This is a genomic window from Pseudomonas petrae (assembly GCF_021728295.1).
GTDB lineage: Bacteria > Pseudomonadota > Gammaproteobacteria > Pseudomonadales > Pseudomonadaceae > Aquipseudomonas > Aquipseudomonas petrae.
The window spans coordinates 1-57,671 of record NZ_JAKJXE010000005.1 but is presented as its reverse complement, the minus strand read 5'-3'; the positions used below and the strand labels follow the sequence as shown (position 1 = coordinate 57,671).

At 60.6% G+C, this 57,671-nt stretch carries 50 protein-coding genes and 2 pseudogenes; 20 read left to right on the top strand and 32 right to left on the bottom strand.

Features of this window, described 5'->3' with window-relative positions; all coding sequences use genetic code 11:
* Positions 1-142: 142 nt before the first annotated feature.
* Together ddlA and L4G42_RS09915 are read left to right on the top strand one after the other, a co-directional pair.
* Positions 143-1,234: a D-alanine--D-alanine ligase gene (gene ddlA / locus L4G42_RS09920; RefSeq protein ID WP_237250360.1), complete on the top strand. Its 1,092-nt coding sequence runs from the start codon at positions 143-145 to the stop codon at positions 1,232-1,234.
* A gap of 2 nt (positions 1,235-1,236) precedes the next feature.
* A complete protein-coding gene (locus L4G42_RS09915; protein WP_237250359.1) occupies positions 1,237-1,641 on the top strand; it encodes an NUDIX hydrolase in 405 nt (134 codons plus the stop codon).
* Positions 1,642-1,766: 125 nt separating this feature from the next.
* On the opposite strand, the gene metR is transcribed toward L4G42_RS09915, so the two are convergent.
* Positions 1,767-2,684, bottom strand: a complete 918-nt coding sequence (gene metR / locus L4G42_RS09910; RefSeq protein WP_065992512.1) for a transcriptional regulator MetR — start codon at positions 2,682-2,684, stop codon at positions 1,767-1,769.
* A gap of 207 nt (positions 2,685-2,891) precedes the next feature.
* Between metR and L4G42_RS09905 the strand changes: the two are divergent.
* The 7 genes and pseudogenes from L4G42_RS09905 to L4G42_RS09875 all read left to right on the top strand — a co-directional run.
* Positions 2,892-3,500: pseudogene (locus L4G42_RS09905) on the top strand (uroporphyrinogen decarboxylase/cobalamine-independent methonine synthase family protein); the annotation flags it as partial.
* 159 nt (positions 3,501-3,659) lie between these two features.
* A complete protein-coding gene (locus tag L4G42_RS09900; RefSeq protein WP_237250358.1) occupies positions 3,660-4,652 on the top strand; it encodes an alpha/beta fold hydrolase in 993 nt (330 codons plus the stop codon).
* A 110-nt stretch (positions 4,653-4,762) separates the two neighbouring features.
* Positions 4,763-5,431: a DsbA family oxidoreductase gene (locus tag L4G42_RS09895; RefSeq protein WP_237250357.1), complete on the top strand. Its 669-nt coding sequence runs from the start codon at positions 4,763-4,765 to the stop codon at positions 5,429-5,431.
* Positions 5,432-5,600: 169 nt separating this feature from the next.
* Positions 5,601-6,314: a GntR family transcriptional regulator gene (locus L4G42_RS09890; protein WP_237250356.1), complete on the top strand. Its 714-nt coding sequence runs from the start codon at positions 5,601-5,603 to the stop codon at positions 6,312-6,314.
* Entirely contained in the window at positions 6,311-7,327 is a 1,017-nt protein-coding gene (locus L4G42_RS09885) for an ADP-ribosylglycohydrolase family protein (protein ID WP_237259785.1), read from the top strand. Before L4G42_RS09890 ends, L4G42_RS09885 begins: the two co-directional genes overlap by 4 nt.
* Positions 7,328-7,486: 159 nt before the next feature.
* Positions 7,487-8,956 (top strand): purine-cytosine permease family protein, encoded by a 1,470-nt coding sequence (locus L4G42_RS09880; protein ID WP_237250354.1) that lies wholly within the window; start codon positions 7,487-7,489, stop codon positions 8,954-8,956.
* A complete protein-coding gene (locus L4G42_RS09875; RefSeq protein WP_237259784.1) occupies positions 8,946-9,887 on the top strand; it encodes a PfkB family carbohydrate kinase in 942 nt (313 codons plus the stop codon). Before L4G42_RS09880 ends, L4G42_RS09875 begins: the two co-directional genes overlap by 11 nt.
* A 192-nt stretch (positions 9,888-10,079) precedes the next feature.
* On the opposite strand, the gene aauR is transcribed toward L4G42_RS09875, so the two are convergent.
* The 9 genes from aauR to glpK all read right to left on the bottom strand — a co-directional run bounded on the left by aauR (position 10,080) and on the right by glpK (position 21,305).
* The gene (gene aauR, locus L4G42_RS09870) at positions 10,080-11,405 is read right to left on the bottom strand and encodes a two-component response regulator AauR (protein WP_272904049.1); all 1,326 of its coding nucleotides are present in this window, start codon (positions 11,403-11,405) and stop codon (positions 10,080-10,082) included.
* A 178-nt stretch (positions 11,406-11,583) separates the two neighbouring features.
* A complete protein-coding gene (gene aauS, locus L4G42_RS09865) occupies positions 11,584-13,482 on the bottom strand; it encodes a two-component sensor histidine kinase AauS (RefSeq protein WP_237250350.1) in 1,899 nt (632 codons plus the stop codon).
* Positions 13,483-13,572: 90 nt separating this feature from the next.
* The gene (locus L4G42_RS09860) at positions 13,573-14,307 is read right to left on the bottom strand and encodes an amino acid ABC transporter ATP-binding protein (protein ID WP_037012313.1); all 735 of its coding nucleotides are present in this window, start codon (positions 14,305-14,307) and stop codon (positions 13,573-13,575) included.
* Positions 14,304-14,972: an amino acid ABC transporter permease gene (locus tag L4G42_RS09855; protein WP_237250559.1), complete on the bottom strand. Its 669-nt coding sequence runs from the start codon at positions 14,970-14,972 to the stop codon at positions 14,304-14,306. Before L4G42_RS09855 ends, L4G42_RS09860 begins: the two co-directional genes overlap by 4 nt.
* The gene (locus L4G42_RS09850; protein WP_237250349.1) at positions 14,969-15,715 is read right to left on the bottom strand and encodes an amino acid ABC transporter permease; all 747 of its coding nucleotides are present in this window, start codon (positions 15,713-15,715) and stop codon (positions 14,969-14,971) included. Before L4G42_RS09850 ends, L4G42_RS09855 begins: the two co-directional genes overlap by 4 nt.
* A gap of 118 nt (positions 15,716-15,833) precedes the next feature.
* The gene (locus L4G42_RS09845; protein ID WP_122622341.1) at positions 15,834-16,748 is read right to left on the bottom strand and encodes a glutamate/aspartate ABC transporter substrate-binding protein; all 915 of its coding nucleotides are present in this window, start codon (positions 16,746-16,748) and stop codon (positions 15,834-15,836) included.
* Between the two features lie 398 nt (positions 16,749-17,146).
* Positions 17,147-18,718 (bottom strand): glycerol-3-phosphate dehydrogenase, encoded by a 1,572-nt coding sequence (glpD, locus tag L4G42_RS09840; protein WP_237250348.1) that lies wholly within the window; start codon positions 18,716-18,718, stop codon positions 17,147-17,149.
* A gap of 230 nt (positions 18,719-18,948) precedes the next feature.
* Positions 18,949-19,704 (bottom strand): DeoR/GlpR family transcriptional regulator, encoded by a 756-nt coding sequence (locus L4G42_RS09835; RefSeq protein ID WP_074888955.1) that lies wholly within the window; start codon positions 19,702-19,704, stop codon positions 18,949-18,951.
* An 83-nt stretch (positions 19,705-19,787) separates the two neighbouring features.
* Positions 19,788-21,305, bottom strand: coding sequence for a glycerol kinase GlpK (gene glpK / locus L4G42_RS09830; RefSeq protein WP_237250347.1), 1,518 nt, complete (start codon positions 21,303-21,305; stop codon positions 19,788-19,790).
* Between the two features lie 283 nt (positions 21,306-21,588).
* Between glpK and ybaK the strand changes: the two genes are divergently transcribed.
* Both ybaK and L4G42_RS09820 read left to right on the top strand, forming a co-directional pair.
* Positions 21,589-22,059, top strand: a complete 471-nt coding sequence (gene ybaK, locus L4G42_RS09825; protein ID WP_237250345.1) for a Cys-tRNA(Pro) deacylase — start codon at positions 21,589-21,591, stop codon at positions 22,057-22,059.
* A 108-nt stretch (positions 22,060-22,167) separates the two neighbouring features.
* Positions 22,168-22,956, top strand: a complete 789-nt coding sequence (locus tag L4G42_RS09820) for a PhzF family phenazine biosynthesis protein (protein ID WP_237259782.1) — start codon at positions 22,168-22,170, stop codon at positions 22,954-22,956.
* Positions 22,957-22,983: 27 nt separating this feature from the next.
* Here L4G42_RS09820 and L4G42_RS09815 read toward each other — a convergent pair whose 3' ends face one another.
* Positions 22,984-24,063, bottom strand: coding sequence for an ABC transporter ATP-binding protein (locus tag L4G42_RS09815; RefSeq protein WP_237250343.1), 1,080 nt, complete (start codon positions 24,061-24,063; stop codon positions 22,984-22,986).
* Complete coding sequence (argF, locus tag L4G42_RS09810; RefSeq protein WP_237250341.1) at positions 24,060-24,980, bottom strand: ornithine carbamoyltransferase; 921 nt, start codon at positions 24,978-24,980, stop codon at positions 24,060-24,062. Before argF ends, L4G42_RS09815 begins: the two co-directional genes overlap by 4 nt.
* Before the next feature lie 450 nt (positions 24,981-25,430).
* Here argF and L4G42_RS09805 point away from each other — a divergent pair, with 450 nt between their 5' ends.
* From L4G42_RS09805 to grxD, 3 genes are all read left to right on the top strand, one after another.
* A complete protein-coding gene (locus L4G42_RS09805; RefSeq protein ID WP_237250340.1) occupies positions 25,431-25,733 on the top strand; it encodes a hypothetical protein in 303 nt (100 codons plus the stop codon).
* A 147-nt stretch (positions 25,734-25,880) separates the two neighbouring features.
* Positions 25,881-27,989, top strand: coding sequence for a molybdopterin oxidoreductase family protein (locus L4G42_RS09800; RefSeq protein WP_237250339.1), 2,109 nt, complete (start codon positions 25,881-25,883; stop codon positions 27,987-27,989).
* Positions 27,990-28,105: 116 nt separating this feature from the next.
* Positions 28,106-28,435, top strand: coding sequence for a Grx4 family monothiol glutaredoxin (gene grxD / locus L4G42_RS09795; protein ID WP_074888979.1), 330 nt, complete (start codon positions 28,106-28,108; stop codon positions 28,433-28,435).
* Positions 28,436-28,510: 75 nt separating this feature from the next.
* Here grxD and bfr read toward each other — a convergent pair whose 3' ends face one another.
* The 4 genes from bfr to pyrC form a co-directional block, all read right to left on the bottom strand.
* Positions 28,511-28,987, bottom strand: a complete 477-nt coding sequence (gene bfr, locus L4G42_RS09790; RefSeq protein ID WP_065992554.1) for a bacterioferritin — start codon at positions 28,985-28,987, stop codon at positions 28,511-28,513.
* A 200-nt stretch (positions 28,988-29,187) separates the two neighbouring features.
* A complete protein-coding gene (locus tag L4G42_RS09785) occupies positions 29,188-29,406 on the bottom strand; it encodes a bacterioferritin-associated ferredoxin (protein WP_237250338.1) in 219 nt (72 codons plus the stop codon).
* A gap of 588 nt (positions 29,407-29,994) precedes the next feature.
* The gene (rnt, locus tag L4G42_RS09780; RefSeq protein ID WP_237260786.1) at positions 29,995-30,672 is read right to left on the bottom strand and encodes a ribonuclease T; all 678 of its coding nucleotides are present in this window, start codon (positions 30,670-30,672) and stop codon (positions 29,995-29,997) included.
* On the bottom strand, positions 30,669-31,715 hold the full coding sequence (gene pyrC, locus L4G42_RS09775; RefSeq protein ID WP_237250337.1) for a dihydroorotase: 1,047 nt from the start codon (positions 31,713-31,715) through the stop codon (positions 30,669-30,671). The genes rnt and pyrC overlap by 4 nt, the downstream gene beginning before the upstream one ends.
* Positions 31,716-31,859: 144 nt before the next feature.
* Here pyrC and L4G42_RS09770 point away from each other — a divergent pair, with 144 nt between their 5' ends.
* Entirely contained in the window at positions 31,860-32,846 is a 987-nt protein-coding gene (locus L4G42_RS09770; RefSeq protein WP_237250336.1) for a flagellar protein MotY, read from the top strand.
* Positions 32,847-32,976: 130 nt separating this feature from the next.
* The gene (locus tag L4G42_RS09765) at positions 32,977-34,194 is read left to right on the top strand and encodes an argininosuccinate synthase (protein WP_237250335.1); all 1,218 of its coding nucleotides are present in this window, start codon (positions 32,977-32,979) and stop codon (positions 34,192-34,194) included.
* Between the two features lie 170 nt (positions 34,195-34,364).
* Here the strand turns inward: L4G42_RS09765 and L4G42_RS09760 are convergent, their stop codons facing one another.
* Positions 34,365-34,919: a hypothetical protein gene (locus tag L4G42_RS09760; RefSeq protein ID WP_237250334.1), complete on the bottom strand. Its 555-nt coding sequence runs from the start codon at positions 34,917-34,919 to the stop codon at positions 34,365-34,367.
* A gap of 1,149 nt (positions 34,920-36,068) precedes the next feature.
* Between L4G42_RS09760 and L4G42_RS09755 the strand changes: the two genes are divergently transcribed.
* Complete coding sequence (locus L4G42_RS09755) at positions 36,069-36,695, top strand: response regulator transcription factor (protein WP_037012286.1); 627 nt, start codon at positions 36,069-36,071, stop codon at positions 36,693-36,695.
* A gap of 104 nt (positions 36,696-36,799) precedes the next feature.
* Here L4G42_RS09755 and L4G42_RS09750 read toward each other — a convergent pair whose 3' ends face one another.
* The 4 genes and pseudogenes from L4G42_RS09750 to metG form a co-directional block, all read right to left on the bottom strand.
* A complete protein-coding gene (locus L4G42_RS09750) occupies positions 36,800-36,982 on the bottom strand; it encodes a PA3496 family putative envelope integrity protein (protein WP_237250333.1) in 183 nt (60 codons plus the stop codon).
* A gap of 105 nt (positions 36,983-37,087) precedes the next feature.
* Positions 37,088-37,726: an endonuclease III gene (gene nth / locus L4G42_RS09745; protein ID WP_237250332.1), complete on the bottom strand. Its 639-nt coding sequence runs from the start codon at positions 37,724-37,726 to the stop codon at positions 37,088-37,090.
* A gap of 20 nt (positions 37,727-37,746) precedes the next feature.
* Positions 37,747-38,682: pseudogene (gene rsxB, locus L4G42_RS09740) on the bottom strand (electron transport complex subunit RsxB); the annotation flags it as partial.
* Positions 38,645-40,693, bottom strand: a complete 2,049-nt coding sequence (metG, locus tag L4G42_RS09735) for a methionine--tRNA ligase (protein WP_237250331.1) — start codon at positions 40,691-40,693, stop codon at positions 38,645-38,647. The pseudogene rsxB and the gene metG, both read right to left, overlap by 38 nt.
* Positions 40,694-40,876: 183 nt before the next feature.
* Here metG and apbC point away from each other — a divergent pair, with 183 nt between their 5' ends.
* Positions 40,877-41,971, top strand: a complete 1,095-nt coding sequence (apbC, locus tag L4G42_RS09730; protein WP_237250330.1) for an iron-sulfur cluster carrier protein ApbC — start codon at positions 40,877-40,879, stop codon at positions 41,969-41,971.
* A gap of 166 nt (positions 41,972-42,137) precedes the next feature.
* Here the strand turns inward: apbC and L4G42_RS09725 are convergent, their stop codons facing one another.
* Positions 42,138-42,347 carry a cold-shock protein gene (locus tag L4G42_RS09725; protein WP_002554837.1) on the bottom strand — a complete coding sequence of 70 codons (210 nt, stop codon included), beginning with the start codon at positions 42,345-42,347 and terminating at the stop codon, positions 42,138-42,140.
* 310 nt (positions 42,348-42,657) lie between these two features.
* On the opposite strand from L4G42_RS09725, the gene dcd reads away from it, so the two are divergent.
* Positions 42,658-43,224, top strand: coding sequence for a dCTP deaminase (gene dcd / locus L4G42_RS09720; RefSeq protein ID WP_074889011.1), 567 nt, complete (start codon positions 42,658-42,660; stop codon positions 43,222-43,224).
* 109 nt (positions 43,225-43,333) lie between these two features.
* Positions 43,334-43,555, top strand: a complete 222-nt coding sequence (locus tag L4G42_RS09715) for a hypothetical protein (protein ID WP_237250329.1) — start codon at positions 43,334-43,336, stop codon at positions 43,553-43,555.
* A gap of 121 nt (positions 43,556-43,676) precedes the next feature.
* On the opposite strand, the gene pdeM is transcribed toward L4G42_RS09715, so the two are convergent.
* The 10 genes from pdeM to L4G42_RS09665 all read right to left on the bottom strand — a co-directional run bounded on the left by pdeM (position 43,677) and on the right by L4G42_RS09665 (position 57,470).
* A complete protein-coding gene (gene pdeM / locus L4G42_RS09710; protein ID WP_237250328.1) occupies positions 43,677-44,333 on the bottom strand; it encodes a ligase-associated DNA damage response endonuclease PdeM in 657 nt (218 codons plus the stop codon).
* A complete protein-coding gene (locus tag L4G42_RS09705) occupies positions 44,330-46,822 on the bottom strand; it encodes a ligase-associated DNA damage response DEXH box helicase (RefSeq protein ID WP_237250327.1) in 2,493 nt (830 codons plus the stop codon). Before L4G42_RS09705 ends, pdeM begins: the two co-directional genes overlap by 4 nt.
* Positions 46,823-47,065: 243 nt before the next feature.
* The gene (locus L4G42_RS09700; protein ID WP_065992575.1) at positions 47,066-47,830 is read right to left on the bottom strand and encodes an ABC transporter ATP-binding protein; all 765 of its coding nucleotides are present in this window, start codon (positions 47,828-47,830) and stop codon (positions 47,066-47,068) included.
* 12 nt (positions 47,831-47,842) lie between these two features.
* A complete protein-coding gene (locus tag L4G42_RS09695; protein WP_237250326.1) occupies positions 47,843-48,961 on the bottom strand; it encodes a succinylglutamate desuccinylase/aspartoacylase family protein in 1,119 nt (372 codons plus the stop codon).
* 9 nt (positions 48,962-48,970) lie between these two features.
* Entirely contained in the window at positions 48,971-49,681 is a 711-nt protein-coding gene (locus L4G42_RS09690; RefSeq protein WP_065992577.1) for an ABC transporter permease, read from the bottom strand.
* Complete coding sequence (locus tag L4G42_RS09685; RefSeq protein ID WP_133772567.1) at positions 49,678-50,406, bottom strand: ABC transporter permease; 729 nt, start codon at positions 50,404-50,406, stop codon at positions 49,678-49,680. The genes L4G42_RS09690 and L4G42_RS09685 overlap by 4 nt, the downstream gene beginning before the upstream one ends.
* Positions 50,407-50,485: 79 nt before the next feature.
* Entirely contained in the window at positions 50,486-51,268 is a 783-nt protein-coding gene (locus L4G42_RS09680; RefSeq protein WP_237250325.1) for a transporter substrate-binding domain-containing protein, read from the bottom strand.
* A gap of 379 nt (positions 51,269-51,647) precedes the next feature.
* A complete protein-coding gene (locus tag L4G42_RS09675; RefSeq protein WP_237250324.1) occupies positions 51,648-53,363 on the bottom strand; it encodes an ATP-dependent DNA ligase in 1,716 nt (571 codons plus the stop codon).
* A complete protein-coding gene (locus tag L4G42_RS09670) occupies positions 53,360-54,406 on the bottom strand; it encodes a ligase-associated DNA damage response exonuclease (protein ID WP_237259780.1) in 1,047 nt (348 codons plus the stop codon). Before L4G42_RS09670 ends, L4G42_RS09675 begins: the two co-directional genes overlap by 4 nt.
* A gap of 580 nt (positions 54,407-54,986) precedes the next feature.
* Positions 54,987-57,470 (bottom strand): penicillin acylase family protein, encoded by a 2,484-nt coding sequence (locus tag L4G42_RS09665; protein ID WP_237250322.1) that lies wholly within the window; start codon positions 57,468-57,470, stop codon positions 54,987-54,989.
* Between the last annotated feature and the right edge of the window lie 201 nt (positions 57,471-57,671).

Below are 57,671 nucleotides of genomic sequence, written 5' to 3'. Positions count from 1 at the left end.
CGGGCATCGCCAGTCGATCACCCGGGCGCGGGATTTTTTTTGCCCGTTTTTCCTGTATTCCGTCTCGCACGCCACCTTGGCACTGGACTATCGGGCCAAATTGCTTTTAGCTCTGCGACCTGAAATTCAGGAGCATCCCCCTTTGAAAAAGTCAGTCGCCATCGTTTTCGGTGGGCAATCCTCCGAGCATGAAGTGTCGTTGCAATCGGCGCGCAACGTGATCAACGCGATTGATCGCAATAACTTTTCCATCACCCTTATTGGCGTCGACAAGCAGGGCCATTGGCTGCGCTTCCACGAGCAGGATTACCTGCAGAACCCCACCGATCCGGCGCACATCAAACTCAGTGAATCCGGCCGTCTGCTTTCGCTGATGCCGGGCGCGAGCGGGCCGCAGTTCGTGGAAGTGCAGACCGGGCAGGAGGTGCCGCGCATCGACGTGGTGTTCCCGCTGATCCACGGCAGTTTCGGGGAAGACGGCTGTCTGCAGGGCATGTTGCGCCTGCTGGACATTCCGTTCGTGGGCCCGGATGTGCTGAGCTCGGCGGCCTGCATGGACAAGGACGTGACCAAACGGCTGCTGCGCGATGCGGGTATTTCGGTCGCGCCGTTCGTGGTCCTTCACCGTGGCGAGACGGTGGATTTTGTCAGCGTCTCCGCCCAACTGGGCCTGCCGCTTTTCGTCAAACCTGCGTGCCAGGGATCGTCGGTCGGCGTGAGCAAAGTCACTGACGAAGCCGGTTACGCCGCCGCCCTGAAACTGGCTTTCGACTACGACAACAAGGTGCTGATCGAGCAGGGCATCGTCGGTCGTGAGGTGGAATGCGCCGTGCTGGGCAACCACGAGCCGAAGGTCAGTGTGTGCGGTGAGGTCGTGGCCAATGACGCGTTTTATGCGTATGACACCAAGTACCTGAATGACGGTCAGGCGCGCATCGCCATCCCCGCGCAGTTGCCCGAAGACATGAGCGAGGCCGTGCGTGAAGTGGCGCTGCAGGCCTATCGCGTGCTGGGCTGCGCCGGTTTGGCGCGGGTGGATTTCTTTGTTACCGAGGCACGGGAAATCATCATCAACGAGGTCAACACGCTTCCCGGTTTCACCTCCATCAGCATGTACCCGAAACTTTGGCAGGCCAGCGGATTGAGCTACGCCGAGCTGATCGACCGGTTGATCGCCCTGGCGCTGGAACGTGCTGAAGAAACCCGCGCGCTGAAGACCGAGGTGGTGCTGTGACGGTGAAAACGCTCCGTATTGCCGCCGCGCTGCTGACCCGAGCCGATGGCAAGACATTGCTGGTGCGCAAGCTCGGGACCGAAGCGTTCATGCAGCCGGGCGGCAAGATCGACGCAGGTGAGTCGGCGCTCGATGCGCTGGCCCGCGAGCTGAACGAGGAACTGGGGCTGGTCATCGCGCCTGAACACGCGCGATTTTTGGGTGAGTTTTCGGCGGTGGCGGCGAATGAGCCGGGCTTCGAAGTGAACTGCCAGCTGTATGGCGTTCAGGTTGAGGACCCGGTCAATCCCGCGGCCGAGATCGAGGAAGCGATCTGGGTCGACGGCGGGAATATCGACCAGTTGCACCTCGCGCCGCTGACCCGGGATTCGATATTGCCGTTGTACCGGAGCATGGCGACGCCCTGAGTTCGACACCATCAACTGTAAGAGCGCGCTTGCCCGCGAATGGACGTATCAGGCCATGAAGGTGGGTTGTACATGACCCTTTTCGCGGGCAAGCGCGCTCCTGCAATTTACCTATTGCACGGCCATTAACGAACCGCGCTCACCCCGTCCAAAGTCGAAAACGACGTGTCCTTTGCCGTCAGCAGGAAGTCACGCATGTAGGGCGCGTCCAGCATGTCTGCGCGAATCGCCGCGTACAGCGTGGCGAACAATCCTTTTTCCCCGAGCCGCTTGCCCTTCACGTACCCGCGTGAGCTGTATTCATGCAGCGCCCAGTGCGGCATCCCACATACGCCGCGGCCGCTGGCGACCAGTTGCATCATCATCACCGTCAGCTCGGACGTGCGCACCTGCGCCGGTTCGATGTCGGCCGGCTCGAGAAAGCGCGTGAAAATGTCCAGGCGGTCGCGCTCGACGGGGTAGGTGATGAGGGTTTCATTGATCAGATCTTCCGGCACCACATAAGGCCTGGCCGCCAGCGGATGCTGATTGGCGACCGCGAGCATCGCCTCGTAGGTAAACAACGGCACATAGGTAATGCCTGCCAGTTCCAGCGGGTCCGAGGTCACCACCAGATCCAGATCGCCGCGGGCCAGGGCGGGCAGGGGCGCGAAAGCGAAGCCCGACGCCAGATCAAGTTCCACCTCCGGCCACGCATCGCGGAACTGATCGATCGTCGGCATCAGCCACTGAAAGCAGCTGTGGCATTCGATGGCCATGTGCAGGCGCCCGGCGACACCGCCGGCGAGCCGCGAGATATCCCGCTCGGCATGGCGCAGCTGCGGCAGCACCGAGTCGGCCAGTTGCAGCAGTCGCAAGCCCGCGCTGGTGAACCGCACCGGTTTGGTCTTGCGCACGAACAGCGGCATGCCCATACGTTCTTCCAGCTCCTTGAACTGGTGCGACAGCGCCGACTGCGTCAGATGCAGACGGTCAGCGGCGTCGACGAGGCTGTCTGCTTCGCGTAATGCATGCAGGGTTTTCAGGTGGCGAATTTCCAGCACCGATGGCGCTCCATGAGTAAATTTTGTGATCAACACGAATTTAATGAGTTTGTCTCATGTAAGGGGAAGTGTCGACAATGGCGCCATCTTTTGAAGGGAGCAGTCAGCATGGGCCTGGTCAACAACTCGGATTTTCCTCACATCGGCGTGGCCAGCGGCTTCCGGCACATACTCGAAGCCCTTGGGAACGGCGTTGATGTGGATTCAGTGCCAACGTTCACCCCGGATCAGCGCTTCAACCTGAGCTGGGCGGCGCTGTTCGATGAGGTCGACCAGGCCCGCGCCGTCGGCAACACCCTCCGGCCGGAGATCATCGGCCCGTTGACGTACCTCTGGCTGGGGCAAGCTGAGGGTGAGGGCTTCGACAAGCTTGAGCTGCTCGACCGTCTGCTGCCGGTTTATGGTGAAATCCTCGGGCGACTGGCGGGCAAGGGCGTCGAGTGGGTGCAGATCGACGAGCCGATTCTGACCCAAGACCTGCCGCAGGACTGGAAGAACGCCTTCGAGCGCGCTTACCACGCCCTGCAATATTCGCCGCTTAAAAAGCTGCTCGCGGTCTCCTGCGGAGGGCTTGGGCTGGGCAGCAACCTTGGCCTTGCGGTGTGTTTGCCCGTGCAAGGCCTGCATGTGGATGTGCTGAGCGCGCCGGAGCAAATGCCCTTGGTGCTGGACCGCCTGCCGATTTATAAGGTGCTGTCACTGGGTGTCGCTGGCGAACTTGATCCCGCTGGTGCTGACGGTGAAGCCGCGCTAGAGGTGGTGAAGGAAGCTCGACTGCGCTTCGCCGATAACCTGTGGGTCGCAGGTTCAATCAGCACGCCGACACCAGCTGCAGCAGCGTGAATACACGTCGAAATGACCGTTTTGCTACCGCTCAGCCCTCTTCATCAAACTGTCACGCAACTGTGGCAGCGCGCTTGAGCAAACTTCATCAGACTCGCGGCCTACTGGGGTTCTGTGTGTCGGTGTTTTTCCATGCGGGTTTTACTTTTTCTGGCTGCGCTCTTGTGCAGCCTGCCGTCTTTTGCGGCCTCTCGATGCGATGTTGATGTTCCCACGCAGGTGGTCGAACTCGATGATGTGCACCTGGCGTATCAGAGCATCGGGCGTGATTCCGATCCGGCACTGTTGTTGGTCATGGGCCTCGGTGGACAGCTGATTCACTGGCCGGATGAAGTGGTCGTTGCCCTGTGCCAGCAGGGCTTTCGCGTGATTCGCTATGACAACCGGGATGTCGGATTGTCGACCTGGGTCCAGGCGCCGCCGAGCCCCAACCTGACCTATGAAGTGCTGCGCTACAAAATCGGCCTGCCGGTGTCGGCGCCGTATTCGCTGACCGATATGGCTCAGGATGCGCTGGGCCTGATGGACGCGCTGCACGTTCAGCAATTCCATGTGCTGGGGGCAAGCATGGGCGGCATGATTGCGCAGCATCTGGCAGACATGGCGCCCAAGCGCGTGGAGAGCCTCACGCTGATCATGACCAGCTCCGGCGCGCCCGGGCTGCCGATGCCAAGCCCGGCGTTGTTGCAACTGCTGGCGCGTCGCGGCGCGCCGGACCGGCAGACCGCCCTTGAGCAGCAGGCCGATTTGCTGGCGGCGCTGGGCAGTCCGGAGGTTAAGGATGATCGGCAGATGCTGCTGCATCAGGCGGCGGTTTCCTACGACCGGGCGTTTAATCCTGAAGGCGTTAAGCGTCAGATTCTGGCGATCCTGTCCGAACCCAGCCGCGTGGAGCTGTTGAATCGTCTGCGCGTGCCGACGCTGGTTGTTCACGGCACCGCCGATCCGCTGTTGCCGGTGATGCACGGGATTCATGTGGCAGCACACATCCAGGGCAGTCAACTGAAGCTCATTCCTGGCCTGGCCCACCGTTTTCAGGAAGCCTTCAAAGCCCCGCTGCTGGCGGCTGTATTGCCGTATTTGCGCGAGCATCGCGAGGACGCTTCCCACGTCGCGCAGCTCTAATGCGGCTGCGAGGTTGACCCGCCCACTGAGGACGGGCGCGCGGGTGTAGGGTTTGAGGGACGTCGTGATCGGCGTATCGTGCAGCTTTTCCTCTCTTGCACGAGGCTGCCATGAGCACTCCGCTGAAAATCGACTTCATCTCCGACGTGTCCTGCCCCTGGTGCATTGTCGGCCTGCGCGCCCTGGACCAGGCGCTCGAGCATCTGGGCGATGAGGTTCAAGCCGACATCCACTTCCAGCCATTCGAACTCAACCCGCAGATGCCGCCGGAAGGTCAGGACATTTTCGAGCACATCGCCGAAAAGTACGGCTCGACGCCCGAACAATTCCAGGCCAATGCCGAGAACATCCGTGAGCGCGGCGCTGAACTCGGGTTCGTCTTCAAGCAGGGCGAGCGCCGCATCTTCAACACCTTCGACGCCCATCGACTGCTGCACTGGGCAGCGCTGGAAGGCAAGCAACACGCACTGAAAGAAGCGCTGTTCACAGCGTATTTCAGCCAGCACGCCAACGTATCCAGCCACCAGGTGCTGGCGGATGTTGCGCAGAAAGTGGGCCTGGACCGGGTGCGCGCCGAGGCCGTGCTGGGCAGCGACCAGTACGCCAGCGAAGTTCGCGCACTGGAACAATTGTGGGTGTCGCGGGGCGTGAGTTCGGTGCCGACGATCGTCTTCAATGACCAGTACGCCGTTTCCGGTGGGCAACCTGTCGACGTGTTCGTCAGCGCCATTCGTCAGATCGTGGGCGATGAATCGAGTGTGGTTAACCCGGTCGACTAAAGCGTGTAATCGACCCTGACGGGTAGCGTGCGATTGAGTATCCGGGGCTCTTCACCTTTGGGAGCCCCCTATCGAGCCCGGTGTTGCCCGTCATCTGCTGTTACGCATCGTCCATTGCATTTCAAAAAACACTTGCTCCTCCCAGCCACTTTCGGATATCAATTTGTACATGATTAGACAGGTTCGATTCGATAAGAAAAAACGTGTGGTGGATGAGCTGGCCCGACGCATCGAGACCGGCCAGATGGGCTCGGGCGAATTGCTGCCCGGCGAGAATCTGCTCGCACAGGAATTCAATGTCAGCCGTGGCACGCTGCGCGAGGCGCTGTCCGAGCTCAAGCGACGTAACTACATCGCCACGCAAACCGGCGTGGGCTCGATTGTGACTTACGACGGCATCTCGCTGGATCAGCGTGCAGGGTGGGCGCAGGCCCTGGCCGACACGGGCGCCAAGGTCAGCACCGAGATTCTGCGTCTGGTGGCGGTGCAACGGGGTGATCTGGCGAGCCGGTTTGGCACGGCCGAATTCATCGCGCTGGATCGTCGTCGAACCGCCGGGGATGGCAGCGTCGTGTCTCTGGAACGCGTGCTGATTCCGGCCTGCGACGGCCTGGAAAATCTGCCCCGCGACGGGCTGATTGAAGATTCGCTGACAGTCACGCTGGCCGCCCACGGCTATGTCGGTGATCGCGGCGATCAGTGGATCGGCGCCGAGCCCCTGAGCAACGACGACGCGGCACTGATGTTGCGGGAGCCGGGCTCAGTGTTTCTCAAGGCGACGCGTACCACGTTTGATCGCCGCGAACGTTTCATGGAGCACGTGGAGAGTCTTCTGGACCCCGTGCATTTTCGTCTGCATCTGGCTTTTGGATCGTCTACATGACCGCATTGATCGATACGCGCGACCGAGGCCTCGGCGCTTTCTGCGGACTGGCGCTGGGCGACGCGCTGGGTATGCCCACGCAGTCCCTCAGTCGCGAGCAGATCAGGCAGCGATTCGGCCGCATCACTACGTTGCAGGCCGCCGGTGCCGATCAGCCGATTGCGCCGAGCATGCCCGCCGGGTCGATCACCGATGACACCGAACAGGCGGTTCTGGTGGCCGAATTGCTGGTGGCCGGAGGCGGGCGCATTGAACCCTCGGATCTGGCGCAGAGCCTGATCGACTGGGAAGCGGTGATGCAGGCCAAGGGTTCGCAAGACCTGCTGGGTCCCTCGACCAAACGCGCTATCGAGATGATTCTGGCCGGGCACAGTCCTGAAGAAGCCGGGCGTTTTGGCACCACCAACGGCGCCGCCATGCGCATTACGCCGGTCGGCATTGCCTTCGATGTGCGCGAAGAAGCGCGCTTCATCGAGGCGGTCAAGCAGGCCTGCCAGGTCACCCATAACACCAATCTCGGCATCTCCAGCGCGGCGGCGGTGGCGGCGGTTGTCTCGGCGGGCATCAGCGGTGCCAGTCTGGGTGAAGCCCTCGACGTCGGCGCGCGCATCGCCCAGGAGGCCGAGCGCTGCGGCTACTGGATCGCCGGGGGCCGCATTGCCGCCCGAATCCGTTGGGCTAAACAGCTGTGCGCCGAATGCGGTAATGAACAACTGCCCGAATTGATTTATGACGTGATCGGCACGTCCGTCGCGTCCCAGGAATCGGTCGTCGCCGCGTTCGCCTTGGCGCATCAAGTGGCTCGCGGGCAGTTGTCGGCAATGGATGCGCTGTGCATGGCCGCCAGCCTGGGCGGCGACACCGATACCATCGCCGCCATTCTCGGGGCGATGCTCGGTGCCTGTGAAGGCATGGGCGCCTGGCCAGGGTCGCTGATCAACCAGATCCAGACCGTCAACGGACTCGACCTTTATCCCGTGGTCGAGCAGTTGCTGTCCCTGCGCGGGGTCTGACCCGACCGACGCCAGCCCGTATAAAGAACAAGACCTACCTCGCGGCTCTATGCAGCGGCGAGTCAGGGTTTTTGCAGCCTGCAAAAGCCCACGCTGACACGGACGTCGTTTGCTTTGCGCACTGCCCACAACCAGAACAAATGGCACAGGAGCATTCACATGACGTCATCCAACGCCGCTCAAGGCGCAGGTCAGCTTGAAACACGCGGTATCGAACCGGTTCCGGAAAACGAATGCAATGGCCACCCGTTGCAGCTGTTCTGGGTGTGGTTCGCGGCCAACATCAGCATCCTCGGTCTGCCGCTGGGGGCGACGCTCGTGGCCTTTCGCGGGCTGTCTATCTGGCAGGCGATCATCGTGGCGATTCTCGGCGCCGCCGGTTCGTTTGCGGTGGTCGGGGTCATCTCCATCGCGGGCCGGCGGGGCAGGGCGCCCAGTCTTACGCTGTCGCGGGCGATTTTCGGAATGCGCGGGAATATCGGTCCGACCATCGTTTCGCTGATGTCGCGTCTGGGCTGGGAAACCGTGAACACCACGACCGCCGCTTTCGTGCTGCTGTCGCTGTGCTCGATCCTCTTCGCCACGCCGGTAGAAGCCAAGAGTGCGCCGGGCCTGACCCTCGTATTCATCGCCATTTTCGTGCTGATGACGCTGACCGTTTCCGGCCTCGGCCACGCCACCTTGCTGGTCATCCAGAAATGGGCGACGTATATCTTCGGTGCGTTGAATGTCATCGTCGGCGGGTTCCTGATCGCGCACATCGACTGGGCCGCTGTATTCAACGCCGCGCCTGCACCGGTGAGCGCGATGATCATCGGCATCGGCACCATGGCGGCGGGCACGGGCATCGGCTGGGCCAACGCGGGCGCCGACATGTCGCGCTATCAGCATCGCAGCGTCAAGGCCACGCGGCTGGTGGCGTCGGCCGCTTTCGGCGCGGGCATCCCGCTGGTGTTGCTGATCACCCTGGGCGGGCTGCTGTCGGTGGGCAATGACCACCTGGCGTCGGCCACCGATCCGATCATCGCGATCCGCGAACTGCTGCCGACCTGGATGGCGGTGCCGTACCTGATCACGGCGTTTGGCGGGCTGCTGCTCTCCAACAATCTGTCGGTGTACTCGGCAGGCCTGACCACGCTGACGCTGGGCCTGAAGATCAAGCGCGTGCACGCAGTGATTGTCGACATCGTGGCGATCTTCGCCGGTTCGATTTACTTCATGCTGATCGCCGACAGTTTTTACGGCCCGTTCATTACCTTCATTTCGATGCTCGCCGTGCCCATCACCGCGTGGGTCGGGATCTTCATCGTCGACCTGATGCATCGCCACTACTATTCCCCCACTGATTTGATGGACGTTTCGCCGCGCAGCGCCTATTGGTACCGCGGCGGCATCGAGTGGCGTGCGCTGGGTGCGTGGGCCTTGGCCATCGTGCTTGGGTACAGTTTCACCACTGTCGCGACCACGCCGGAGAACGTGATATTCAAAGGTTTGCTGTCGGACTCATGGTTCGGCCATAACGGACTGGGCTGGATCGTCACCTTCGTGGTGGCGGGCGGTCTGTATGCTTTGCTTGGCGGCGCCCGAGACCGTCGCGTTGTCGCCGAAGAGGTCGTTCATGCCCGCTAGATTGCTCTACACCGGCCAGGTCGTGGTCGATCTGGTCATGGCCCTCGACGCCTTGCCGCGCTCCGGCGGCGACGTGCTCGCCCGCTCGGCGGCGTTCGAAACCGGCGGGGGATTTAACGTGATGGCTGCCGCACGACGCAGTGGCATGCCAACGGTGTATCTCGGTCGCCACGGCACGGGTCGTTTTGGCGATCTGGCACGTCAGGCCATGGCGGCCGAAGGCATCGATATCGCGGCTGCGGCTTCGACGGGTCAGGACACTGGCCTGTCGGTGGCGCTCATCGAGCCTTCGGCCGAGCGCTCGTTCATTTCCTATGTGGGTGCCGAGGGCGGTTTGTCGGCTGAAGATCTGCGTGGTGTCGATGTGCAGCCTGAGGATTACGTGTTCGTCAGCGGCTACAGCTTGCTGCACGAAGGCAAGGTCGCGACGCTCTTGGACTGGCTCGCGCAGCTGCCGGCAGGGGCGGGCGTGGTGTTCGATCCGGGGCCGCTGGTGGATTCGCTGGAGGCGCCCGGGATGCAGGTGGTTTTGTCGTTGATCACGCTGTGGACAAGCAATGCCGAAGAGGCGCTGCGCTTCACCGGGTGCGAGACGATCGATGCGGCCCTCGCCATGCTGGCGCGCTGGCTGCGCAACGATGCCCTGATGGTGGTGCGCGACGGACCAAATGGTTGCTGGATGCGTCAGGGCTCCGAGACCCGACACGTGCGCGGCTTCCCGGTCACGGCCATCGACACCAACGGCGCCGGCGATGCCCATGCAGGCGTATTGCTTGCTGGGCTGGCGTCAGGGCTGTCAGCTCCGGAGGCGGCATTGCGCGCCAATGCAGCGGCGGCCATCGCTGTTACCCGTTGGGGCCCGGCGACTGCGCCGACGGCGGCGGAGGTGGATGAGCTGGTTGGCAGCAGCGAATTTCCCGCGACACCTTGATAATCCCCCGCCATTGCACGACCTGTAGGAGCGTGGCTTGTCCCGCGATCTGGCGCTAAGCGGCAGCCAATCCGTTGACTGCGGTTGCTCAGGAAGGACCGAGTCGTCCGGTTTTACGACCGCTGCGCAGCCGATCGCGGGACAAGCCACGCTCCTACGGTCTGCGGCCAGAATCGACAAGGGAGATATTGCTCACCCCAACCCGTACTTCTTCACCTTGTCGAACAACGTGGTTTTAGCCATGCCCAGTTCCTGGCTGGCCTGGCTGAGATTCCCGCCGCTGCGCTGCAACGCCTCGCCCAGCAGGTTCTTCTCGAACGCCTCCACGGCTTCGGCGAAATCCAGGCTTGGAGTGGCGACTTGCGCACCGGCTGTCTTGAACGCCGGCAGTCCCAGCGCGTAACGCTCGGCGACGTTGCGCAGCTCGCGCACATTGCCGGGCCAGTCGTGGGCCAGCAGCGCCGAGCGGGTCTGTGCATCCAGCTGCGGCGCTTCACGGTCGAAGCGCAGCGACGACTGCTGCAGAAAATGTTCGAACAACTGCAGGATGTCTTCGCGACGCTCGCGCAAGGGCGGCAGTTCGAGGGTCACCACGTTCAGCCGGTAATACAGGTCGCTGCGAAACTGGCCCGCTTTGCTCAGCGCATTAAGCTCCGACTTGGTCGCCGCAATCACCCGGCAATCCACCGCCACGCTTTGATTTGAACCCAGTCGCTCCAGCGTGCGCTCCTGCAATACCCGCAGCAGTTTGATCTGCAGGTTGATCGGCATGCTTTCCACTTCATCGAGAAACAGCGTGCCGTTGTGAGCGTGTTCGATCTTGCCGATGCGGCGTTTGCCGGCGCCGGTGAAGGCGTTGGCCTCATGACCGAAGATTTCGCTCTCGAACAGGCTTTCCGGCAGGCCGCCGCAGTTCAATGCAACGAACTGATGGTCATGGCGGCGGCTGAAGTCATGCAGGCAGCGGGCGACGAGTTCCTTGCCGGTGCCCGTTTCGCCTTCGATCAGCACGTTGGCCGAGGTGTCCGCGACGTTTGCAATCAGCGCGCGCAGGTTCTGCATCGCCTGGGAACGGCCAATGATCTTGCCTTCCAGCGAGTCGCGTTCGGCCAGTTGCCGACGCAGCGACCAGACTTCCCGCGCCAGCCCGCGTTGTTCCAGGGCGCGGCGGGCGGCGTCGACCAACCGCTCGGGGGAGAAGGGCTTCTCCATGAAATCGTACGCACCATCGCGCATCGCACCGACCGCCATCGACACGTCGCCGTGACCGGTAATCAGCACCACGGGCAGTGTTCGATCGCGTTCTTTCAGGCGCTTGAGCAGCTCAAGCCCGTCGATGCCCGGCAGGCGAATATCACTGATGACGATGCCGGCGAAGTTCTCACTGACCAACGCCAGCGCTTCTTCGGCACTGCCCACGCCCTGGCTGTGAATGTCTTCCAGCGCCAGCGCCTGTTGGCAGCCGAGCAGGACATGCGGGTCGTCTTCGACGATGAGGACCGTCAGATCAGTGTTCATGGTTTATTCCAGTACGACAGCGTTGCGTTCATCGCGAGTGGTTCCCGTGGCCGAAGTGCGCAGTCCTGTAGGCGCGCACTTGCCCGCGAAAGCGGTGTGTCAGGTTTGAACAAGGTAACTGCCCCACTGCTTTTTCGAGCAAGCGGGTTGCCACAGTGGCCGGCGGAGCGTTGATCACTCATACATCCGCCGCCCGGCGATCAACCAGAGGCAACACCAGCACGAACATCGTGCCGCCCTCGGCCGGGTCTTCAGCGTTGAGCGTGCCGCCTGCCGCCGTGGCAAGGCTGGCGGACAGCGTCAGGCCGAGCCCGAGGCCCTGCTCACCGGGCTTGGTGGTGAAGAAAGGTTCGAACAAATGCTTGCGCGCTTCGGCGTCGATGCCGTGGCCGTTATCCCGCACGCGCAACCGATAGCGGCCCTCGACCACGTCACCTTCCAGCCACAGAATCGGCAACGGCTGCGCTTGCATGGCGTCCAGCGCGTTGCCGATCAGGTTGACCAGAATCTGCTCAAGCCGGGTCTGGTCGATCGCCAACTCGACATCGTCGATCTGTTGATGCAGCTCCAGCGACGCACTGTCCAGACGCGCCGCGAGCAACTGAAGCGCAGCCTCGACTGCCTTGCTCAGGGACGCCTGACCTTTGTCTTCTCCGCGCCGGGCGAAGGCGCGCAGGCTGGCAGTGATGCGGCCCATGCGATCCACCAGATCGTTGATGGTGCGCAGGTTCGCACTCGCCGTGTCCAGCGCGCCCCGTTCGAGGAACCGAACGGTGTTGCCTGACAACGTGCGTAGCGCGGCGAGGGGCTGATTCAGCTCATGGGCGATGCTGGTAGACATCTGGCCGATGGCCGCGAGTTTGCCGGCCTGGATCAATTCATCCTGCGCCTGGCGCAGGGTTTCTTCGGCCTGGCGACGTTCACGAATCTGGCCCTTCAGGCGTTCGTTGCTGGCGCGCAGGTCGGCGGTGCGGTCGGTGATGCGCCGTTCGAGTTCGTTGTTCGCCTGCTCCAGCGCCTCACGTGCGGCGAGGCGCGTGGAAATCACCTTGCGCCGCTCGTTCCAGGCAATCAGCAGAAACGCCACCAGCGCGCAGGCAACGGCGACCAGCATTCCCTGATTGGCGGCTTCCCGGCGCAGGTCTTCCAGCGGCGTCAACAGGGTCAGGTGCCAGGGCGTGTCAGCCAGTTCGCGGGTCTGTGCCAGATAACTCACCACCGTGTGCTCATGGTCGACGCTGGTGTTGGCGGGAAAGGTCAGCTTCTCGACCCCGTCGGCGATCGATTCACGTTCCAGCGGTACCAGTTCGTTGAGCGGCCACCAGTAATATTGCAGGCTGCGCGCCAGCCGCTCCTTGATCTCGGCGGTCAGCGGGCGGACTGATTTCAGCCGTCGCGCCGGGTCGCTGGACAGGATGATGATGCCGTTCTCGTCGCTGACAAATGCCTCCAGGCGCGCGCGCTGCCAGCGTTCTTCAAGCGCTTCAAGCCGGACTTTGATCACCGCGACGCCGATGATCTTGCCTTTCTCTTCCAGCCCGTGGGCCAGGTAATAACCCGGTTCGCCGGTGGTGCTGCCAATGCCGTAGAAGCGGCCCGGCAGACCGCGAATCGCGTCCTGATAATAGGCGCGAAAGGACAGGTCTTCACCGAGGTAACTGTCGGCATCGCGCCAGTTGCTGGTCGCCAGCACCCGGCCGGTGGTGTCCAGCACATAGATGGCCCGACTGCGGCTGCGCCGGTTCAGGCCTTCGAGGTAATCATCGACCTTGGCGCGCAACTCCGCAGACGGATTGTTGAGCAGGTCGGAAACGTTGGATTCCAGCTCCAGCACGCTGGGCAGGTAGTTGTACTTGTTGATCTCGCTCTCGACGGTGCGCGCGTGCAGCTCCAGCTGACGCTGACCGTTTTCACCCAGCGCCTTGATGGCATTTTTCTCGCTGTACAAATACGTGACGTAACCCAGCGCAATCATCAGCAGGATGATCAGCGGCGGCACGAACAGATGACGAATCAGTCGGGGTTTCACGGCGAGTGATGGCGGCGCGGCGCGGTAGAGAGGGGGGTCGCATTTCATCACAGTCGTCCTGGACCGGCCAGCCGCCCGTTTCATCATTTTGATGAACGAGCGGCCGGTGGTTTTTGCGCCCTTGAAGGGCTAATGCTTTTAGTGCTGCAGGATTTTGTTGAGGAATTGCTGAGCCCGCTCGGAGCGCGCGTTGACGTCGCCGAAGAACTCTTCCTTCTCGCAGTCTTCGACGATCTGGCCCTTGTCCATGAAGATCACCCGATCCGCTACTTTGCGGGCAAAGCCCATTTCGTGGGTCACGCACATCATGGTCATGCCTTCATGGGCGAGCTGCACCATCACGTCGAGCACTTCGTTGACCATCTCCGGGTCGAGCGCGGAGGTCGGTTCGTCGAACAGCATCACCACCGGGTCCATCGCCAGCGCGCGGGCAATCGCCACACGCTGTTGCTGACCGCCCGACAGTTGCCCCGGGTGCTTGTGGGCATGGGCCGACAGGCCGACACGTTCGAGCAGTTGCAGGCCTTTTTTCGTGGCTTCTTCCTTGCTGCGGCCCAGCACCTTGATCTGCGCGATGGTCAGGTTTTCGGTGATGGTCAGGTGCGGAAACAGCTCGAAATGCTGGAACACCATGCCGACGCGCGAGCGCAGTTTCGGCAGATTGGTTTTCGGGTCAGCGATCGAGGTGCCATCGACCACGATGTCGCCTTTCTGAAACGGCTCCAGCGCGTTGACGCATTTGATCAGCGTAGACTTGCCCGAGCCCGACGGGCCGCAGACCACAATCACTTCGCCTTTTTTGACCTCAGTGCTGCAATCGGTCAGCACCTGGAAGTCCCCATACCACTTGTTGATATTTTTGATGGAAATCATACGGCTAACCTTTTTTGCATGAACTTGACCAGGCGCGACGCGGCGAAGCTGATCGTGAAGTACACCAGACCGGCGACAATCAGAAACTCGTTGGAGCGCCCGATGATGTCGCCGCTGGAGCGTGCCGAGTTGAGGAAGTCGACCAGACCGACCGTGTAGACCAGCGAGGTGTCCTGAAACAGGATGATGCTCTGCTGCAACAGCAGCGGGGTCATCTTGCGGAACGCCTGGGGCAGGATGATCAGGCGCATCATCTGGCCGTAGGTCATGCCAAGCGCTTGAGCAGCACCCATCTGGCCGCGGGAAATCGACTGCACGCCGGCCCGCACGATTTCACAGAAATAGGCCGCCTCGAACATCATGAACGCCACGACGCATGAGGTGAACGCGCCGATCGGCGTGTCTTCGCCAGTGATCCAGCGCAGCACGAACGGCACCGCCAGGTAGAACCAGGTGATGACCAGCAACAGCGGGATCGAGCGGAAGTAGTTGACGTAGGCGCCGGCAATACGTGACGCCAGTTTGTTGGACGACAACCGCATCAGCGCCAGAATCGTGCCGATGATGATGCCGCCTACAATGCCCATGACCATCAATTGCAGGGTCATGAGCATGCCGTTCCACATGCCCGGGATGGCGGGAATCACTCCAGAGAAGTCCATTATTTACCCCCCACGGAGATCAGGCCCGGCACTGCAACCTTCTTCTCGACCAGACGCATGAGCAGCATCAGGCTCATGTTCAGCGTGAAGTAGATCAGCGTTGCCAGGGTGAAGGCTTCGAACAGGTTCGCGGAAAACTCGGCGGTCTGTTTGGTTTGCGCGAGCAATTCCATCAGGCCGATCAGCGACGCCACGGACGAGTTCTTGAACACGTTGAGGAATTCTGAGGTAAGCGGCGGAATGATGATCCGGTACGCCTGCGGCAGCAGCACGTTCCAGTAGATCTGCGGCAGCTTGAAACCCATGGCGCGCGCCGCGGATTCCTGTCCCACCGGCAGCGCCTGAATACCGGTGCGCACCTGTTCGCAGACACGTGCGGCAGTGAACAGCCCCAGGCACACAACAACACTCAGGAACGCCGAAGTCGTCGGATTGAGGTCTTGCTTGTACCACTCCTGCAGGTTCTCAGGCAGCAGGTCCGGCACCAGGAAGTACCAGATAAACAGCTGCACCAGCAGTGGCACGTTACGGAAAATTTCCACGTAAATCGTGGCAATGGAAGAAACGATGCGGTTGGGCACCGTACGCATCACCCCGAGCACCGAGCCCAGGAGTAACGCAATGATCCAGGCCGCGACGGCAATGGCGATGGTCCAGCCCAGCCCGGTGATGTACCAGTCCAGATAGGTTTCGCTGCCGACGCCCGTGGACTTGAAGAACACGCCCCAGTCCCAGTTGTAGTTCATCAGGGTCTCCCCTCTTATCGATCGTTATGCACGCACGCGCCAGGTAGCGGCTTCCGGAAACGCAGGGCGTTTCCGGAAGACAGGCTTTTCACGTTTTCAGAATGGCAGAGCGAAGGACTCAGGCCTTCTTGTCCGGCGCCGGCTTGTCGTTCGGGTTGGCGATCAGCGCTTTGAGCTGTTCGCTCATCGGGAACATCAGGTTCAGGCCTTTTGGTGGAATCGGCTGGGTGAACCACTTGTCGTAGATCTTGTTGATCTCGCCCGATTTGTAGGTCGCAACGATGGCATCATCGACGGCTTTCTTGAACGCAGGGTCTTCCTTGCGAACCATGCAACCGTAGATTTCGTAAGACTGAGGAGTGCCGGTAACGGCCCAGTCGGTCGGCTTCTTGGCCTTGGCCATTTCGCCTGCGAGCAGGGCGTCGTCCATCATGAAGGCGACGGCGCGGCCCGATTCCAGCATCTGGAACGACTCGCCGTGGTCCTTGGCCGAAATCACGTTCATGCCCATCTGCTTGTCGGCGTTCATCGCCTTGAGGATGCGCTCGGACGTGGTGCCCGCCGTGGTCACGACGTTCTTGCCTTTGAGGTCATCGAAGTCTTTGTAGGACGAGTCAGCCTTACTCAGCAGACGGGTGCCGATTTCGAAAATGCCGACGGAGAAGTCGACTTGCTGGGCGCGCTCGGCGTTGTTGGTGGTCGAACCGCATTCGACGTCGACGGTGCCGTTCTGCACCAGCGGGATACGGGTCTGGGAAGTGACCAGGTTGTACTTGACCTTCAGATCAGGCATGTCCAGGTCTTTCTTGATCGCTTCAACGATCTTCAGCTGGATGTCAGCGGAGTAGCCCACTGGCACGCCGGAAGCGTCAGCGATGTAGGAAAAAGGAATGGAGGAGTCGCGGTGACCTAGGGTGATGGTGCCGGACTCTTTGATTTTCTTCAGAGTGCCAGTCAGTTCGGCGGCGAAAACAGGTGTGGTGATCAAAGCGGCAGCAATGGCTGCGCCCAGGATGTGGGGAACGATGCGCATCTGGTTTACCTCGACATTGTTTTTTTTATTGAGCCGGTGTTGGACGGCCCTATCGTTTCAGAGCGCTTCAACGGCGGCCCAGTCAGGCGACACGCTACATCGAAGCAATCGTGAAAGAGTGTAGAGCATGAGTCATGCCAGAGATGTGACCGAGGCTAAGCGTATGAAAGTGTTGGATATTTACAGAGAAGGGAAGTGAGACGGACGATTCGGCCGTCCGGGATTCCGAATTGGGAGGGAGAGGGTGTTCGGGAATCCGAATGACATCGCAGGAGTTTTGGTGTTGAGAGCCAATGGTTTTGCGGTGTGGTTTCTGACGCTTTCCCGGCTGAAGCCGGTCCTACAAAATCGCGTCATTTCAGTAGGACCGGCTTTAGCCGGGAATTCGGTCTGGCAAATTATGCGTGGATCTTTGGTGCCGACACTGGCCAGTCAAACCGGTCAATAGCCCCGTTGCTGCCAGCCACTTTATCCAGGTAAGCCTGAACCTTCTGGTGCTCTTCATCAGTGGTGAACAGGCCAAGCTTGGTCCGGCGCCACAGGATATCTTCGGATTTGGTCGCCCATTCCTCGCTGCACAGGTAATCCACTTCGCGGCTGTACAGGCCACCGCCCAAGTGTTCGCCCATTTCGCTCAGATCCCGGACGCCCTCCACGATGCGCCAGCTGCGTGAGCCATACGTAATGGCCCAACGCCTGGCGGTTTCTGCCGGCAGCCAGGTGCAACGCTGTTGCAGCTCGGCGGCCAGTGCCTCAGGCGTGGTCATGCTCTCACCGCCTGGCAGGCTGGCTTTTGCGGTCCAGCTTGGCTTCATCTGCGGGAAGAACGGCGCCAGTTGTTGCATCGCCGATTCCGCCAGCTTGCGATAGGTCGTCAGCTTGCCGCCGAACACCGAAAGGATCGGCGCCTCTTGGGCACTGCCCGACATCGACAAGGTGTAGTCGCGGGTGATCGCCGACGGGTTGTCCGACTCGTCGTTGCACAGCGGACGCACACCTGACCAAGTGCTCAGAATGTCGGCGCGGCTGAGCTGCTTCTTGAAGTGATCGTTGACGATCTTCAGCAGGTAATCGGTCTCGCCTTCGGTTATCGCTACTTTGCCGGGATCTTCAGAATATTCGCGGTCGGTCGTGCCGATGATGGTGAAGCGTTCCAGGTACGGAATGGCGAACACAATTCGCTGATCTTCGTTCTGCAGAATGAACGCGTTTTCGCCTTCGTACAGCTTTGGCACGATCAAGTGGCTGCCCTGAATCAGGCGAATGCCGTACTGCGATTCGAGCTTGAGGTCTTCACGAATGAACTTGGCGACCCATGGACCGGCTGCGTTAACCAGCGCTTTCGCCCGAATGGAAAACAGGCTGCCGTCCGCACGCTCCATGTTCATGTGCCACACGCCGCCGCTGCGACGGGCGCCCAGACAGCGGGTCTGCGTATGAATGTGCGCGCCTTTTTCACGGGCGGCCATGGCATTGAGGACGACCAGACGTGCGTCGTCAACCCAGCAATCAGAGTATTCAAAGCCCTTGGTGATCGAACTGTTCAGCGGGCTGTTGGCGCCGAAGCGAATGGTCTTCGACGCTGCCAGCTTCTCGCGTTTGCCAAGGTGGTCATACAGGAACAGCCCGGCGCGGATCATCCACGCGGGGCGCAGGTGCGGACGGTGAGGCAACACGAAGCGCATCGGCTTGACGATGTGCGGCGCTTTTTCCAACAACACTTCGCGTTCGGCCAGCGCTTCGCGAACCAGACGGAATTCGTAGTGTTCCAGGTAACGGAGGCCACCGTGGATCAGCTTGCTGCTGGCCGAGGACGTGTGGCTGGCAAGGTCGTCCTTCTCGCAGAGAAAGACCGAAAGGCCCCGGCCCGATGCGTCTGCCGCGATGCCGACACCATTGATGCCACCACCGATCACGGCAACGTCGTAGACCTCGGAAAGGGGTGGGGTCGGCAAACTGGACTGGGCCATCGGGGCCTCCTGAGTGTTCGATCGCGTTCGAATGCTGCGCTATGGGGAGGGCGAATTCGAACATTTATGTTCATTTCCGAAAATAGTAGCGCAATAAGGCGAACACAGCCACCCAGTATTCATTGAAAATACTGATGGGAGAGAGGGGAAAGGAACAAAAGCGAACATCTGAGATGGGGCGGCGTGAGATGAGGCGAGCGCCGCAATCGCGCTCGCTCATGGATCGGGGCTTAAACCACTTCCAGCCGAATCTTGTTTTGCGTCAGCAGTTGCGCCAGCGCAGGTACAGGCGTCTGATCCGTCACCAGGCAGTCGATCAGCGTGATCGGTCCCAGTCGAACCATCGCGTTTCGGCCGAACTTGCTGGAGTCCGCTGCCAGAATCACCTGACGCGCGTTGGCGATGATCGCCTGGGAAACGCGCACTTCCTGATAATCGAAATCCAGCAGGCTGCCGTCCTCATCGATCCCGCTAATGCCCACCAGGGCGAAATCGACTTTGAACTGCGTGATGAAATCCACGCTCGCTTGACCGACCACGCCGCCATCCCGGCGCACATTGCCGCCTGCCAGCAGCACTTCAAAGTCGTCCTTGCCGCTGAGAATCGACGCCACGTGCAGGTTGTTGGTGATGATCTTGAGGTGGTTGTGGTTCAGCAGGGCACGGGCGATGGATTCGGTGGTGGTGCCGATGTTGATGAACAGCGACGCGTGATCCGGGATCTGCGCGGCGATGGCCTCGGCGATGCGTTGCTTCTCATCGCGCATCTGATCGGCACGCATGGCGTAGGCAGTGTTTTCGATGCTGGAGTCGTAGGCCGCGCCACCGTGGTAGCGACGCAGGAGGTTCATTTCCGCGAGCTGATTGATGTCGCGGCGGATGGTTTGCGGGGTCACGACGAACAGCTGCGCCATTTCCTCGATGCTGACGTAGCCGCGCTCACGGACCAGCTCGAGGATCTGCTGTTGACGGGGTGGCAGATTCATTTTTTATCCTTCGGGCACGGGCGCCCATGATGCCGCAGGCAGCCATTGCCTGTCAGCCGGAAAAAATGCCTCTGCCGCTCCGTTCAGAATCGCCCTGATTCGACCTCTTCGTGGGGTTCCCAGTCGCGCGTACGGTCCACCGCCTTGCGCCAGCCGGCGTACAGTTTTTCCTTCTCGGCGTCATCGCATTGCGGCTCGAACTTGCGCTCGATGACCGCCTTGCCCTTCAGCTCGTCCAGCCCGCTCCAGAAACCGATCGCGAGACCTGCCAGATACGCCGCGCCCAACGCAGTGGTTTCGCGCATTTTCGGGCGCTCCACCGGCGTGCCGAGAATGTCGGCCTGGAACTGCATGAGGAAGTTGTTCGCCACTGCGCCGCCGTCAACGCGAAGGGCCTTGAGCGGCTCGCCGGCATCCTGTTGCATGGCGTCGAGCACGTCGCGGGTCTGGTAGGCGATGGATTCCAGCGCGGCACGAATGATGTGATCGACCTTCACGCCACGGGTCAGGCCGAACAGGGCGCCACGTGCATAGGGGTCCCAGTAGGGCGCGCCCAGGCCAGTGAAGGCTGGCACCAGGTAGACGCCATTGCTGTTCTTCACTTTCGTGGCGAAGTATTCGGTGTCCATGGAATCGTTGACGATTTTCAGCTCGTCGCGCAACCACTGCACGGTGGAGCCGCCGTTGAATACAGCGCCCTCCAGCGCATACGCCACTTCACCGCGCGGTCCGCAGCCGATGGTGGTCAACAGGCCGTGATTGGATTTCACGGCTTTCTTGCCCGTGTTCATCAGCAGGAAGCAGCCGGTGCCGTAAGTGTTCTTCGCCTGACCCGGCTCGACGCACATCTGGCCGAACAACGCCGATTGCTGATCGCCGGCGATCCCGGCGATGGGGATGCCGCTTTTGCTGTGGCCGTAGACTTCGGACGACGACTTGACCTCCGGCAACATCTCCCGAGGCACGTCGAGGACGTCGAGCATGCGCTGATCCCACTCCAGCGTATGGATGTTGAACATCATCGTGCGCGAGGCGTTGGTGTAGTCGGTGACGTGCACCTTGCCGCCGGTAAACTTCCAGATCAGCCAGCTATCGACAGTGCCGAACAGCAGCTCGCCACGGCGGGCGCGCTCGCGGCTGCCCTCAACGTGATCAAGAATCCACTTCAGTTTGCTGCCGGAAAAGTACGGGTCGATGACCAGACCGGTGGTGTCCCGGATGTACTCTTCCAGACCGTCACGCTTGAGTTGCTGGCAGATCTCGGTGCTGCGGCGGCATTGCCAGACCACGGCGTTGTAGATCGGCCGCCCAGTGTCCTTTTCCCAGACCACCGTGGTTTCGCGCTGGTTGGTGATACCGATCGCTGCGATCTGGTTGTGGTGCAGATTGGCCTGGGCCAGCACCTTGGTCATGCACGCGGTCTGGGTGGCGAAGATTTCCATCGGGTCGTGCTCGACCCAGCCCGGCTGAGGATAATGCTGAACGAACTCGCTCTGGGCGCTGCTCACCACGTTGGCGTCGCGGTCAAAAATGATGGCACGGGAACTGGTGGTGCCTTGATCCAGAGCGATGATGTAATTCTTATTTTCGGTGTCGGTCATGTCGGTTGCCTGGTGATAGAGCGAGTTTCCGGAAGCTGCCGTCCGTAGGTGCCTTTGCGCACTGAATACCGGTATGGCATCAAGGAAGCAAGCGAGATATTCGTATTCGAAAAAATATAGACGTAAACGAACCTTGTCAAAGGTCGAAAGCGAACGTTATCGATGAATGTTCCGAGTCGCCGATATTAGTGGATAAGTCCTTCTCGAATGCAGGCATTTCGATAACCAATGGCCTAAAGTATCGGCAGCAAACGAGAAAGTGTCTGGCTGTCTGGAGCGCTGCATGACCCCTGCATTGGATTTACTGAAAAAGGTTCGCGCCGAACATCGCGTCCACAGTTACGAACACGATCCCAAGGCCGCATCGTATGGTCTGGAAGCGGCAGAAAAGCTCGATCTGGCCCCCGCTCAGGTGTTCAAGACGCTGCTGGCCAGCACTGAAAAAGGCGAGCTGCTGGTGGCCGTGGTCCCCGTCGTGGGCTCGCTGGATCTGAAAGCCCTGGCCCATGCCGCCGGCGCGAAGAAGGCCGAAATGGCTGCCCCGGCCGCCGCCCAGCGTGCCACCGGCTATTTACTGGGCGGCATCAGTCCGCTCGGGCAGAAGAAAAGGCTACGCACCTTCATCGATGAGTCCGCTCAACCGTTCGCGACGATTTTTGTCAGCGCGGGTCGGCGCGGGCTTGAAGTCGAACTGCCCGCCGCCGTACTTGCAGAACACACAGGTGCGACCTTTGTCCGGATTGGCCGGGAATGATTCGCCGGGTTCGTCAGAAATGCCTGACCCTTTCATGCGGTGAAACTGACCGCAGACCCGCAGCGCCCGAACCGGGTCGCCGCATTTCGTTACTCGGGGGTGCCTTCCATGCAGCTTGAATTCCATCAGGTCGATGCTTTCACCGACCGCCCGTTCTCAGGCAACCCGGCAATGGTCTACCGCCTTGACGCCTGGCTTTCCGATCCACTGATGCAGCAAATTGCTTCAGAGCACAATTTGTCGGAGACCGCATTTCTGGTCCGTGAAGCCCCGGGCTGGCACATACGCTGGTTTACCCCGACCCATGAAGTGCCGCTGTGCGGGCATGCGACCCTGGCAAGCGCCTTTGTGCTGTTCGAGAAGTACGGCGAGAAGGCCGAAGTTATTCACTTCATCGGTAAATCCGGGCCATTGAGTGTGAGCCGTGAAAGCAATCGGCTGGTCCTGGACTTTCCGTCGATGCCGCCCGCCGAGCAGGGTGTGACGGTGGAAATCGAGCGTGCTCTCGGCACTGCCGTCGTCGACGTGCTGAGTGCTGCGGAATTGCTTGTGGTGCTGGAGTCCGAGCAGGCTGTTCGCGATTGCAAACCCGACTTCGCTGCCATCGCGCGGTTGCCGTGGCCAGGGGTGATCGTGACCGCCAAGGGTGACGGCGAACGCTACGATTTTGTCTCGCGCTACTTTGCGCCGGGCATCGGCATCAATGAAGACCCGGTCACGGGCTCGACACACTGCAGCCTGATTCCTTACTGGTCGGCCCGTCTCAACAAATTCAGCCTGACGGGTTATCAGGCGTCGGCGCGGGGAGGGGAGCTGTTCTGCCGGCTTGAGGGTGAACGCGTGAAGATTGGCGGGCACGCGACGCTGATGGCCAGCGGCGCGTTGATCCTGGGCTAAAAGTGCCTGATCGAGAATGACAGGCCTTCAGACCGCCACGTCCCGATGCACCGGGACGCTGCCCGAAGTTGGAAAAAGCACCAGATGCTCGGCTGACACGTTGAAGCCGACCTGATCCCCGGCGCGCAGATCCACATGGCTGGGAAACAACGCTTCCAGCTGCGTGCCGGTCGGCAACTGCAGGCGATACAAAGTGGCCGCGCCCTGAAACGTCAGGCTCGCAACGCGGGCCTTGATCGGGCTGTCGGGCGCATAAACGATGTCGTCAGGGCGCAGCAGCACATCCATCGGCGTACCCGGCGCGCCAGCGTAGGCACGATTGCCCCGCAGCACGCCCAACTCGGTCTGCACCGATTCGGCATCGATCATTTGCCCGCGAATGAAATAACCCTGGCCGACGAAACTGGCGACATAAGGCGTCGCCGGCTCGTGATAGAGGTTGTAGGGCGTATCCCACTGCTCCAGCCGACCGTCCTTGAACACGCCGACGTGATCGCTCACGGCAAAGGCTTCTTCCTGGTCGTGGGTCACCAGAATCGCGCTGGTGCCACGGGCTTTGAGAATGTCGCGCACCTCGTGGCTCAGGCGCCGACGCAGCTCGCCATCCAGGTTTGAAAACGGCTCATCGAGCAGCAACAACTGCGGCTCCGGCGCGAGCGCGCGGGCCAGCGCCACACGTTGTTGCTGTCCACCGGAAAGCTCATGGGGATGGCGGCTGCCCAGCGCGCGGAGATTGACCCGCTCCAGCATCTCCTGAACCACCTGCTTCTGGCGCGGATGTTTGCGGATGCCGAAGGCGATGTTGTCGGCGACGGTGAGGTGCGGAAACAGGGCGTAGTCCTGAAACACCATGCCGATCCGGCGCTTCTCCGGGGCCAGGGTAAACCCGGCCCGGGAAATGACCTCGCCCGCCAGCGTTATCTCGCCCTCATGCACCGGCTCGAAACCGGCGATGGCGCGCAGGGTAGTGGTCTTGCCGCAGCCGGACGAACCCAGCAGGCAACCGATGTCGCCGGCATTCAGGTGCAGATTGAGGTTCTGCACCACGCGTTGGTCCTGATAACCACAGGCGAGGTTATGCAGCGTCAGCAGCAGGGGCTGACTCATGGGGCAGCGAAGGCCGGGGCCACGAGGAACTCGAGCAGGGCTTTCTGCGCATGCAGCCGGTTCTCCGCCTGATCCCACGCCACCGAACGCGGGTCATCCAGCAGGTCTTCGCTGATCTCCTCACCACGGTGCGCCGGCAGGCAGTGCATGAAAATCACATCGTCAGCAGCGCGGTCGAGCATTTCGCGGGTGACCTGAAAAGGCTTGAACAGGGCCAGACGCTTGGCGGCTTCTTCTTCCTGCCCCATGGATGTCCACACATCGGTACTGACCAGGTGCGCACCTTTTACCGCTTCGTGGGGGTCGCGGGTCAAGGTCACGCGATCGCCCGCCAAGGCCAGGTAATGCGCGCTGGGTTCGTAGCCGTCCGGACAGGCGACACGCAACTGAAAGTCGAACTGAATCGCTGCTTCTATATAGCTGTTGCACATGTTATTGCCATCACCGATCCACGCCACGGTCTTGCCCTGAATGGAGCCGCGGTGCTCGAGGAACGTCTGCATGTCGGCCAGCAACTGGCAGGGATGGAGGTCATCGGACAGGCCGTTGATCACCGGCACGCGGGAATGGGCAGCGAACTCGGTGAGGTTGCTGTGGGCGAAGGTACGGATCATCACGGCATCGACCATCCGCGACATCACCCGTGCGCCATCGGCAATCGGCTCGCCACGGCCCAGCTGGGTGTCCCGAGGGGAGAGGAAGATGGCCTGGCCGCCCAGCTGGATCATCCCGGCTTCGAACGAGACACGGGTCCGCGTCGAGGATTTCTCGAAGATCATCGCCAGGATACGGCCCTTCAATGGCTCGAAGAGCACGCCTCGATTCCGCAGGTCCTTCAGCTCAACGCCGCGACGAATCACCCCGACCAGCTCAGCGGGGGTGTAGTCCATCATCGAGAGAAAGTGCCTTGCGCTCATCATTAACTACCTTGTCTGCAACAGACCGCAGATCCTCAAAGCCGGGTTTTTTCGGAAAAACGGGCGAGACCTGCGGCGAAAGCCGCACGGGGCGACGAATAGGGAAGGCGCGAGGGTATAAGAAAATGTCGCCTGATGCCAAGGCCCGCCGTGACGGAAAATCGTCGTCGGACGTTCGGTAGCCTGAAAGCGGTGTTCGCAGGACGCTTTTCATGTAACGAAGTGCTACAGTCATGTTTCTGCGCAGGCCATTCGCCATCGCATTAGTCCTGATCAGACACATCGCTTGTGATACCCGTTGGCGTTGCTGCGATTACTGCCTGATCCGTAACAGTCGCAAACCACTGTGCAGCCTTATGCGACACGCTTCACGCCGCGGAAACCCGGACGTTTCCTAAACCATCGGCGTGGGTTATAAAGGCCGCTTATGTCCTCCAAAAGAGGTGGGGAATGGATTCAAAAGAGCAACAACTGACGGAACTGCTCGGGCTCACGGCTCGAACCCTTACGCACCTCACGGCGTCCATGACGTCGATGTCGTTCGAACTGATGCGCAGCGAAGATGAGGTCACCCGTTCTGCGGGACGCCGGATGATCGATCGCATGGCAACCATCAGTGCCGGACTCGACGAACACTGGCGGCTGATCGGCGAACTCACCGGCGTCCAGGTGTCTCAGGAGCAGATCGAAACGGTTCATGAGGTGCAGATGCAGCGCAAGGTGGTCACGCCCATCGGTGGCGCCGCTTCTTGAGTGACGTTTCCTTCATCGGGTGAGCTATCGGCTCGCCTGATGCTGCGCGATTCACGGCGCTGACATTTCTGGCGCATCGCCTGGACAGGTCCCATAGTTTTGTATCCGCGATCGGCTTGATCGCCCTATAAAAACTCGAGACTGGCGATGACCAAGACTCTGCACCACCGTGCCTGTCACCTGTGCGAGGCGATTTGCGGCCTCACCCTCGAAACCACCCTGCAGGACGATGCCACCACCCTGATCACCTCGATCAAGGGCGATGCGCAGGACACGTTCAGTCGCGGGCATATCTGCCCCAAAGCCATCGCGCTGCAAGATATCCAGAATGACCCCGATCGCCTCCGGCGGCCCATGCAGCGCATTGGCAACGACTGGCAGCCGATCGAGTGGCAGGCCGCGTTTGATTTGATCGCCGAGCGCTTGGCCGACATTCAGGAGCGTCATGGGCAGAACGCGGTGGCGGTGTATCAGGGCAACCCCAGCGTGCACAACTATGGGCTGATGACCCACAGCAATTATTTTCTCGGGCTGCTGAAAACCCGTAACCGCTACTCCGCAACCTCCGTGGACCAGTTGCCTCATCACCTCACCAGTCACTTGATGTACGGCCACGGTCTGCTGCTGCCCATCGCCGACATTGACCACACCGATTTCATGCTCATCCTCGGCGGCAACCCGCTGGCGTCCAACGGCAGCATCATGACCGTGCCGGACGTCGAGAAGCGCCTGAAGGCGATTCAGGCCCGTGGCGGCAAAGTCGTGGTGGTCGATCCGCGTCGCAGCGAGACCGCCGCCATTGCCGATCAGCACCTGTTCATCCGTCCGGGCGGCGACGCAGCGTTTCTGTTCGGCTTGCTGCACACCCTGTTTGCCGAAGGCCTGACCCGTGAAAGCCACCTTGGGGTTGATGGCCTGGAGGAAGTCCGCGCGGCAGTCAGCGAGATGAACGCCGACGCCATGAGTCCTCGATGCGGCGTGCCTGCCGAGCAGATCAGGCAGCTCGCGCGGGACTTCGCCGCTGCCGAAAGCGGTGTGTGTTACGGGCGTATGGGTATCTCCACCCAGGCATTTGGCACGCTGTGCCACTGGCTGGTGCAACTGATCAATCTGGTCACCGGCAATCTCGACCGTGCAGGCGGTGCGCTGTGCACCGAGCCCGCGCTGGATCTGGTGGCGTCAACCTCCGGCGGCAGCTTCAACCGCTGGCAGAGCCGCGTCTCGCAACTGCCTGAGTACGGCGGCGAGCTGCCGGTTTCTGCGCTGGCGGAGGAAATGCTGACGCCCGGGGAAGGGCAGATCAAGGCACTGATTACGGTCGCGGGCAACCCGGTGTTGTCGACGCCGAACGGCCGTCAGCTCGACACCGCGCTTGAAGGGATGGAGTTCATGGTCAGCGTCGATTTGTACATCAACGAAACCACGCGGCACGCAGACCTGATACTGCCGTCGACGTCCGCTTTGGAAAATGACCACTACGACACCACGTTCAACATGTTCGCCGTGCGCAACGTCACACGGTTCAACCGCGCCATCCTCGTCAAGCCCGAGGGCGCGCTGCACGACTGGGAAATCTTTGTCGGCCTCGCCCAAGCGTTCGCACTGAAAACCGGCCGGGAGCTCAAACCGACGATGCGGCCGTCGCAGATGGTCGATCGCGGTCTGCGCGCCGGGCTGTATGGCGATGCTTCGCCGCTTAAGCTGTCGCTGGAGACACTGGCGCAGTATCCCCACGGCCTGGACCTCGGGCCGCTCAAGCCCAACCTCGCCAAGCGCCTCAAAACCGTCAACCAGCGCGTTCAGACCGCGCCGTCGGTGATCCTTGCCGATCTCGCTCGCTTCGCCGCGCAGCCGGCTCCGCACGCCGACGCCCTGGTGCTCATCGGTCGGCGCCACGTGCGCAGCAATAATTCATGGATGCACAATTACCATCGCCTGGTGAAAGGCAAGCCGCGGCATCAGTTGTTGATGCACCCTGACGACTTGCTCAGCAGAGGGTTGATGGATGGTCAGCGGGTCAGGGTCAGCTCGCGGGTCGGCGTGATCGAGGTCGAGGTAATGGGCAGCGACGACATGATGCGCGGGGTCGTCAGCCTGCCCCATGGCTGGGGCCACGGTCGTCCGGGCGTGAAAATGGATATCGCTACAGCCCAACCAGGTGAGAGCGCGAATGACCTCACTGACGAGCGGGCGCTGGATGGGATCTCCGGGAACGCCGTGCTGAATGGGGTGCCGGTCACTGTTGCAGCGGCATGATGGCCATCATCTTCATAAGAACGATCAAGGCCAAGACCGAGCGTTATGCTCGGGAATCGTTTAGAATGCGCCACCGTGTCGACACATACAGTCGTAAAGTTTAGCCGAGGTGCTCCATGGATATTATCGAAACGATCAAAGACCAGATTGCCAGCAACACCGTTCTGCTTTACATGAAAGGCGCTCCGAATGCCCCGCAGTGTGGCTTTTCGGCCAAGGCTTCCCAGGCACTGATGGCCTGTGGCGAAAAGTTCGCGTACGTCGATATCCTGCAGAACCCGGAAATCCGCGCCAACTTGCCGAAATACGCCAACTGGCCAACCTTCCCGCAGCTGTGGGTCGGTGGTGAGCTGGTCGGCGGTAGCGACATCATCACTGAAATGCAGGCTGACGGTTCTCTGCAGGAACTGGTGAAAGCCGCTGTTGCGAAAAACGCCACTGCCTGATTTCGGCGGTCGTAAAAAAGCCCCGCTCTCTGCCGAGAAGCGGGGCTTTTTATTGGACGGTGTCAGGGACGATTATCAGTCCTCTTCGCCCATCTGAGACTGCAGGTAGTTCTCGATGCCGACCTTGTCGATCAGGCCCAGCTGGGTTTCCAGCCAGTCGATGTGCTCTTCTTCCGATTCCAGAATGTCTTCCAGCATCTCGCGGCTGCCGAAGTCACCCACGGTTTCGCAATGCGCGATGGCGGCTTTCAAATCAGCGTGGCCCTTGCGCTCGATGCGAAGGTCACACTCAAGCATTTCCTTGGTGTGCTCGCCGATCAGGATCTTGCCCAAGTCCTGCAGATTCGGCAGGCCTTCCAGGAACAGGATGCGCTTGATCAGTTTGTCAGCGTGTTTCATCTCGTCGATGGATTCGTGGTACTCGTGTTTGCCAAGCTTGTTCAGGCCCCAGTCTTCGTACATGCGCGCATGCAGGAAGTACTGATTGATCGCGACCAGCTCGTTACCGAGGATCTTGTTGAGATGCTGGATGACTGTGATGTCGCCTTTCATGATCGGGTCCTGTCGAAGATATAGGTAATACAGGCGGCAAGTCTGAGCCCCCTCTATAACGCTGTCAAACCTAAGTTATTGAATAATAAGTGAAAATAAATAGGAATAAGAATGTTTGTGTTCCGCATCTTGTTGCTAAGCGATTGAATTAAAGGCATAAAAAAACCGGACTGTGTCCGGTTTTGTTTGAAAGCGGTAATTCACGCAGCTGAAAATTCGGCGGGATAGGCGAGGGCGGCGTGACTGGTTTGCAGCTCGGTCAGGGTTTCACGCACCACTTCCTTCGCCAGGCAGGCACATTTTCCACACTTGCTGGCGACACCCAAGGTCTCGCGGACGTCACGATAGCTGCAGCATCCTTCCATGATTGCTTCACGGATTTGTCCGTCGGTAACACCTTTGCAGAGGCAGACATACATAAAAGAAACCGTCGCTGAGTGATTGGCTCAATGCGAGGGATACTAATGTTAATGAGAATGCTTGTCAAAACTACTCAAGCTTTTTTAGGTGACTGCCGATGAGTGGTTGGGTGCGGCGAAGAAGAGTTCTGCCTAACGGCAGAACTGTTTCGCCTTCGGCGAGTTACTTGGAAAAGCACCCCAAGTAACCAAGGGTGCTTGCTCCTGGTTAGGCCCGACTTCGTCGGTTCCTTCACTCCGGTCCCGCTCCGTGGGCCCGCCCCCATCCGCCATCCATGGCGGGGGGCGGCTCTCGCGGCATCCATGCCGCTCGGCCCACTCCGCGAGACCTGCGTTCAGCCTGCACCCAAGTCGCGATTGGTGGCGTCTGAGCTTTATGCGTATGAAGGTCAACGGCGCTTTTAAAGCAGATCAAAGGCTTCCCGGCTGAAGCCGGTCCTACGGGACGCGCGATCATTGTCGGACCGGCTTTAGCCGGGAAGGGGCCAGTCGGGGCGCTGACGGGGTTTAAGCTGATGGCTACCCATAAATCTCCTCCACAAAAAAACCGGCCACAGGGGCCGGTTCATCTAGCGCAGCAGCATCGACTCAATCGTTGAAGTCGTGCCAGCCGCCCATTTCTTTCCAGCGGTTGACGATGCCGCAGAACAGCTCGGCAGTCTTCTCGGTGTCGTAACGGGCCGAATGAGCTTCGCGACCGTCGAAATCGATGTCCGCCGACTGACAGGCTTTCGCCAGAACAGTCTGACCGTACGCCAGGCCCGCCAGCGTCGCCGTGTCAAAGCTGGAAAACGGATGGAACGGATTACGCTTCATGTCCAGCCGCGCAACCGCTGCGTTGAGAAAGCCCAGGTCGAAGCTGGCATTGTGGCCGACCAGAATTGCTCGCTTGCAGCCATTGGCCTTCAGCGCCTTGCGGATGCCGCGGAAGATGTCCGTCAGCGCGGTTTCTTCACTCACGGCCATGCGCAGCGGGTGATCCAGCTTGATGCCGGTGAACTCCAGCGCCGCCGCTTCAACGTTGGCGCCTTCGAAGGGTTCGACACGGAAGAAATACGTGTGGTCCGGGAAGACAAAGCCTTTCTCGTCCATGCCAATCGTCGTGGCTGCGATTTCCAGCAACGCATCAGTGGCGCAGTTGAAACCGCCAGTTTCTACGTCAACGACAACGGGCAGGTAACCGCGAAAACGGGCAGCCATCGGGTGCCGGGACCCTGTACCGCCGCCGGAGCCTTCTTGCTCTTCTTCGTAATGTTCTTCACTCACGCGTGTTCCTCCAGCAGGCGCCAGCGCAGTTTTTCACCGGCGCGCAGCGGGATAACAGAAAGCTCGCCAAACGGCAGGCTGGCGGGGGCCGTCCACTCGTCACGAACCAGGGTAATGGTGTCAGTGTTGGCCGGCAGGCCATAGAAGGCCGGGCCGTGCAGACTGGCGAAACCTTCCAGCTTGTCCAGCGCATTGCGTGACTCGAACGCCTCGGCGTAAAGCTCGATGGCGGCAAACGCGGTGTAGCAGCCTGCGCAACCGCAGGCCGCCTCTTTGGCGTGCTGCGCATGGGGCGCGGAGTCCGTCCCGAGGAAGAACTTGCTGTTGCCGCTGGTGGCGGCATCGAGCAGGGCGACCTGGTGGGTATTGCGCTTGAGAATCGGCAAGCAATAGAAGTGAGGACGAATGCCGCCCACCAGCATGTGGTTGCGGTTGTACAGCAGATGGTGCGCAGTGATGGTCGCACCGACATTGGCCGACGCTTCATTGACGAACTGCACGGCGTCGGCGGTGGTGATGTGTTCGAACACCACTTTCAACGTCGGAAAACGCTCGACGACACGACGCATGTGTTCATCGATGAAAATCTTCTCGCGGTCGAACACGTCGATGTCGCCGCGGGTCACTTCGCCGTGGATCAGCAGCGGCAGGCCCACTTCGGCCATCGCCTCGAGCACCGGGAAGATCTTATCGACGCTGGTCACGCCCGAATCGGAGTTGGTGGTAGCGCCCGCCGGGTACAACTTGGCGGCGTAGACGAAACCACTGGCCTTCGCGGCGCGAATCTCTTCGGGCTGCGTCAAGTCGGTGAGGTAAAGCACCATCAGCGGCTCGAAGTGGCTGCCCTGCGGGCGCGCAGCGAGGATGCGCTGACGATAGGCTTCCGCTTGCTCCGCGTTGCGTACCGGCGGCACGAGGTTCGGCATGATGATCGCGCGGCCAAAAGTGCGCGCTACGTCGGCGACGGTGTGGGGCAAAACAGCGCCATCTCGAAGATGGATGTGCCAGTCGTCGGGGCGCAGGAGGGTCAGGCGTTCGGACATTGGGGATTCCAGGCGGGTCAAACTCGCTGGGAATGCTACCGGAAAAGACTCCTCCAGGCACTCGCTATCAAGTTTTGCGGGAAGTTACCGATAGCCACGTGTAAGTCATAAATTTTGTTACACGTGAATTTAGTGGAGCCTCCCGTGCGCCAGCGATATCTAGTCCTGCTCAGCGCGTTTGCCAGCCTGCCAGCCATGGCGCTCACATTCCAGACCCGTCTGGAGAATATTGAGTGGAAGGTGGAAGGTGATCAGTTCGAGTGCAGGCTGACGCAGCCGATCACCGATTTCGGTGCCGGAGAGTTCGTGCGTCGCGCGGGTGAGCAGCCGACGTTTCGCTTGAAAGCAAATGGCTACAGTCTGGCGTCCGGTTCGGCCATGTTGATTGCCGCTGCGGCGCCGTGGCAGCCGGGTCGCAGTGATCTCAATCTTGGCGCGGTGAAAGTCGGCAGCGGCGAGATTCCTTTCAATACCAATCAGGCCCAGGCTACGCGTCTGATTGCGGGCCTGATGGAAGGGCGCAGCCCGATGATTCGTCATTCTCTGCGTGATGGCGGCGGCGCGATGGAAGTCCGTCTGCTGCCGGTCAAATTCAGCAAGGCCTACGGCGAGTTTCAAGTGTGTACGGCGAAGCTGTTGCCGATGAATTTCGAGCAAGTGCGGCAGTCCGAAATCGGCTTCCCCGGCGGCGGCATCGAGCTGGACGCTTCCGCCAAGCGCAAGCTGGACACCGTGCTGGCTTATATGCAGGCTGATCCGACGGTCAATCACGTCGAACTCGACGGTCACTCCGACAACAGCGGCAACCGATTGACCAACCGCGATCTGTCGCGGCGTCGTGCCCTGTCGGTCATGGACTACCTTAAAGCCCAAGGCATCCCGGAAGAGCAGATAACCCTGCGCTTCCACGGCGAACAGTACCCGCTGGCGCCCAACACCAACAACGCCAATCGCGCGCGCAACCGCCGGGTGAACATTCACCTGGAACGTGTGGCGCAGCAGACCCCAGCCGTGCCGCCATCCGCAGCGCCTGCTCCGATGCCGGCTCCATTGCCTGGACCTGCCGCAACGCCTGCCCCGGGCGCCGCGCCTGTTACAGCGGCCAGTGCGCCCGCCGGCAAGGCCTCTTGATGAGGCGCGGCCAGGTCGTCTGACTGACAGAATCTGTCGCTTTGTCGTCAGAAGCTGTCGCGACACTGTAAATTCCTGCGCGTGAACGGTAAACTCGTCGGTTTTCCGTACAACGCGTTGGAGTGATGGCATGGCGGACGTAAACAAGGTAGTTCTCGCGTATTCCGGTGGCCTGGATACTTCGGTAATCCTCAAGTGGCTGCAAGATACGTACAACTGCGAGGTGGTGACCTTCACCGCTGACCTGGGTCAGGGCGAAGAAGTCGAGCCAGCACGCGCCAAGGCGCAAGCCATGGGCGTCAAAGAAATCTACATCGACGACCTGCGCGAAGAATTCGTGCGTGATTTCGTGTTCCCGATGTTCCGCGCCAACACCGTCTATGAAGGCGAGTACCTGCTGGGTACTTCCATCGCGCGTCCCCTGATCGCCAAACGCCTCATCGAAATCGCCAACGAAACCGGCGCTGACGCCATTTCCCACGGCGCTACCGGCAAAGGCAACGACCAGGTCCGCTTCGAACTGGGCGCCTACGCGCTCAAGCCTGGCGTAAAAGTGATTGCGCCATGGCGCGAGTGGGACTTGCTGTCCCGCGAGAAGCTCATGGACTACGCCGAGAAGCACTCGATCCCGATCGAGCGCCACGGCAAGAAAAAATCCCCGTACTCGATGGACGCCAACCTGCTGCACATCTCCTATGAAGGCGGCGTGCTGGAAGACACCTGGACCGAGCACGAAGAAGACATGTGGCGGTGGACAGTGTCGCCGGAAAACGCGCCGGACAAGCCGCAGTACCTGGAGCTGACCTACCGCAACGGCGACATCGTGGCACTGGACGGCGTTGAAATGACCCCGGCCACCGTCCTCGCCACCTTGAACCGCATTGGCGGCGAGCACGGCATCGGTCGTCTGGACATCGTCGAGAACCGCTACGTCGGCATGAAGTCCCGCGGCTGCTACGAGACCCCTGGCGGCACCATCATGCTGCGTGCTCACCGTGCGATCGAGTCGATCACCCTGGACCGCGAAGTCGCTCACCTCAAAGACGAACTAATGCCCAAGTACGCCAGCCTGATCTACACCGGTTACTGGTGGAGCCCTGAGCGTCTTATGCTGCAGCAGATGATCGATGCTTCGCAGGCCCACGTGAATGGTGTCGTGCGCTTGAAGCTTTATAAGGGCAACGTGATCGTGACCGGTCGCAAGTCCGACGAGTCGCTGTTCGATGCCAGCATCGCGACGTTTGAAGAAGACGGTGGCGCCTACAACCAGGCAGACGCTGCCGGCTTCATCAAGCTCAACGCGTTGCGTATGCGCATTGCAGCGAACAAGGGCCGCAAGTTGTTCTGATCCCTGTCGTGATTGATGTGCAGCCCTGTTCGGGGCTGCACTCATTACACCTGTCGTCCGTGTGCCACTGGCGATTCATTTGAAACTCTTCCCGCTCCCACGCTGGCCGATTATTGACCCCCGTTTACAGGCGGTAGAAGACGTGCTCGCGCCCTGCGCTATCTCCTTCGTCATGTTGGCAAATCTGTCTCCTCGCCAGCGGTTTTCTCAGCCGTATCCCCCTTCGAAGTTGTTCGAAACTCAAAACGATAGGCTTTGCCGATGTCCCAGATATCGCGTACGCCGACGCCCAGTAGTTGAGCGATTTCGGGAACGGTGTAACCCAGCGCCGAGTAATGCATGGCATGCCCGGCAGTAGCATCGTCCAGTGTTGCCGGTTCTCGTTGCCGAGACGTGCGTGACCGGCGAACAGGCTGGCAGTAGCGGATCTTGAGGCCGTTTTCGCTGGCCAGGCGCTTGATGTCCTTCTGGTTCATGCGCAGCGAGTATTGCAGCGCGGCGACACCAGCTCCCTTGGCAACAAGGCCCTTGAGAAGATCGACCTTGGTGCACAGCTCCGCTTCCGGATCGGCGTCCCGGGTTTGCCTCGACGCTTCGGTCTCCCGTGACTCTCCTTGCGCAATGACATTAATGACGCCGCCCTGAGAAACGTAGCGCTCTACCGCTTCCGCCAGTTTGAGAGGGTCGCTGCTTGTGCCGATAGAGTATTTTATTTTCTTGGTCATGGTAGGTTCCTTTGAACATATCAAATAAACAGCCTTCACTGCCGGGACGTTCACGCGTAAGGGCGTTTAAACACTGAATGGCTTATTCATGCCGAAGAGTGGCCTGCGCACGGACTGCTGGCAAAAGAAGCCCCCGGTTTTTATATGCGCAATAATCTTATATCGTGATAAGAACCACTAACTAACAGTGGGCTGAACCATTCGCTCATCAAAAAGTAACGACTGGTAATAGGTTTGGCAAGTAAAAAGCCAAAAAATAGGCGGTTTGTTTTTTAATCTCTTAGGGCGAAGTTCTTTACGGTAATAATAGTCCGTTAGTTATGTAGTATTTTTCTGGAATGACTTGAGGGTGCTGGATGTTATGAGCTGAATAGTATTACGTGAAAGGCGGGCAATCCTCCTGTTTCAATGAGGTGATGTGACGCAGCCGTTATTAAAATGGGTCGCACCGAGCGGAGGTCGTTAAGCGGCGTAACTTTCTATCCCGCTCCTGGTCCCCGGAGTAGGGTGAGAACAGTTGAAAGTTAACCCGCACTGTTCGGAAATTTCTGAACCCGCTGTAGGTCCTTTCGAGCATTTAATATGTAATGAAACTCGTCGAACCCAAGTGTGTAACATAACCAAGTGTGTGCGGTTGCACACGCCTCCCATGGCCTGCAATATTTTATGATTTTTGTTTGCTGGCAGCGCGGTGAGATGGGCATATGCTAAAGCCATAACGATCAGGGTGAACCGGCTGTATCCGATTAGCCTGAAGCAGCGCTTCATAGAGGAAACACATTTTTCCCGAGCGTCCCGGAAGGCCTGGATTTCCGTACCTTCAAACCGGTTGACGAAGCAATGGGTCGCCGACCTACCTTAGGACAAAACGCGCTATCAATCTGCATTCATATAGTCACAAATGCTCAGCGTGTTCAGGATTCAAAAATTATCACTTGCGGTCTCGGAAATTATGCGGTCACGTACTGAGGCAGGATTGAACATCGTTAAAAATAGAGCGGATAGGGCAGGTTTTGTAGGATTTTTCTGTTGGTTGAGTGAGAAAGGTCTTTGCCTGCTGGTCTGCAGGGAGGAGCGCCATGCAAAGCACTAAACGACTAAGCTATTGTGCGGGCTCTGAAAATTCGAACAGCGAAGAATGGACTGCTCATGAATAAAGTGTTGATCGTGGATGATCACCCTGTCATTAGACTCGCCGTACGCATGTTGATGGAACGCCATGGCTACGAAGTCATTGCCGAGACGGATAACGGCGTGGATGCGTTACAACTGGCGCGCGAGCACTTGCCGGACATTGTCATTCTGGACATTGGTATCCCGAAGCTCGATGGCCTGGAGGTCATCGCCCGGTTGTCGGCAATGACGCTGGCCTTCAAAGTGCTGATCCTGACTTCCCAGGCGCCGGGGCATTTTTCAATGCGCTGTATGCAGGCGGGCGCGGCGGGTTATGTCTGCAAGCAGCAGGATTTGACCGAATTGCTCAGCGCCATCAAGGCGGTGTTGTCCGGCTACAGTTATTTCCCCAATCAGGCACTGCACACGGTGCGCTCCAGTCTCGGCAATGCCAGTGAGGCGGAGATGGTGGATCGTCTGTCGGGAAGGGAAATGATGGTGTTGCAGCAGTTGGCCCGTGGCAAGACCAACAAGGAAATCGCCGACGGCATGTTCCTGAGCAACAAGACCGTCAGCACGTACAAGACGCGTCTGTTGCTCAAGCTCAATGCGCATTCGCTGGTCGACCTCATCGAGCTCGCCCAACGTAACGGGCTGGTTTGATGGCCGAGGGACAACGGTGCTTCAAGGCGGCGTTTTCAGTTCACGTTTTCTGCCCAAGCCTCTCCGCAGGGAGAGGCCTTCAGGCAGAGCATTTCAAGGGGCGGTCAGAAATCGAAATCGTAGTCTGCAAGCTGCCTTTGCAGGCGACGCTCGTCCAGCAGGTTATCGATGGTGCGGCGCTTGCTGAGGTTGGTCTTGGCGGTCTCTATCGGCACGGGCGGGACGTCCTCCGGCTCTTCGATCACGAAGTCGTCGTCAACTTCGAGGGTGTCTTTTTCATCGCTCATGATTCAGCCTCAGGCGTGAACAGTCGTTGGCGCCTCTTATAGCGACAAACCTCGCGCGGGTAAAAAAGATTTTTTTAATCGATCAAAGCCCTAAGACGCTATCGTTCAATCGTCAGAGGTCTTGGCCTTGTACTCGCACAGGTCCTCGATCCGGCAGCTGCCACACCGAGGCTTGCGCGCAATACACACGTAACGGCCGTGAAGGATCAGCCAGTGGTGCGCATCCATGAGGTAATCCCTGGGCACGAATTTCATCAGCTTGTTTTCAACCTCCAGCACATTCTTCCCGGGCGCGATGCCGGTACGGTTGCTGACGCGGAAGATGTGCGTGTCGACTGCCATTGCCAACTGGCGGAACGCGGTGTTCAGGACCACGTTCGCGGTCTTGCGGCCCACGCCGGGAAGGGCTTCGAGGGCCTCTCGGGTTTGCGGCACTTCCCCTTCGTGCAGCTCAATCAGCAAGCGGCACGTTTCGATCACGTTCCGCGCCTTGCTGTTATACAGCCCGATGGTCCTGATATAGGCAGACAAGCCCTCGACACCCAACGCGCAAATCGCCTGAGGCGTATTGGCGACCGGGTAGAGACGCGCCGTGGCCTTGTTGACGCTGACGTCGGTGGCTTGGGCCGAGAGAATCACGGCAATCAGAAGCTCGAATGGCGTGGTGTAGGCCAGCTCGGTTTTGGGATCGGGATTGTCTTCGTGCAAGCGACGAAAGATCTCAAGGCGTTTGGCGGCGTTCATGGGGTAGGCTTTTCCTGAGAAGACGGTGCTGCGGACGCCGGGTTCTGCAACTGGGCGAGCGCGTGCTCTGCCTCGTCGAGGCCGCGCTGCAACTGCACGAGTTGTGCGGCTTGTTCGGCAATTGGCGGGTGACCAAAGGCTTTCAGCGACTTCAGCAATTGAGCCCTGCTCATGGCGACCTGGGCGCGCGCCTGTTTCAACGCCGCGTCACCGCCCGCCGATGGTGTTGAGCGAATGCGCGCCAGGGCGGCTTGCGCCGGGTCTGGCTGGAGAACGGCAGGCGCGACAGTCCGTAACTGGCGAGCCTGGCGTTCGGTCTGGCGTCGCTGCTCATCGCGCTGTATGCGCGCCGAGCGCGCGTCAAAGCGTTGCCGTGCGCGATTGCGTTTGACGGCTCTGGCTGATCGCTGCGCCTCATCCATCGCACAATCACCAATGAACGGCACCGAGGTCATCGGCAGCGGCAGCATGTCGATGCAGTCGACCGGACAGGGAGCGACGCACAGGTCACAGCCGGTGCATTCCTGAACGATGACGGTGTGCATCAGCTTGGCGGCGCCGACGATCGCGTCCACGGGGCAGGCCTGAATGCATTTGGTGCAACCGATGCACTCGGCCTCGCGAATAAACGCAACTTGCGCCGGCGCGTTGCCTCGCTCGATGTCCAGTTGCAGGACCGGCACATTCAGCAGTCGAGCCAATGCTGCGATGGTCTCGTCGCCACCGGGTGGACACTTGTTGATGGCTTCGCCGCTCGCAACGCCTTCGGCGTAGGGCTGGCAGCCTGGATGGCCGCACTTCCCACACTGGGTTTGCGGCAGCAAGGCGTCGATGCGCTGAATCAGGCTCATGCTTGGACCCGATCGACGACCCGAGCGGGCCGTCGATAACGTGCAGAATGTTACGGTTCGGGTCGGTTTACTTGATGCGCTGACCGGGCTTGGCGCCGGTGTCAGGGCTCAGCAGGTAAATCTCTTCACCGCCAGGACCCGCTGCCATCACCATGCCTTCGGAGATACCGAAGCGCATTTTCCGCGGCTTCAGGTTGGCGATCATCATGGTCAACCGACCCTCCAGCTCCGCCGGGTTCGGGTAGGCGCTCTTGATGCCTGAGAAGACATTGCGCTTCTCGTCGCCGATGTCCAGCGTCAGGCGCAGCAGCTTGTCGGCGCCTTCGACGTGCTCGGCTTTTTCGATCAGCGCGACGCGCAGGTCAATCGCCGCAAAGGCGTCGAAGTCGATCTCCGGGGAGAGCGGGTCGTTGGTCAGCTCACCATTACCCTGCGGTGCCGCACCTGTGTCGGTGGTGCTGGCGGCCAGGTCTTCTTTCGATGCGTCGGTCATGGCTTCCACTTTTACGGGGTCGATGCGCGTCATCAACGGCTGGAACGGGTTGAGCTGATGATTGCTCAGCAGCGTCTGGTGGTCATCCCAGGTCAGTGGCGCGACGTTGAGGAACTGCTCGGCGTCTGCGGCCAGATTCGGCAGCACAGGCTTGAGGAAGATCACCAACTGACGGAACAGATTGATGCCCAGGGCGCAGATCGCCTGAACCTCGTCCTGTTTACCTTCCTGCTTGGCCAGCGACCAGGGCGCCTTGTCGGCGATCCAGGCGTTGGCGCGGTCGGCCAGCGCCATGATTTCGCGCATCGCACGGGCAAAGTCACGTGCCTCGTAGGCATCGGCAATGCTAGGCGCTGCGGCATGAAAAGCATCGGTCAGTTCGGGCTCTGCATTGCCGGCCACCAGCAAGCCTGCGTTACCTTTCTGAATGAAGCCCGCGCAACGGCTGGCGATGTTCACCACCTTGCCGATCAGGTCGGAGTTGACCTTTTGCACGAAGTCCTCGAGGTTCAGGTCGAGATCGTCGACGCCACGGCCCAGCTTGGCCGCGTAGTAGTAACGCAGGTATTCCGGCGACAGGTGTTCAAGGTACGTGCGAGCCTTGATGAAGGTGCCACGGGACTTCGACATCTTCTGGCCGTTAACGGTCAGGTAGCCGTGAACGTTGATGCCGGTAGGCTTGCGGAAACCTGAGCCCTCGAGCATCGCCGGCCAGAACAGCGCATGGAAGTTGACGATGTCTTTGCCGATGAAGTGGTAGAGCTCGGTGGTCGAGTCCTTGCGCCAGAACGCATCGAAGTCCAGTTCCGGACGGCGCGCGCAGAGGTTCTTGAAGCTCGCCATGTAGCCGATAGGAGCATCCAGCCACACATAGAAATATTTGCCCGGCTCGTCGGGAATCTCGAAGCCGAAATACGGCGCATCGCGGGAGATGTCCCACTGCTGCAGACCGGAATCGAGCCATTCGGAAAGTTTGTTCGCTACGGCGTCCTGCAACGTGCCGCTTCGCGTCCAGCTCTTGAGCATGGCGTCGAACGCCGGCAGGTCGAAGAAGAAATGCTTTGAGTCTCGGAGCACCGGGGTTGCACCGGAAATCGCGGACTTCGGATCTTTCAGGTCAGTCGGGGCGTAGGTCGCGCCGCACTTTTCGCAGTTGTCTCCGTACTGGTCTTCGGTGCCGCATTTCGGGCAGGTGCCTTTTATGAAACGGTCGGCCAGGAACATTTTCTTTTCCGGGTCGAAATACTGCGTCACGGAGCGCGTGGCGATGTGGCCGGCGTCGCGAAGGCGGGTATAGATCAGGCTCGACAGTTCGCGGTTTTCTTCAGCATGGGTCGAGTGGAAATTGTCGAAATCCACCAGGAAGTCAGCGAAGTCGGCGCTGTGCTCGGCCTGCACGTTGGCGATCAACTGCTCGGGCGTGATGCCTTCTTTCTCGGCGCGCAGCATGATCGCCGAGCCATGGGCGTCGTCCGCGCACACGTAAATGCACTGATTGCCGCGGTGCTTTTGAAAGCGCACCCACATGTCGGTCTGGATGTACTCGAGCATGTGGCCAAGGTGAATGGAACCATTGGCATAGGGCAGGGCGCTGGTGACGAGAATCTTGCGTGGCTCGGACATTGGGCTCGGCTACTTGAAGTGAAACGGAGGTCGGCCACTATAAAGGCCTGAGCGTTTTTTTTCATCCCGCGCTGCGTGTCGGAATCTGCCGATGTGCTTGAAAGGAAATGTCGTTGCGTTCTTTATCAGGCATACAAGGTAGGATGGCCCCCTGTTTTAGTCAGTCTTTATAGGGAGTCACCCATGAGCGCTGTCAATCGCGCAACGGTGGAAGCCGTCCTTCGCCAGTACACCGATCCTTACTTGAATCAGGACCCGGTCAGCGCCGGGTGTGTCCGCGCTATCGAGATCGACGGCGAGCGCGTGAGCGTCCAGCTGGAGTTGGGTTACGCGGCCGCGTTGTTCAAGAACGGCTGGGCGCAGATGCTGCAGATGGCGATTGAAGGACTGGATGGCGTGGCATCCGCCAGCGTCCAGATCGCCTCGGTCATTCACCCGCACAAAGCGCTCGGCCAGATCCCCGGTCTGGCCAATGTGAAGAACATCGTGGCCGTTGCGTCGGGCAAAGGCGGCGTCGGTAAATCCACGACGGCGGCGAACCTGGCGTTGGCGCTGTCCCGCGAAGGCGCGCGCGTAGGCATTCTTGATGCCGATATCTACGGCCCGAGCCAGGGCGTCATGTTCGGCATCGCCGAAGGCACCCGTCCGAAGATCAAGGATCAGAAGTGGTTCGTGCCGATCGAGGCCCATGGGATCGAAGTGATGTCCATGGCGTTTCTGACCGACGACAACACACCGATGGTCTGGAGAGGGCCGATGGTGTCGGGGGCGCTGCTGCAACTGGTGACCCAGACCGCCTGGAATGATTTGGATTACCTGGTCATCGACATGCCGCCAGGCACCGGCGATATCCAGCTGACCCTCGCGCAAAAGGTCCCGGTTGCGGGCGCAGTGATCGTCACGACCCCGCAGGACCTCGCATTACTGGACGCGAAAAAAGGCGTGGAGATGTTCCGCAAGGTCAACATCCCGGTGCTGGGTGTCGTTGAGAACATGGCCGTGCATATCTGCTCGAACTGCGGTCATGCCGAGCATCTGTTTGGCGAAGGCGGAGGGGAGAAGCTGGCGACGCAATATGGCGTCGAGCTGCTGGCCTCGCTGCCGCTGTCCATGCTGATTCGAGAGCAGGCCGATGGCGGCAAGCCGACGGCGATTGCCGAACCCGAGAGTCAGATTGCGATGGTGTATCAGGAGCTGGCGCGTCATGTCGGCGCGCGGATCGTGCTGCAGGAAGCCGCGTCTGCGGAGATGCCGAGCATCTCTGTGAGCGATGACTGATGCGCTAAGGCGTAAGGCTGGAGACGCGATGTGCCGGATGCTCGGCATGTCGCGGTAGCAAGATTTGAGGCAGATGTCGCCGGCGGGATGTGCAGGAATGCCCTTTCTACAGGCATAAAAAAACCCCGCTTTTGAGGGCGGGGTCTTTTAAGCGATTCAGTACAAGTTAGATAACTTGAACTTCTTCAGCTTGCATGCCTTTCTGACCGCGGGTAGCGATGAAAGAGACCTGTTGGCCTTCTTTCAGGCTTTTGAAGCCGTCAGATTGGATAGCTTTGAAGTGAACGAACAGGTCGTCACCCGATTGTGGAGTGATGAAGCCGAAGCCTTTTTCATCGTTGAACCACTTAACGGTACCAGTTTGGCGATTAGACATGGTGTATCTCCTTGGACAAAGTTAACTGCGACTCAGGAAGTGCCCTGGCCGAGACTGAGTGCAAAGAGCAGGAAAAATTCTTGGAGATGGTTGGATCGAAATTCAACATCGTGTAGATATTCTCAGTGACACAAGCAACACAGTGGAGTCACCTTACCCCTTTTTCTCGGATGTGCAAAGGGGCTGTCTGCGATTTTTTCTTGAGGTGGCTCAACGCCTTTAATCCACGCGGTGCGCAATCTTTGAACCCGGGGCGTTCGACCGGTAAGATGCCGGACATCTTTTTCACCTCGCTATTCAGGACACCGCCATGAGCATCAAATCGGACAAGTGGATTCGCCGCATGGCGCAGGAACACGGCATGATCGAGCCGTTCGTGGAGCGTCAGGTGCGCGGCGAAGGCGCTGATCGGGTGATCTCTTTCGGTGTCTCCAGCTATGGCTACGACGTGCGTTGCGCCGATGAATTCAAGGTGTTCACCAACATCAATTCGGCCACCGTTGACCCGAAGAATTTCGATGAAAAAAGTTTTGTAGACGTCAAAAGCGACGTTTGCATCATCCCGCCGAACTCGTTTGCGCTGGCACGCACCGTCGAATATTTCCGCATTCCGCGTAACGTGCTGACCATCTGTCTGGGCAAAAGCACCTACGCGCGCTGCGGCATCATCGTCAACGTGACGCCTCTTGAGCCTGAATGGGAAGGCCACGTGACGCTGGAGTTCTCCAACACCACCACGCTGCCGGCGAAGATTTACGCCAACGAAGGCGTCGCACAGATGCTTTTCCTGGAATCCGACGAAGAGTGTGAAGTGTCCTACAAGGACCGTGGTGGCAAGTATCAAGGCCAGCGCGGTGTGACGCTGCCCCGTACCTAATCGCGCCATTTGTCAGCCAGTCACTGAATTTGTCTCGGAATTCGCACTCTATTGACTGAACTGTTCCCAACCGCACCATGCGGGTGGGGCCAACGCTCAGGAGTGCCCTATGAAGAGACACATCAACACCAGCAGCAAGGAACCCGACCCGAGTGCCAATCAGGTTGGTTTGCTGGCTTGGTCGCTGTTAGCGCATCCACACCTCAATAATATGGTCGCCGGGGGCATTCCCGGGCAGCCAGACCCGGATACTCCCAACGAATATCCCCAGCCTGACGAAGGTGGCGTGCCGACCATACCAGACGAGCCACCACCGGCGCCGGTTGCCTGATCCATGTCCCGCCGAAGCCAGGGCATCGGCGGGGCCATTACGTCCTCTGTCAGTCACATAAAAGCGTTCGACTCGATCCCGGAGATTTTTCAGCTCTGTCTCCGGTAGCTGGAATTCCGCTTCAAACCGCCTCCCACACCGCTCCATCCCCCACCACATAAATCTTGCTGTTCTCAGCCCGATCGATATTCATACCCCCCGTAAAAGCACCAAATGCCGGCAGCAGGCTCACGCGTGGGAGCACGTAGAAGCATGGCAGCCGCAATCGCTGGCGTCCTCGTCCGTACAGTCGGTAGGCCGGGTGCACATGCCCCGCCAGGACGTGAAAATCAGGGTGCGGGTCAGGTTCGTGCTGCAACGCATAAGGCCCCAGAAACATGGGTTCCTCGACGACTTCCATGCGCAGTTCCGGTGGCGGGTCGCCTGCACGTTTGTCATGGTTACCTCGAATCAGGGTGATCCCCAGACCGTGATGTTTGTCGCGCCATGCCTGAATGGCCGACAGCGTGCCGGCTGCGTGGGATTCCGGGGCGTGCAGAAAATCCCCCAGGAAGATCAACCGATCGCAGTCATAGCTCGCCAGCAGTGCATCCAGGCGCTGAAGGTTATCGTCGGTGGTGCCATGGGGTACTGGCTGGCCCAACCGTCGGTAGGCAGCGGCCTTGCCAAAGTGGGCGTCGGCGATCAACAGCGCGCGCTCGGCCGGGTAGTAGATGGCCTTATCCGCCAGTAACCACAACTCCGCACCCGCCAACTGAATCGACAGATACGGCCTCACGTCATAACCTCAGGCCCGGCGGCTTTTTCCAGGTCACTGACCATTCGCGCGATGCGGTCAGAGAGTTTTTCGGTGCTGAGGCTTTCGCGCATGCGTTCTACCAGCAGCGGAAAGGCCATCGGGGTGGGGCGTTTGATCACGTGCAAATCCAGGGTTCGGTTGTTGATACGGCTGAGGGTTTGTTCGAGACGGGCCACGTCCAGCTCTTGTCGCAGCACTTCCTCTTGAGCTTGCGTCAGCAGCAGGTTGCTGGCGTCGTACTGTTTGAACACTTCGAAGAACAAGCCGCTTGAGGCTTGCAGCTGTCGATTGCTTTTAGGCGCGCCAGGGTATCCGGAGAACACCAGCCCGGCGATGCGGGCAATCTCGCGAAAGCGGCGCAGTGCAAGTTCGCCGGCGTTCAGGCTGGCAATGATATCCGCCAGCAGCTCGTCTTCTGAAAACAGCTGTGTCGACAGGCGCTCGCTCCAGTCGATCGGCGTGGCGCTGAGCAGCTCGAAGCCATAGTCATTCACGGCGATCGAGAAGGTCAGCGGCGTGTCGCGGCTCAGTCGCCACGCCAGCAGGCTCGCCAACCCCAGGTGCACATGCCGTCCGGCGAAGGGATAGAGAAACAAATGCCAGCCTTCGCGAGACTTCAAGACTTCCGCCAGCAGCGTGTCCTTGCGCGGCAGCGCCGACCATTGCCGTTGCACTTCGAGCAGCGGGCTGACGATGTGCATCTCGGGGCTGCTGAAGTCGCCCCGGGCCGCGGCATCGAATTTTTCGACAACGGCGTCTGCCAGTTCGTTGGAGAGCGGCATCCGTCCGCCATTCCAGCGTGGGACGGCGGCTTTCTTGCCCGTAGCCTTTTTCACGTACGCGGTCATGTTCTCAACGCGCACCAGTTCCAGCAGGCGACCGCTGAACAGAAAGCCGTCTCCGGGTTTCAATCGGGCGATGAAGCCTTCTTCGACGCTGCCGAGGGATCCGCCTCCGCCGCCCTTGCTCCAATACTTCACGTTGATGCTAGCGTCGCTGACGATGGTGCCCACGCTCATGCGGTGGCGTCGGGCGAGGCGTGCATCGGGGACGCGCCAGATGCCGTCTTCGTCAGGCTCAACGCGTCGATAATCAGGGTACGCCGTCAGTGACAGACCGCCGTAGCGCACGAAAGCCAGCGCCCACTCCCATTCCTCGTCCGTGAGATCGCGATAGGCCCACGCGGTGCGAACTTCGGCCAGTAACGCGTCGGGAGTAAAGCCGCCACCGAGCGCCATGCTCACCAGATGTTGTACGAGGACATCCAGCGGCTTGTAGGGTGATTCGCGGGGTTCGATCAAACGTGCGTTGACTGCGTCGCGGGCGGCCGCGGCCTCGACCAGTTCCAGGCTGTGGGTCGGCACCAGCGTGACCCGTGACGGGCGGCCTGGCGCGTGGCCCGAACGTCCCGCACGCTGCATCAGCCGCGCGACGCCCTTGGCCGAGCCGATCTGCAGCACGCGCTCGACTGGCAAAAAGTCCACACCAAGGTCGAGGCTCGAGGTGCAGACCACCGCTTTCAAGTGGCCTTCTTTCAGCGCCCGTTCAACCCAGTCACGGACCTCGCGGGACAGCGAGCCGTGGTGCAGCGCGATCAGCCCGGCCCAGTCCGGGCGCGCTTCCAGCAGCGCCTGATACCAGACTTCCGACTGCGCCCGGGTATTGGTGAATAGCAAGCAGCTGGAGCAGCTGTCGACCTCGGCCAGCACCTGCGGGAGCATGCGCAATCCCATGTGCCCGGCCCAGGGGAAGCGCTCGATCGACGGCGGCAACAGCGTGTCGACGATCAATTCCTTGACCACTTTGCCGTGAACGGTGGTGCCGCGATCGCCCACCAGCACCTGTTGCGCGTGCTCCTGGTTGCCGAGGGTCGCGGAAAGGCCCCAGATGACCAACTGCGGATTCCACTGGCGCAGCCTCGCCAGCGCCAGCTGCAGCTGGATGCCGCGCTTGTTGCCGATCAGTTCGTGCCACTCATCGACCACCACCATCTTCAGCGTCGACATCGTTGCCTGGGCATCGGCGCGGGTCAGCAGCAGCGTCAGGCTCTCCGGCGTGGTGATCAGCGCGGAGGGCAGGCGCCGGCCCTGTTTGGCGCGTTCGCTGCTACTGGTGTCGCCCGTGCGCAGGCCGACGCTCCACGGAATCTGCAAATCCTGCAGCGGCACTTCCAGGGCGCGGGCGGTGTCGGCGGCGAGGGCGCGCATGGGCGTGATCCACAGCACGCTGAGGGGCGCGGCAACGGGCTTGCGCTTGCGCGGCTTCTGCTCCGTGGGCCCGGGCGCGGGCCGGGCGAACTGATTGAGGGCGGCAAACCACACCGAATAGGTCTTGCCTGCGCCGGTGCTGGCGTGCAACAGGCCCGACTCGCCCCGAGCGACGGCGGCCCAGACTTCTTTCTGGAAGGGGAACGGTTTCCAGCCACGCTCGGCAAACCAGCGCTTGGCGAAATTGACAGCTTTGGGCATGCGCAGGCTCTGGGAAGGGGTTAAGTCAGAGACCGCGGGGGGAGGGGTTTAGTTTGGTCGGGATTTATCACCCGGCGCTGAAACTGCAGGAGCGCGCTTGCCCGCGATGGCTTTCCGTCAGTCACCTGTTTCGGCACAGACAACTGGCTATCGCGGGCAAGGTGGAGCGCCACCCCGGTCGCTCCTACAGGATTTGCATTTGCCGAGAGTCATGAGCTCGGCGGGAGATCAGCGCACTACGAATTACTTCAAATTCCCGCTCAGAAACTGCTGCAAGCGCTCGCTCTTCGGGCTGCCCAGCACGTCGTCCGGGTGGCCCATTTCCTCGATCTGGCCCTGGTGCAAGAACACCACCTGATTGGCGACCTTGCGGGCGAAGCCCATTTCGTGGGTCACCAGAATCATGGTCCGGCCCTCTTCAGCGAGGCCCTGAATCACTTTCAACACTTCACCCACCAATTCAGGGTCGAGCGCCGATGTAGGTTCGTCGAAGAGCATGATTTCCGGTTCCATCGCCAGCGCGCGGGCGATGGCCACGCGCTGCTGTTGGCCGCCGGACAGGAACGCCGGGTACTGATCGGCAACGCGTGCGGGCAGTCCGACCTTGTCCAGGTATTTGCGCGCGCGGGCCTCAGCCTCAACCTTCGACACGCCGAGCACACGGCGTGGTGCCATGGTGATGTTTTCCAGCACCGTCATGTGGCTCCACAGGTTGAAGTGCTGGAACACCATCGCCAGGCGCGTGCGAATCCGCTGAAGCTCGGCCGGATCGGCGACGCGCATTCCGCCGGTGTCGCTGACCATGCGCACAGGCTGGCCGTCCAGGCTCATGGCGCCGTCATTGGGTTGCTCGAGAAAATTGATGCAGCGCAGGAATGTGCTCTTGCCCGAGCCGCTGGCGCCGATCAGGCAAATCACGTCGCCGACGCTGGCCTTGAGCGACACCCCTTTGAGCACCTCGTGGTCACCGTAGCTTTTGTGCAGGCCATCGATGGTCAGTTTGTACATGAAGGGCAGTCCTCAAGGAGAAAGTAAGTAGCCGCTGCGGTAGGCTTCGGTGCCGGCGACATGGGCGATGACCATGCCGGCGGTCGCCATGCGTCGCAATGAGCGGGCGTACATAAGGCCAGCGTTGGCCGTGTGGATCGGGGTCACTGCGTCGCTGATCGGGTCGATGACCTCAGCGATCAATTGCCCCGCCTCGACGTATTCGCCGGGCAGTGTGCAGAACACCAACAGACCGCCGACCGGCGTGGCAACGGGCTCGACGCCCGCCAGCGGGGTCGCGGGGTAAATCAGTTCAGGTGGCGCGACCGGCTCGCCAGCAATGGCGCCGTGGTGCATCAGGTAGCTGATGATCGCCTGACAATCGCGGCTGGCGAGGGCGTGATTGACATCGCCCTGGCCGCGCAACTCCAGGGTCACGGAAAAACTGCCCAGCGGAATCGGAAAGCGTTTGGCAAATCGTTGCTGCAGTTGCCACCAGACCAGCGTGAAGCATTCGTCGAACGACTGCCCGCCGGAATCAGTCGCCAGCAGGCTTGCCTGTGCGCCGAGATAACGCGACAGCGCCTCGACCTGCGGCCAGGCCTCAGGCGTGGTGTACAGGTGCTCGACGGATTCGAAATCACAATGCAGGTCCAGCACCACATCGGCGTCACAGGCCAGGCGTTGCAACGTCAGGCGCTGGGACTCCAGCTGGGTGCTGCCGACGCAGTTATTCAGTGCGGCCAGCAAGGTTTTGCGAATCAGCGTGACGTTGCCCCTGGGGTCATCGGTCAGCAGCGCTTCGACTTCATCGCCCACTTGCTGACCGAGGTCGACGAAGCGGCGGTTGAAATTCTGTCCGCTTTCAAGCTCGTAACGGCCCAGTGGCATGTCCATCAGGACCTGCTCCAGGCCGACGGGGTTGGCCACCGGAACGACCACCACTTCGCCGAGCAACTGACCGGCGTTTTCAAGCTCGGCCAGCCGTTGCTTCAAGTACCAGGACACCAGCATGCCCGGCAGTTCGTCGGCGTGCAGGGACGACTGGATGTAAACCTTGCAGGCGCCGTTTTCCGGGCCGTAGTGAAAGCTGTGGATCTGTCGCGCGGTGCCGGGCACCGGGGCCAGCAGATCATGGGTCTGGTGTCGCATGCAGGGTTCCTAGTGAGTCGGGCCGAGGAAGGCCAGCCAGCGGCGTTCAGCCAATCGAAACAGGCCCACCAGAATAAACGTGACCGTGAGGTAGATCAGCGCCGCGATGCCGAACGACTGGAACGTCAGGAAGGTGGCCGAGTTGGCGTCGCGCGCAACCTTGAGGATGTCCGGCACGGTGGCGGTGAAGGCCACGGTGGTCGAGTGCAGCATCAGGATCACTTCGTTGCTGTAATAAGGCAGCGAACGGCGCAGTGCCGACGGCATGATCACGTAGGTGTACAAGCGCCAGCCGGTCAGGCCGTAAGCCTTGGCCGCCTCGACTTCGCCGTGGTTCATGCTGCGAATCGCACCGGCAAAGATTTCGGTGGTGTAGGCGCAGGTGTTCAGGGCGAAGGCGAGGATGGTGCAGTTCATTGCGTCCCGGAAGAACGCGCCGAGCATTGGCTGCTCACGCACGGCAGCGATGCTGTAAATCCCGGTGTAGCAAATCAGCAACTGGATATACAGCGGCGTTCCGCGGAACAGGTAGGTGTAGAACTGCACCGGCCAGCGCACCAGCGGATTGCGCGACACGCGGGCGATGGACAGCGGAATCGAAACGATAAAGCCGATGGCGATGGAGGCACTGAGCAGCCACATCGTCATGGCCAGGCCGGTGATGTTCTGGCCGTCCGTATAAAGGAAAGCGCGCCAGTACTCTTGCAGCAACTCGATCATCGTTGAGCCTCCCGGCTGCCGGCGGCATAACGCCGTTCGGCCCAGCGCAGGGCGAAGTTGGACACGCTGGTGATGACCAGATAGATCAGTGCGGCGAGTACCAGGAAATAGAACAGCTGATAAGTGCTTTTACCCGCGTCCTGCGCGGCCTTGACCAAGTCGGCCAAGCCGATGATCGACACCAGCGCGGTGGCCTTGAGCACCACTTGCCAATTGTTGCCGATGCCGGGCAGGGCGAAGCGCATCATCTGCGGGAATACCACCATTCGAAACCGTTGCGAACGGCTGAGCCCATAGGCCGTGGCGGCTTCGACCTGGCCGCGCGGTACGGCGAGAATCGCGCCGCGGAAGGTCTCGGTGAAATACGCGCCATAGATGAAGCCCAACGTGATGACACCGGCAGAGAAAGGGTCGATTTCGATGTAATCCCAATCCATCGCTTCGGTCAGCGTGGTCAGCCAGGTTTGCAGGCTGTAGAAAATCAGCAGCATCAGCACCAGGTCCGGCACGCCACGGATCAGCGTGGTGTAAATCTGGGCCGGAACGCGCAGCACAGCGGCTTTCGACAGTTTGGCACTGGCGCCCAGCAGGCCGAGCACGATGGCCAGCAGCAGCGACATTACCGATAATTTGACGGTCATCCAGGTGCCTTGCAGCAACAGCGGGCCGAAGCCTTTCAGGCTGAATGCTGACAGTCCCAGGTTTTGCAGGAGAGTTTCGAACATGTGCAACCTATACAGTCAATAAAAACGCCCGTGAACTTCAGCGGCGGATTCTGGCTGAAATCAACGGGCGTCTGTTTGCTTATTTACCGCTGTACAGATTCAGATCACCGAAGTGCTTCTTCTGGATCTCGGCGTACTTGCCGTCATCGTGTAACGCTTTGATACCTTTGTCCAAAAGCGCTTTCAGGTCCTTGTTACCTTTCGAGATGCCGACTGCCGTTTTGGCTGGCAGCAAGGGATCGTCGATTGGCTTGCTGACTTCGTAGTCACCGCCTTGTGGCGACTTCAGGAAGCCCAGCTCGGCTTGCAGCATGTCTTGAACCGAGGCGTCCAGACGACCCGAAACGAGGTCGGCATACACCTGATCCTGGTTTTGATAGGCCTGGGTTTTCACGCCAGCCTTGTCCAGAATGGCCTTGGCGTAGGCTTCCTGGATGGTGCCTTGCTCGTAACCCACGGTTTTGCCTTTGAGCGAAGCAAGGTCAGTGCTCAGGCCGGAGCCTTTTTTGTAGACCAGCGAGGTAGGGCCGGAGAACAGTTCGCTGGAGAAGTCGATGACTTTCTCGCGGGCCGGGGTCACGGTCATGGAGGAGATGACGCCGTCGAACTTGTTGGCTTTCAGGCCTGGGATCATGCCGTCGAAATCGCTTTCGACCCACTTGCACTTGACCTTCAATTCAGCACAGATCGCGTTGCCCAAATCGATATCGAAGCCCACCAGGCTGCCATCGGCGGCTTTGGATTCGAATGGCGCGTAGGAAGGATCGACGCCGAAACGCAGCTCCTTGTACTCCTTGGCCATTGCGTTACCGGCGGCCAGACAGATGGCGAGTGCGGAAAGGGTCAGCCATGCTTTTTTCATCGTTCAGTCCTTAAAACCAAATTGAGCGTTGGGAACACGCGAAGGCTTGCTACCGGCAAAAGCCAGACCGCAAATAGACAGCAATTTCCGAACCAAACAAACGAACGCGCGTTTTAAATGTACGGAGTTGTCGCAATGATGACTCAGCGCCATCTTTTGTCTTTTTTTGAGGCCCCGCAGGCAACGGCAGAGTAGCTGTATCCCGTTGAGAGTGGGCGAAAAAGTTGCAGCCGTTGGGGTCACCAGCGGTGCTTGTTGCGGTGGAGGGGAGATTCGAAACGCCTGGCGGGGCTCGCTCCTGAAAGGCTGGCGTTTTGACGCGCCCCATTTCAGCGCATTCGACGCGGACCGGAGCCCGCCCCGCGCACCGCGACGGTGCTCAGGCCAGCAGGTCCTGGAGCGTCGCCAGGCTGTCGGCTTCGGCAACGGGCTTGTCGAGGCGCCACCGCAGCATCCTCGGGAACCTGACGGCGATGCCGCTCTTGTGCCGTTTCGATAGCGCAATGCCCTCGAAGCCCAGCTCGAACACCAGGGTCGGGGTAACACTTCGCACCGGGCCGAATTTGTCGACGGTGGTCTTGCGGATGATTGCATCGACTTTGCGCATCTCTTCGTCGGTCAGTCCTGAATACGCTTTGGCGAAGGGCACCAATGTCCGTTCGCTGGATTCCGGCGGGCCGTCCCAGACCGCGAACGTGTAGTCGCTATACAGACTGGCGCGGCGGCCGTGGCCGCGTTGGGCGTAGATCAGCACGGCGTCGACGCTGAACGGGTCCATTTTCCATTTCCACCACACGCCCATGTCCTTGGTGCGCCCTACGCCGTACATCGAGTCCCGCGCCTTGAGCATCATGCCTTCCACGCCGAGACTGCGGGACGCCTCACGCTGCCGGCCGAGGTCGAGCCAGTCCTCGCCGGTCAGCAAGGGAGAGGGCATCAACACCGGGCTCTGGGCATTGGCGATGACCTTTTCCATCTGCGTGCGCCGCTCATGTTGCGGACGACTGCGCCAGTCGTGGCCTTCCCATTCCAGCAGGTCGTAAGCCAGCACGACGACCGGCACGTCTTCCAGAATCTTCTTGCCGAGGGTTTTGCGACCGATCCGCTGTTGCAGCAGGGCGAAGGGCTGCACCGACGGCGTCGCTTCGCCAGGCGTGCCGGGCGCGGGGGTGTCCAGGGCGAATGCGCCTTCCTCGGCATTCTCCGGGGTCGCGGCTTTCCAGACCACGATCTCGCCGTCGATCACAGTGCCGTCGGGCAGGCATTGAGTCAGGCTGTGCAGTTCCGGGAAGCGATCCGTGACCAGTTCTTCACCCCGCGACCAGATCCACAATCGGCCTTCGCGCTTGACCACCTGGGCGCGAATCCCGTCCCACTTCCACTCCACCTGCCAGTTTTCGGCGGCGCCCAGCAGGTTCTCGAACTGATCGACGGGTTGCTGCAGCGCGTGGGCGAGGAAGAAGGGGTAGGGCTGGCCACCTCGTTGCGCGTGTTCGTCGGCCGATTCTTCGGCGATGAGCTTTAGATAGCCTTCGGCGCTGGGGCGATGGGAAAGATCGGTGTACCCAACCAGTCGCTGGGCAACGCGCTTGCTGTCGATATCGGCCAGCGCGGCGAGGGCGCGGGTCACCAGCAGTTTCGAGACGCCGACCCGGAAGCTGCCGGTGATCAGCTTCAGGCAGACCATCAGGCTTTGCGGGTCCAGTTGCGACCAGAACGTCGGCAGGCGCTCGAGCAATTCTTCCGGCGGCAGGCCACGCAGCGGCAGCAGATGGTTTTCCATCCAGCTGGCCAAGCCTTCTTCTGAGCTGTGCTCGGCTTTAGGGAGCAACAGCGACAGGGTTTCTGCCAAATCGCCGACCGCTTGGTAACTTTCCTCGAACAACCATTCCGGCAAGCCGGACAGCAGCAGCGCCTGCTCACGCAACATGCGTGTCGGCACCAATTGCCGTGGGCGTCCGCCAGCCAGGAAGTACACCGCCCATGCAGCGTCTTCGGGTGCCGCCTTGCTGAAATAGCCTTGCATGGCGGCCAGTTTGGCGTTGCTGGAAGTGGTGGCGTCGAGGTCCGAATACAGCTCGGCGAAGGCCTTCATGACGAGGCCCCCCCTGTCGATTCGGGTTCGGGTTCAGTCTTGACCGCTGCGTCGTCTTCTTCGTCGCCGTATTCGGTGCTGAAACCCTGGGCATCGAGGCCCAGCTCGCGCAGGTAGCGCACCAGCACGGCCACCGAACCGTGGGTGACCATGACCCTTTCGGCGCCGGTGTTTTCAATGGCCCAGAGCAAGCCCGGCCAGTCGGCATGGTCGGAGAGGGCGAAGCCGCGATCGACGCCGCGCCGACGTCGGGTGCCGCGCAGCATCATCCAGCCGCTGGCGAAGGCGTCGCTGAATTCGCCAAAGCGGCGCATCCAGGTGCTGCCGCCGGCGGAAGGCGGCGCGACGATCAGGGCTGAGCGAAGGGCGGGGTCGGTTTTTTTAAAGTCGCCGGCGTAGTGGGTTTCGGGGATGCGCACGCCGGCTTCGCGGTAGACGCGGTTCAGCGGTTCAACGGCGCCGTGGACGAGGATCGGGCCGATGCTGGAATCGATGCCGTGGAGGATGCGTTGGGCTTTGCCGAATGAGTAGGCGAACAGGACGCTGGCTTTGCCGGCGGCGGCGTTGGAGCGCCACCATTCGTTGATGCCGGCGAAGATTTCCGATTGGGGCTGCCAGCGGTAGATCGGCAGGCCGAAGGTGGATTCGGTGATGAAGGTGTGGCAGCGCACGGGTTCGAAGGGTTCGCAGGTGCCGTCGGGTTCGACTTTGTAGTCGCCTGAGGCGACCCAGATTTCGCCCTGGTATTCGAGGCGGACCTGGGCGGAGCCGAGGACGTGGCCCGCCGGGTGGAGGCTGAGTTTGACGCCGTGGTGGGTGATGCTTTCGCCGTAGGCGAGGGTCTGGAGGTTGATGTCCTGGCCCAGTCGGGAGCGCAATATGCCTTCGCCGGGCGCGGCGGCGAGGTAGTGTTCATTGCCGGTGCGGGCGTGGTCGCCGTGGGCGTGGGTGATGACGGAGCGTTCGACCGGGCGCCACGGATCGATGTAGAAATCACCGGGCGGGCAGTAGAGGCCTTCTGGGCGAGCAATGACGAGATCCATGGTTTGACCGGGTTTGGGGACTTGTCAGGTAGAGCGGTGGCGGGGCGCAGAAGTTCGGTTGGGGTTTTGAAGCCAGATCAAGAGCGTCGGCCTAACGGCCTCGGGTTTCGCCTTCGGCGAGTTACTTGGAAAAGCACCCCCCTCTCGGTTTTAAAGAGCAGCCAAGGGTGCCTGCTCCTGGTTTGGCTCCTCCTGCGTCGGAGTACCCTCACTTCGGTCTCGCTCCGTGGGCCCGCGCCGAACGGACATCCATGTCCTGACGGCGCTCTCGCCGCATCCATGCGGCTCGGCCCACGGAGCGAGACCTGCGTTCAGCCTGCACCCAAGTCGCGATTGGCGGTGTCTGGGCCTTTTGCGTATGAAGATCAAAAGCAGATCAAAAGCTTCCCGGCTAAAGCCGGTCCTACGGGGCGCCGCCGGTCCCACTGACCGCACGCTTTGCTTTTCGTGGGACCGGCTTTAGCCGGGAAGGGGCCGGTTTGGGCACCCTCAATCCTGCGGTTCAACGCTTGATCGTTCCCACGCTCTGCGTGGGAGTGCATCCCGAGACGCTCCGCGTCATCACGGATCGCTAGACCGCTCACTTCCCGGGCGTCAGTGTCAGGCGCTGCTTGCCGTAGGCTTTTTCGAAGTTTTCCGGTTGCATCGGCACGGACATGTACAGGCCTTTCATCCAGGGGTCGATGCCGTTGGCGTTGTACGGGCTGGCCGGGTTGCCGGATTGGCCGGCGGCGTTTTGCGCCATCATCGGTTCTTGTTGGGCGAAGTCGACGATGATGCGCATGGCCGAGACGACGGCGGCGTTGAAGTCCTGGCCCCAGTGGAAGCCCGACGCATTGAGCGTGGTGTGGTCGCCGCCGGTGGCGATCGGGCCTTTGAGCACGCTTGCCTTGCTGCCGCCCAGCGCGGCGGTGAGTTGGGCGCTCTGGGCGGTCCAGGTGGTCTGGTGCAGTTTGCCCCACTGCCAGGCTTTGTGATCAGTGCCCAGCTGGGCTTCGCCGACGGTGATTGCAGCGGCCAGGCTGCGGGCGAGGATGGCGGGTTTGTCTTCTTTTTGCGGCGTTTTCACGTCGTCCCAATACGGACTGTCTTCACGGCCCAGCAGGTGATCGGCCTGAGGCGAGTAGGACAGGTCCGCGCTTTGCACCAGCGCTTTCCAGGCAGGGCTGGTTTCCGGGCCGAGTTCGTCGAGGAAGGTCTGGCGGGCGCTTTCTTGCAGGAATAATTCGTAAATCGCCGCATCTGCCGACACTGGCGACAGTCTGCCGTCGAACGCCATCAGTCGGGTCAGCGCTTCGCGGGCCTTGTCGCGGTCTGGCGCGGGCAGGGCGTCGATGGCTTGCTTGAGCGGCGCTGACATCCCCGGCGCGGAGAACATTTTCTTCAGTTTGGCGGCGAAGGTCGTGGTCTGGTCGTATTGCATGCCGACGGTGCTGCGGGTGTCCTGTTTGCCGGCGTTGGCCAGTTCGGCGATGCGCTCGGCGCGCTCCGGGTAGTCCCAGGAATTGGACAGCTGCATGCCATAGCCTTTCGGCACCGTGCGTTGGTTGGCGGTGGCGATCCAGCCTTGTTGCGAATCCTGATCGTACGGATGCAGCATCGCGTCGGCGTAGCCGTCCCAGTCGAACCGGCCATCCCAGCCCGGCGAAGGAATCAGGCCGAGCCCGTCGCGGCGGTTCGGGTATTTGCCGGTCACTTGCCAGCCGGTGTTCGAGGCATCGGCGAACACCATGTTCAGGGTGATGGCACGAATTTCCCGAGTGGTGTCGAAAGCTCGCTGCACGTTCTGCGCCCGGGTCAGATCGAAGAGGGCGTCGAGGGTTTTGTCGTCCTTGGCGTCTGGTGTCTGCAGGGCGATGCCCAGGCCGCTGGCCAGCTGCGCCGAACTTGCGTTGAGCAGCGGGCCGTGGCGTGTTTCGTACGCGGGCTCGCGCACCGGGCTCTGGCCTTTGACGAAGTAGGTTTCCTCATGGGCGCCTGCCGCTACCCATTTGCCGTCGGCCATCACCATCAGGCGATTGTTTTCGCGCTTGAGTTTTTCCAGGAACAGGTCCTGGTTGTCGCCCATCGCCGGGCCCATGCCCCAGGCCAGTTTGCCGTTGAAGCCGGACAAGACCAGCGGCAAGCCCGCGACGGTGGCGCCCGCGGCCTGGTATTTCGGCGAGCGGATCTGCACGAAATTCCACATCGACGGCAGGGTCGGCGCCAACTGGCTGTCGGTGGCCAGCAGGCTCTTGCCGGCGCGCGCGCGCTGGGGCGAGATCACCCAGTTGTTGGAGGCCGAAACCCCCAGCAGGTTGAGGTCGGAAAGCTGCAGCGCTGCTTTGTCCAGATCGCTCAGGCCCGGCAGCTGGTTGCCCAGGTTCAGGCCCTTGAGCTTTTCGGCTTCAGCAAAGGGCAACGCTTCGTCGGGATAGGTCGGCAGCAGCCAGGCCAGCTTGTCTGTCCCGACTTTCTGCGCGAGCACCAGCGAGGAGATCTCCTCCTGCAGGTTTACCGACAGGCTGAAGTTGAGCAGGCTGAAAATCAGCGCCGAGTCTTCCGGTTTCCAGTATTCAGGCTTGTAACCCGAATCGGCGAGGTCAGCCGGCAGCTTGTCGCGGTAGCGGAACAGGTAGGCGTTGACGCCGCGCGCGTACACCTCGAAGAAGCGTTTCAGCCGCGGCGATGAGGCCGCATACAGCTGGCCGGCGGTCTGTTTAAGGTTGGCGGCGCGCATCATGCGGTCGAGATCGAGGGCGCCCGGCCCCGCGATTTCCGACAGTCGGCCCTGGGCGAGCAAGCGCATTTGCATCATTTGCGTGATGCGGTCGCTGGCGTGGACATACCCAAGAGTGAACAGCGCGTCATGGAACGTGCTGCTTTCTATCAGCGGCATGCCCAGATTGTTGCGGCGAATCGAGACGTTCTGCGCCAGCCCTTTAATGGCAAACACCCCGCTGGCAGGCGGCAGGCTGTCGCGGTCTTCACCGCCCAGCTGGCAACCGGCCAGGCTCAAGAGTCCGATCATGGCAGCGGCCGCGCTCATGCGCGTTTTCAAGGTTGAAAGGGCTGGCGAGGCCATGATGTAGCTCCTGCGGGGGTGTGCGTAGAAAAGGCGCTACGTTAGAGAGCAGGCGAGCGCCACGCAAGCCGGGCAAGGGAGTTTATTTTCTGGATCTCCAGGAGGGGATACAGCGGGGCTCCCTGAACACTATCAGTCCGTAGGAGCCGGCTTGCTGGCGAACATGCTGCGTTAGGCATGTCGATGGCAGCTGACCTAGGC

Excerpts from the sequence above, each read along its gene's own strand:
- L4G42_RS09900 (WP_237250358.1), top strand. The coding sequence starts at position 3,660 with ATGCGGGTTTTACTTTTTCTGGCTGCGCTCTTGTGCAGCCTGCCGTCT.
- L4G42_RS09755 (WP_037012286.1), top strand. The coding sequence starts at position 36,069 with ATGAATAAAGTGTTGATCGTGGATGATCACCCTGTCATTAGACTCGCC.
- L4G42_RS09875 (WP_237259784.1), top strand. The coding sequence starts at position 8,946 with ATGCCCGCTAGATTGCTCTACACCGGCCAGGTCGTGGTCGATCTGGTC.
- L4G42_RS09890 (WP_237250356.1), top strand. The coding sequence starts at position 5,601 with ATGATTAGACAGGTTCGATTCGATAAGAAAAAACGTGTGGTGGATGAG.
- L4G42_RS09700 (WP_065992575.1), bottom strand. The coding sequence starts at position 47,830 with ATGTACAAACTGACCATCGATGGCCTGCACAAAAGCTACGGTGACCAC.
- L4G42_RS09680 (WP_237250325.1), bottom strand. The coding sequence starts at position 51,268 with ATGAAAAAAGCATGGCTGACCCTTTCCGCACTCGCCATCTGTCTGGCC.
- L4G42_RS09665 (WP_237250322.1), bottom strand. The coding sequence starts at position 57,470 with ATGGCCTCGCCAGCCCTTTCAACCTTGAAAACGCGCATGAGCGCGGCC.
- glpD (WP_237250348.1), bottom strand. The coding sequence starts at position 18,718 with ATGGCCCAGTCCAGTTTGCCGACCCCACCCCTTTCCGAGGTCTACGAC.
- L4G42_RS09820 (WP_237259782.1), top strand. The coding sequence starts at position 22,168 with ATGCAGCTTGAATTCCATCAGGTCGATGCTTTCACCGACCGCCCGTTC.
- L4G42_RS09860 (WP_037012313.1), bottom strand. The coding sequence starts at position 14,307 with ATGATTTCCATCAAAAATATCAACAAGTGGTATGGGGACTTCCAGGTG.
- nth (WP_237250332.1), bottom strand. The coding sequence starts at position 37,726 with ATGAACGCCGCCAAACGCCTTGAGATCTTTCGTCGCTTGCACGAAGAC.
- L4G42_RS09750 (WP_237250333.1), bottom strand. The coding sequence starts at position 36,982 with ATGAGCGATGAAAAAGACACCCTCGAAGTTGACGACGACTTCGTGATC.
- L4G42_RS09670 (WP_237259780.1), bottom strand. The coding sequence starts at position 54,406 with ATGGATCTCGTCATTGCTCGCCCAGAAGGCCTCTACTGCCCGCCCGGT.
- L4G42_RS09705 (WP_237250327.1), bottom strand. The coding sequence starts at position 46,822 with ATGCCCAAAGCTGTCAATTTCGCCAAGCGCTGGTTTGCCGAGCGTGGC.
- grxD (WP_074888979.1), top strand. The coding sequence starts at position 28,106 with ATGGATATTATCGAAACGATCAAAGACCAGATTGCCAGCAACACCGTT.
- bfr (WP_065992554.1), bottom strand. The coding sequence starts at position 28,987 with ATGAAAGGCGACATCACAGTCATCCAGCATCTCAACAAGATCCTCGGT.
- ybaK (WP_237250345.1), top strand. The coding sequence starts at position 21,589 with ATGACCCCTGCATTGGATTTACTGAAAAAGGTTCGCGCCGAACATCGC.
- aauS (WP_237250350.1), bottom strand. The coding sequence starts at position 13,482 with ATGAAATGCGACCCCCCTCTCTACCGCGCCGCGCCGCCATCACTCGCC.
- metG (WP_237250331.1), bottom strand. The coding sequence starts at position 40,693 with ATGTCCGAGCCACGCAAGATTCTCGTCACCAGCGCCCTGCCCTATGCC.
- L4G42_RS09850 (WP_237250349.1), bottom strand. The coding sequence starts at position 15,715 with ATGAACTACAACTGGGACTGGGGCGTGTTCTTCAAGTCCACGGGCGTC.
- L4G42_RS09805 (WP_237250340.1), top strand. The coding sequence starts at position 25,431 with ATGGATTCAAAAGAGCAACAACTGACGGAACTGCTCGGGCTCACGGCT.
- apbC (WP_237250330.1), top strand. The coding sequence starts at position 40,877 with ATGAGCGCTGTCAATCGCGCAACGGTGGAAGCCGTCCTTCGCCAGTAC.
- L4G42_RS09800 (WP_237250339.1), top strand. The coding sequence starts at position 25,881 with ATGACCAAGACTCTGCACCACCGTGCCTGTCACCTGTGCGAGGCGATT.
- L4G42_RS09785 (WP_237250338.1), bottom strand. The coding sequence starts at position 29,406 with ATGTATGTCTGCCTCTGCAAAGGTGTTACCGACGGACAAATCCGTGAA.
- L4G42_RS09715 (WP_237250329.1), top strand. The coding sequence starts at position 43,334 with ATGAAGAGACACATCAACACCAGCAGCAAGGAACCCGACCCGAGTGCC.
- L4G42_RS09685 (WP_133772567.1), bottom strand. The coding sequence starts at position 50,406 with ATGTTCGAAACTCTCCTGCAAAACCTGGGACTGTCAGCATTCAGCCTG.
- L4G42_RS09695 (WP_237250326.1), bottom strand. The coding sequence starts at position 48,961 with ATGCGACACCAGACCCATGATCTGCTGGCCCCGGTGCCCGGCACCGCG.
- L4G42_RS09760 (WP_237250334.1), bottom strand. The coding sequence starts at position 34,919 with ATGACCAAGAAAATAAAATACTCTATCGGCACAAGCAGCGACCCTCTC.
- L4G42_RS09725 (WP_002554837.1), bottom strand. The coding sequence starts at position 42,347 with ATGTCTAATCGCCAAACTGGTACCGTTAAGTGGTTCAACGATGAAAAA.
- L4G42_RS09765 (WP_237250335.1), top strand. The coding sequence starts at position 32,977 with ATGGCGGACGTAAACAAGGTAGTTCTCGCGTATTCCGGTGGCCTGGAT.
- aauR (WP_272904049.1), bottom strand. The coding sequence starts at position 11,405 with ATGAACACTGATCTGACGGTCCTCATCGTCGAAGACGACCCGCATGTC.
- argF (WP_237250341.1), bottom strand. The coding sequence starts at position 24,980 with ATGAGCGCAAGGCACTTTCTCTCGATGATGGACTACACCCCCGCTGAG.
- glpK (WP_237250347.1), bottom strand. The coding sequence starts at position 21,305 with ATGACCGACACCGAAAATAAGAATTACATCATCGCTCTGGATCAAGGC.
- L4G42_RS09880 (WP_237250354.1), top strand. The coding sequence starts at position 7,487 with ATGACGTCATCCAACGCCGCTCAAGGCGCAGGTCAGCTTGAAACACGC.
- dcd (WP_074889011.1), top strand. The coding sequence starts at position 42,658 with ATGAGCATCAAATCGGACAAGTGGATTCGCCGCATGGCGCAGGAACAC.
- L4G42_RS09835 (WP_074888955.1), bottom strand. The coding sequence starts at position 19,704 with ATGAATCTGCCACCCCGTCAACAGCAGATCCTCGAGCTGGTCCGTGAG.
- L4G42_RS09845 (WP_122622341.1), bottom strand. The coding sequence starts at position 16,748 with ATGCGCATCGTTCCCCACATCCTGGGCGCAGCCATTGCTGCCGCTTTG.
- L4G42_RS09675 (WP_237250324.1), bottom strand. The coding sequence starts at position 53,363 with ATGAAGGCCTTCGCCGAGCTGTATTCGGACCTCGACGCCACCACTTCC.
- L4G42_RS09885 (WP_237259785.1), top strand. The coding sequence starts at position 6,311 with ATGACCGCATTGATCGATACGCGCGACCGAGGCCTCGGCGCTTTCTGC.
- pyrC (WP_237250337.1), bottom strand. The coding sequence starts at position 31,715 with ATGTCCGAACGCCTGACCCTCCTGCGCCCCGACGACTGGCACATCCAT.
- L4G42_RS09815 (WP_237250343.1), bottom strand. The coding sequence starts at position 24,063 with ATGAGTCAGCCCCTGCTGCTGACGCTGCATAACCTCGCCTGTGGTTAT.
- L4G42_RS09690 (WP_065992577.1), bottom strand. The coding sequence starts at position 49,681 with ATGATCGAGTTGCTGCAAGAGTACTGGCGCGCTTTCCTTTATACGGAC.
- L4G42_RS09895 (WP_237250357.1), top strand. The coding sequence starts at position 4,763 with ATGAGCACTCCGCTGAAAATCGACTTCATCTCCGACGTGTCCTGCCCC.